The following is a 55560-nucleotide window of genomic DNA, read 5'->3' as shown; positions in this document are numbered from 1 at the left end:
AGGTTGCGGGATAAAACAAAACAGCCCGGCGGGTGCCGGGCTGCCATTATGGCTTATTTGGTCGCGTTAACCGCCGCCGTCCAGGCCTGGCTAAAGGCCTGATGCTGTGCGGCCAGCGGGCCAATCAGCGCATTGTACTGGCTTGCCTGCTGTGAGGTCGGGAACTGAATGCCGTTGGCCACAAAGCTCACCTGTGTGCCCTGCTGAGCCACAAAATCGCCCACCTGCACCAGCTGCTGTGTGAACACCTGCGCGGCTGGGATCAGCGGCTGCAGCGCGTCGGCCGGGCCGGTAACCACTTTGCTGTAAACCTGGTCGAAGACCGGCTTCAGATCGTCTGCCTGCTTCAGCGCGGCGTGCGCAGCATCTGCCTGCATTTTGGCATTTTGCAGCTGCTGGCTCAGTACGCCCAGCGAACCATTTGCCTGACGCAGCGGCTCGCGCTGGGTCATGTAATCCTGCGGTACGCGAATGGCGTTAACGCTATCCACCACCGGACGCAGACCCGCGTCCATTGCCTGGCTCACCTGCTGTGAATAGCCATAAATGACGGCGTAGTCGGAAACAAACGGCCCGAACTGTTTTTTCTGGTCAGCCGTCAGCGTTGGCAGGCGTTCACCGCCGCGCATTACCGTATTCTGCAGGAAATCGACGAATGCTTTACGCTGATCGCCTTCCTTATCAAAACACCCACTCAGGCTAACAACCATCAATAACGCCGCAACAGGCGCAAACCAGCGAGAGCAGGACTTTCCTGTCGCCATTTTCTTACTCCTTCAGCCAAAAAAAGCGCAAACCGGCACACGCGTGCCTAACGCTGACAAGGATAGTCCAGAGCCGCGCCGCAAGATACCTTTTTCATACGTTCTGCCGCGCTTCCGTTGAAATGTTAACAAGGTGTTGCATCCATCACATTTATCGCAATGCGATCATGCAAGAAAAGAGGAACTAACGTAATGATATTCATCTTTTTTTAGCTAAATCATCGCGACAACAAAAACGGAGCGAACGATAATCGCACACTTCCGCCCGGCGGCACGTTGTGGGAAGGCCCGCTAAATGATTTGATTGAATGAACGATTAACGACAATACGTTCGATAATCGCCCAAAACCTCAATACCTGTGAGAGAGACAAGAGGATAAATCCCGCTCTCTCGCCTCGCTTAGCAGGAATTACCGCATGACAACACAGACAACAACGGATATTCAGGCTTTTATCAACCGCCATCCCTTCTCAAAGTACCAGTGGATGATTCTGGTGCTGTGCTTTGTGACCGTCGCTATGGATGGATTTGATACCGCCATTATTGGTTTTATCGCCTCCGATTTGATCCAGGAATGGGGGGTACAAAAATCCGATCTCGGCCCCGTGATGAGTGCCGCGCTGGTCGGCCTTGCCGTGGGCGCATTAACCGCAGGCCCAATGGCCGACCGCATTGGCCGTAAAAAGGTGCTGGTCCTGTCAATTCTGGTCTTTGGCGGCTTCAGCCTGATCACGGCCTTCGCCACATCGCTGACGCAGCTGACCGTCCTGCGCTTCTTAACGGGCCTGGGGCTCGGCGCCGCGATGCCGAACGCCGCCACGCTGATGAGTGAATATGCTCCGGAGCGCCGCCGCGCGCTGCTGGTGAACCTGATGTTCGTCGGGTTCCCCATTGGTTCATCAATGGGCGGCTTTGTTTCAGCATGGCTGATTCCACACTACGGCTGGCAAAGCGTGCTGATTCTTGGCGGCGTGATGCCGCTGGCGCTGGCCGTGGCGCTGATCTTCCTGCTGCCGGAGTCCGCTCGCTATCTGGCGGTGAAGAACAAATCTCAGCAACAGATTGCGCGGATTTTACGCCACATCGCCCCTCTGCCGGATAACACGCACTTTGTATTGCAGGAAACGGGTCAGGTCAAAGAGCAGTCGGCGCTGGGCGTCATCTTCTCGCCACGCTATCTGGTGGGCACCATTATGCTGTGCCTGACCTACTTTATGGGCCTGCTGATCTTCTATCTGCTGACCAGTTGGCTGCCGCTGTTGATTCGCGAAACCGGCGCAACGTTGAGCCAGGCTTCGGTTATTACCGCCCTCTTCCCGCTGGGCGGCGGCATTGGCGTACTGGTGCTCGGCGCGCTGATGGACAAAATTAACCCGAATAAAGTGGTGGCGGTGGGCTATTTGCTGACCGGCGTCTTTGTCTGCCTGGTGGGCTTCTCAACCAGCAGTCTGGTATTAATGGGCGTAATGGTGTTTATCGCCGGCACCATCATGAACGGCGCACAGTCATCCATGCCGGCGTTGGCCGCCGGTTTTTACCCGACTCAAGGGCGCGCCACCGGCGTTGCCTGGATGCTGGGCCTGGGTCGCTTCGGCGGGATTCTCGGCGCCTTCAGCGGCGCTTTCCTGATGCAGGCCGAGCTCTCCTTTAAGACTATTTTCGCGCTGCTGGCTATTCCTGCCGTGCTGTCAGCTATTGCGCTGATGATCAAGCACGCGGCGAGTAAACGGCAGACGCTTCAGGGTGCCAGCGGCCCGTCGTCGCTGCCAAAAGCGGCACAAAAAGTGTAATGCCACGCCCCGGCAGGCCCGCTGCCGGGGCGCTATGACGCTTTTTTACAAAGCAGAGATTTCCTTAAATTTTATTTATATATCATGATATTAAACAAAATTACCACCGTAAGCGCACCCGTTGCATAGCCGGATGGGCACAGATAACGTTTGCTTTTGAGCCCGGAAGTATGCGTTAATGATTCCACGGTTTGACATACAGACCACAAAGCAGTTGAGTAAAGCAGTTCCCTTCAAGGTTATCCATTGGTACCCCTCGTAGCGACATTTCCTTTACGCTTTAAATTCTGTAAAGCATGCCATATCGCCGTAAGGCTCAATTAATTTTTAAAGGTAATTTCTATGTCCGGTAAAATGACTGGTATCGTAAAATGGTTCAACGCTGACAAAGGCTTCGGCTTCATCACTCCTGACGATGGTTCTAAAGACGTGTTCGTACACTTCTCTGCTATCCAGAACGATGGCTACAAATCCCTGGACGAAGGTCAGAAAGTTTCCTTCACCATCGAAAACGGCGCTAAAGGCCCGGCAGCTGGCAACGTAACTTCTCTGTAAGTTCACGCCGCTAAAAATTCGAAATCCCTGCCTTACGGCGGGGATTTTTTTATTTATAACGCCGTAAAAATCCAGCCGTTCTCCTGCCACGTCAGACTATGCGTCAACTTCAACGCCTGTAAAAACGCCTCATCGTGCGACACCACCAGCATTGCGCCGGGAAATCCGACTAGCGCCGCTTCAATTGCCTGAACGGATGCCAGATCGAGATGGTTGGTCGGCTCGTCCAGCAATAACAGTTGCGCCGGTTCCCGACGCCACAGCACGCAGGCCAGCGCGGCTTTTAAGCGTTCACCGCCGCTCAATGCCGCCAGCGGTAGATTGACCTTATCGGCGTCGAGCCGAAGCTGGGCCAGGCGGGTACGCAGCTCCCCCTCCACTAACGGCGAATCGCCTGCCCTCAAATGCCCCATCACCGATTGCGATAAATCCAGCTGTGTAAGATGTTGATCGAGCCAGGCCGCGCTGACCGACAATCGGCATTCGCCGCAGAGCGGTGATTCAATGCCCATCAGCGTTTTCAGCAGCGTCGTTTTGCCGCAGCCATTCGGGCCGCGCAGCGCCACTCGCATCGGGCCATCCAACCGCAAGGTGAGCGGGAACGCCGACGAATGCGCTAAACACAGCTGCTCAGCCACCCATATCTGCTTGCCCGCCGCGATACGGCCTCCTGGCAAGGTAAACAGGATGGGCACATCTTCTTCCACGCGTTCCCGCGCCTGTGCTACCGCATGATTTAGCGTCGCGTTTTGCTCCCGGTGCTGAGTGAGCAGCGTCCCTGGCCGCTCGCGCGCCGCGCCTTTGTACTTCACACGCTCAAAAGAGGCGATGTTCAGGCTATCGACGGTCCTTAATGTTTTAGCCGAGCGCCGCTGACAATCGTCATGTTCCTTTTGCATCCGCGCCCGGACGCGGCGTCGTTCAGTTGCAGCATGGCTGAGCGCGGCCCGTGCCGCGGACTGTTCGGCATCGCGCTGCTGCTGATAATCCGCATAGCTGCCGCCGTAGCTACGTAGCGCTGAGGGGGTCAGCTCGAGAATGCGCGGCATCCGCCCGAGCAGCTCGCGATCGTGGCTGGCAATCAGCGCCCCGCCTCGCCAGCTTTCCAGCTGCCGATAAAGCCATTCGCGCCCGCCGCTATCAAGATGGTTAGTCGGCTCATCCAGCAGTAAATACGCCGCATCGGAGGCAAACGCGGCGCAGAGCAACGCTTTCACCCGTTCTCCGCCGCTCAGAGAAAGCGCTGGCCGCGCGGGGTCAAACTCACCCAGCCCTGCGGCCAGAAACGCTGCGTTTAATCGCTCAGGCAGTTCCCAATAACCGTCCAGGCATTCAATATCATCAGCCAGCGCGTGGCCTGCAGCGAGACGCTGTAAAGCGGAAAAAATCGCCTCATAGCCAAGCAACATTGCCAGCGTCATCTCTGCGGACACCGCATGCTGCTGCGCCACATACGCACAGGAGGAAAGTGGTTCAATATGACCAGAAGAAGGACGGTCTTTCCCCGCCAGCAGACGTAGCAGGCGGGTTTTACCCACGCCGTTGCGTCCGACAAGACCGCACGGCGAGGGGGCCAGCGAGACGTTCAGTGGGCCAAAAAGGGTATCGCCCGTCGCAAACTGACAGGTGACCTGATGCAAAATAAAAGCGGGGGATTGCGCACAGTGGGCCATAAGCACTCCTGAATGAAATCAATAGTTCCCCTGCGAGCGGCAAGCGCCCAGCAAGGATTCGAATTCAGCAGGTGTGTTTGTCCATTTTCAGTGTGCCTCAGTAAGACGAGGGGTTCGTCGCGGCAAAGCTTAAACGCATTGTTGGGCGTATTTCAAGGCTATTTTTTACGCATTTTATGCCTGGCGCAACGCCAGGCCTCAAAGCGACAAGGCCTGACAAGCGCGGGCTTGATGAAGCAACCCGTTGATAGCAGGTTCTTTTTAGCAAGATGCTGCCCGGGTAAAGCGAATCAGGATTTCACTCTTTTTCCCGATTCATCGACCACCTGTTCACCATCTTCTTTGGTGAACGCGCCCTGCTGCGGCTCAGGTAAGATCTCCAGCACAACCTCGGAAGGACGGCACAGTCGGGTGCCCAGCGGCGTCACGACAATCGGGCGGTTGATCAGGATCGGATGTTCAAGCATATAACCGATCAATTGTTCATCGGTAAACCGATCTTCAGCCAGGCCGAGTTGTTCATAGGGTTCCACATTCTGGCGCAGCAGCGCGCGTACCGTTATCCCCATATCGGCAATCAGCTTAACCAACTCATCGCGGGAGGGCGGCGTGTCGAGATAATAAACAATCTTCGGCTCATTGCCGCTGTTGCGGATCATCTCCAGCGTATTCCGCGACGTGCCGCAGGCGGGGTTATGATAGACAGTAATCATGCTCATACAGTATCTCATTACAAAGTGACGGAGAGCCGCAGCGCCAGTGCGACCAGGGTGACAAAGAGAACCGGCAGCGTCATGATGATGCCCGTGCGGAAGTAATATCCCCAGGTAATCTTCATGTTTTTCTGCGCCAGTACGTGCAGCCACAGCAGCGTAGCCAGGCTGCCAATCGGGGTAATCTTCGGCCCCAGATCGCAGCCAATAACGTTGGCATAGACCATGGCTTCTTTGATGACGCCGGTCGCGGCGCTGCCATCAATCGACAGCGCACCAATCAACACCGTCGGCATATTGTTCATCATTGACGACAGAAATGCCGTAATAAAGCCGGTTCCCAGCGTGGCGGCCCATAGGCCATGCTCGGCCAGTACGTTCAGCACCCCAGACAGCCACTCCGTAAGCCCCGCATTACGCAGCCCATAAACCACCAGATACATGCCGAGCGAGAAAATGACAATCTGCCACGGCGCCCCACGCAATACCTTTCCGGTATTAATCGCGTGGCCGCGCTTCGCGACGATAAACAACGCCGCGGCGCCTACGGCGGCAATTGCGCTGATGGGAATCCCCATCGGTTCCAGAATAAAGAACCCAGCGAGCAGACACAGCAGCACCACCCAGCCCATCTTAAACGTCGCGGGATCTTTAATCGCGCTGGCCGGCGTCTTCAGCAAAGCAACGTCGTAGGTCCTGGGGATGTCCCGGCGGAAGAACCAATGCAGCATCCCCAGCGTGGCAACAATCGCCGCGATATCCACGGGCACCATCACGGAAGCGTACCGGGTGAAACCCAGGCCAAAGAAATCAGCCGAGACGATATTCACCAGGTTAGAGACGATCAGCGGCAGGCTGGCCGTATCCGCAATGAACCCCGCGGCCATCACAAAAGCCAGCGTCGTACCCTGGCTGAAGCCTAGTGCAAGCAGCATGGCAATCACGATAGGCGTTAGAATCAGCGCCGCGCCGTCGTTCGCAAACAGCGCCGCGACGGCCGCGCCGAGTAAGACTATCCAGGTAAACAACAAACGCCCGCGCCCCTTACCCCAGCGCGAGACGTGCAGCGCGGCCCATTCAAAGAAACTGCACTCATCGAGCAACAGGCTGATCATGATGACGGCAATAAATGTCGCCGTAGCGTTCCACACAATGTTCCAGACAACGGGAATATCGTCGATATGAATCACGCCCGTCGCCAGCGCGAGGACCGTCCCAATGCTTGCGCTCCAGCCAATGCTCAGCCCTTTTGGCTGCCAGATGACCAGCACCAGCGTCAGTAGAAACAGACTCCCTGCCAACAACATTTCACACCCCATTCACATATGATTATATATATATGTACTATTCAGCCTTAGCAGGAAGAATAATCCGACGTCACCCGTCGTTTACGTACGTCTTCACGCAGGCACTGCCAGGCGGTTGAGATGACGTCTGCCGCCCAGGCAGGCATATGCGGAGACAATCGGTAATAAACCCATTTTCCGTCCCGACGGTCCATAACTAACCCAGCCCCGCGTAAAATCGCCATATGCCGGGAAATTTTCGGCTGTGATTCCGAGGTGGCACCGCAGATATCACAAACGCACAGCTCGCCCGACTCTCTCAGTTGCATAAGGATCGCAAGACGGGTTTCATCCGCCAGGATTTTGAAAAGTTGAACCGGTTGTAGCATAGCTGACTCCGTTATCGTCACCACACATATATGTTAATACAGATATGTTAATTACAAAAGTGTCTATTTGCGAACACAAAAAAGGACCGGGTATACCTCTGCACCATAAAAAAACCTGCCCGAGGGCAGGTCTTTTATTTACCGCGTTTCGCTTACTGCAGCAGGGAAATATCTGCTACCTGCAGGAACAGCTCGCGCAGTTTCGACAGCAGAGTCAGACGGTTGATACGCACGTCTTTATCTTCTGCGTTCACCATGACGTTCTCGAAGAACTCATCCACCGGCTCGCGCAACGAGGCCAGTTCGATCAGCGCATCCTGATAGCGACCTTCGGCGAAGTACGGCTGCAGCTTATCGCGCAGAACGACGAGGTTGCCCGCCAGCTTAATTTCTGCCGCTTCTTTCAGCACGGAAGCATGAACAATATCGTTCAGCGTTTCGTCAGATTTCGCCAGGATGTTAGACACGCGCTTGTTAGCCGCTGCCAGCGCAGACGCTTCTTCCAGGGTACGGAAGTGGGACACCGCTTTCATACGGGCATCGAAGTCTGCCGGACGCGTCGGACGGCGCGCCAGCACCGCCTGGATGGTATCGACGGTGTAACCTTCATCCTGATACCACGCGCGGAAACGGCCGAGCATGAAGTCGATAACGTCATCCACCACTTTCGCGTTGGTCAGCTTGTCGCCGTACAGACGCACCGCTTCTTCGGTCAGCGTTTGCAGATCCAGGTTCAGGTTCTTCTCAACGATGATACGCAGCACGCCCAGCGCGGCACGACGCAGCGCGAACGGGTCTTTATCGCCTTTCGGATGTTGACCGATACCAAAGATACCCGCCAGGGTGTCCATCTTATCGGCAATCGCCAGCGCGCACGCTACCGGGTTAGACGGCAGATCGTCACCGGCAAAGCGCGGCTGATACTGCTCGTTCAGCGCGACCGCAACATCTTCCGCTTCGCCATCATGGCGCGCGTAGTGCATCCCCATCACGCCCTGAGTGTCGGTGAACTCGAAGACCATGTTGGTCATCAGGTCGCACTTAGACAGCAGGCCAGCGCGGGTTGCGTGGTTCACATCAGCGCCAATCTGACCGGCAATCCAGCCCGCCAGCGCCTGAATACGGTCAGTTTTGTCGCGCAGCGTGCCCAGCTGTTGCTGGAACAGCACGGTTTGCAGACGTGGCAGGTGATCTTCCAGACGTTTTTTACGGTCGGTATTGAAGAAGAACTCGGCGTCGGCCAGACGTGGGCGAACCACTTTCTCGTTACCGGAGATGATCTGGGTCGGATCTTTCGATTCGATGTTGGCCACGAAGATAAAGTTCGGCAGCAGCTTGCCCGCGTTGTCGTAAACCGGGAAGTACTTCTGGTCGCCCTTCATGGTGTACACCAGCGCTTCCGCCGGCACCGCAAGGAATTTCTCTTCAAACTTCGCAGTCAGTACCACCGGCCATTCAACCAGCGAGGTGACTTCTTCCAGCAGGCTTTCGCTCAGATCGGCAATGCCGCCAATCTTACGCGCTGCTTCTTCCGCATCGGCTTTAATTTTGGCCTTACGCGCTTCGTAGTCAGCCACCACCATGCCGCGTTCCAGCAGAATCTGCGGGTACTGATCGGCATTGTCGATAGTGAACTCCGGCTCGCCCATAAAGCGATGGCCGCGAATCACGCGGTCAGACTGAATGCCAAGGATGGTCGCAGGAACGACTTTCTCACCCAGCAGCAGGGTTACGGTGTGAACCGGACGCACAAAGTGCACGTCGTTCGCGCCCCAGCGCATCAGTTTCGGGATCGGCAGCTTAGAAAGCGAGTTGGCAATCATGTTCGGCAGCAGCGCTTCGGTGCTTTCGCCCTTCACGTGTGCGCGATACAGCAGCCATTCGCCTTTGTCAGTGGTCAGACGTTCGGCCTGATCGACGGTGATACCGCAGCCGCGCGCCCAGCCCTCAGCCGCTTTGCTCGGTTTGCCTTCGGCGTCGAACGCCTGGGCAATCGCCGGGCCGCGTTTTTCAACTTCACGATCCGCCTGCGCGGCCGCGAGATTTGCCACTTTCAGCGCCAGACGGCGCGGGGCAGCAAACCATTCAACTTTACCGTGCGCGAGGCCCGCGTTATCGAGCTCTGCGGTCACGTTTGCCGCGAAAGATTCCGCCAGGTTGCGCAGCGCTTTTGGTGGCAGCTCTTCAGTGCCGATTTCCACCAGAAAAGTATTCTCAGACATGGCCGCCTCTTATTTATTCTTGTTGCACATCGGGAAGCCAAGGGCTTCACGGGAAGCGTAGTAAGCTTCTGCCACTGCTTTGGTCAGGGTGCGAATGCGCAGGATGTAGCGCTGACGCTCGGTGACGGAGATGGCTTTACGCGCATCCAGCAGGTTAAAGCTATGGGCAGCCTTAAGAATACGCTCGTAGGCAGGCAGCGGCAGCGGGTTTTCCAGCGCCAGCAGCTGCTGGGCTTCTTTCTCATACTGCTCGAAGCAAGAGAACAGGAAGTCGACGTCTGCGTATTCGAAGTTGTAGGTGGATTGCTCCACTTCATTCTGATGGAACACGTCGCCGTAGGTGGTTTTACCCAGCGGGCCGTCGCTCCAGACCAGGTCGTAAACGCTGTCTACGCCCTGAATGTACATGGCCAGACGTTCCAGACCATAGGTGATTTCACCGGTGACCGGCTTGCACTCAAGGCCGCCGACCTGCTGGAAGTAGGTGAACTGCGTCACTTCCATACCGTTCAGCCACACTTCCCAACCCAGACCCCAGGCACCCAGCGTCGGGTTCTCCCAGTTGTCTTCCACGAAGCGAATGTCGTGGATGGTCGGATCCATACCCAGCTCTTTCAGAGACCCGAGGTACAGCTCCTGGATGTTATCCGGAGACGGTTTAATCACGACCTGGAACTGATAGTAGTGCTGTAAACGGTTCGGGTTTTCGCCATAGCGGCCGTCGGTTGGACGGCGGGACGGCTGCACGTAGGCGGTCGCCATCGGCTCCGGCCCCAACGCACGCAGGCAGGTCATTGGGTGAGAGGTGCCCGCGCCAACTTCCATGTCCAGTGGTTGAACAATGGTGCAGCCCTGACGAGCCCAGTAATCCTGTAAGGTCAGGATCAGGCCCTGGAAGGTCCTGGTATCAAACTTTTGCATATGATTTCGTGCTGGATACGTGTGGATTTAAAGGAAGGAGTCAGTATACCCGCTGGCTGCGAGATATACAGTATGAAACGGGGTTGTTTAGGGAAAATTGGGAAAAACAGGCCGGATTTTGCCGATCCGGGGCCTGTTTTAGCGCATTGACAGGTGTAAAAAGCCGCCGTCTGCATCAAAGGAGCAGACAAAGCTTTCATTGCGCGCCGTGTAGCCACGCAGCTCATAGCTGCCCTGAAAACGTTCAAACCCGGTCACGTCAATTTTCTGCGCCGCCGTATTATAGCGCGCCGCGGCGTTGTCCTTGCAGAGTTGTTCCATGGTGAGCGAACGCGCAGGATTGATTTTTGCACTCTGCGTTTTTTGGGCCACCGGCGGCTCGACCGACGAACACCCTGCCAGCAGAATAAACGCCAGCACAAGAGGGAGAGACTTCATCATCATCATTATTTATCTTACCGGGCTGTTATTTTAGGCTGTACCCTTTCACACCACCGCATTGTGCGAATCTCTCCGCAGCGCCACAAGTGCAGGGTGCAAAACTCAGAATTATCCAGTGAAATAGCGCCAGAAGCGGCGGGTCTGATTTATATATAGCGGAAAATAGGGCATCTGATGCAAGAAAAAATTAGCTGGATTGATAACTTACGCGGCATTGCCTGCCTGATGGTGGTGATGATCCACACCACCACCTGGTTTATTACCCATCCGCACGACATCAGCCCGCTCAGTTGGGATTTCGCTAACGTCCTGAACTCCGCCTCTCGCGTCAGCGTTCCGCTCTTTTTTATGATATCCGGCTACCTTTTTTTTGGCCCACGCAGCGCGCAGCCGCGCCATTTTCTGCGTATTGCGCTGTGCCTGCTGTTTTACAGCGCTATCGCCCTGTTATTCATTACCGCCTTTACCCCAATCAACGTCGAAGCTTCGCTGAGGAACCTGCTGCAAAAACCGGCGTTCTATCATCTGTGGTTCTTCTTCGCCATCATCGTCATTTATCTGGTGTCACCGCTGATTGGTGTGAAAGCCGTTAGCGGCAAAATGCTGCTGGCGCTGATGGTCGTTCTGGGGATTGTCGCAAACCCGAATATGCCGCCGCTGAAGGCTGACGGCGCAACCTGGCTACCGGTGAATCTGTATATCAACGGCGACACGTTCTATTACGTGCTTTACGGCCTGCTGGGCCGGGCGCTGGGTATGATGGAAACGAACCGAAAAAGCCTGACGTGGATCTGTGGGCTGCTGTTTGCCGCGGGCGCATGGATGATTTCTCGCGGTACGCTGCACGAGCTACAGTGGCGCGGCAACTTTGGTGACACCTGGTACGTGTACTGTGGCCCAATGGTCTTTATCTGCGCGACGGCGCTGTTCGTGGTGGTTAAAAACACGCTGAATCATCGCGTATTGCCGGGTCTGGCGCTTATTTCCCGCCATTCTTTAGGTATTTACGGTTTTCACGCCTTTATCATTTACCTGCTGCGCGCCTGGAATCTCGATCTCAAAAGCTGGCCAGCGCTGGATATTCTATGGGTATTTACGCTCACGCTGGCCACAAGCCTGCTGCTCTCGATGGCGCTACAGCGCGCTGATAGACGCAGACTTGTCAGCTAGGTGACGGCAGATTCGGCTGCGGCCACATCGCCGCGCCGTACATACAGGCAAACCATGCCGTCACGATCGGCGCTTTGTGTATCAGCGCCAGCGGCATATTCCAGACGCCGACCAGCAGCAGCCCACAGGCGAGCAGCAGCACCATCCGGCACAACGCAGCAAAGCGCGCTTGCGCGGCTTGCCGGTGGGCCACAACGGCAAAAAACCCGAGGATCAGCATCGCCAGGAAATAGGCCCGATCGTCCAGCTGCGGGCAGCCGCGCCAGAGACAAGCCAGATATAACAGAATGCCACCGTTCAGGGCCAGGCGAGGCGATGTAAAGATAGTTCGCATGATGCATCTCCTTATATCAACACCGCCATTATCCCCTGCCGCCAGTTTTTAACATCAAGGCAACACGGCAAAAGCGGCAGTTTCGGAATACATCAAGGTGGGCCGCATCCACACCTGGCCGGCGCGGATGCGGGATAACGTCAGGACATGAGCGGCAGTAAGTGCTGATAAATCTGACGGAATGTCTCGCGCTGCGGCGCATATTGCGTGAAACGTTCGGCATTCGGGCGATGCTCCTGCTCCAACGCCAGCTGCGGCAGCAGATCGGCATAGGGGCGATCGCGGTGAACGGCCAGCTGTGCCAGACGCGCGGCGCCCAGCGCCGGGCCAACGTCACCGCCGGTTCGATAATCAAGCGGCTTACCGCAGATATCCGCCAGCATTTGTCGCCAGTAGGCGCTGCGCGCGCCGCCACCGATAAGCGTAATGCGGTCAGGCTCAACGCCGCAGGCATGCACGACGTCCATACCGTCAGCCAGCGCAAAACCAACGCCTTCCAGTACCGCGCGCGCCAGCTCGGCCGGGCCATGCTGATGGGTCAGGCCAAAGAACACGCCCTTCGCCTGCGGGTTATTGTGCGGCGTGCGTTCACCAGAAAGATAAGGCAGAAACCAGACCGGCTCGGCGCTGGCGTTGGCGCTTTCCGCCGCCGCGATCAATGCAGGCACCGTTCCCAGCCCGGTGAGTTTCGCCGCCCAGTCCAGGCAGGATGCCGCGCTAAGCATCACCGACATCAGGTGCCAACGCCCCGGTAACGCGTGACAGAAGCTATGCACCGCGCTCTCCGGCTTGCTGAGAAACCCTTCGCTGACGGCAAAATAGACGCCGGAGGTGCCCAGCGACAGCATTGCCTGGCCTGCATTCGCCATCCCAACGCCTACCGCGCCGGCTGCATTATCGCCGCCGCCGGCCACCACCGGCACCGTCGGCATATTCCAGGCGCTGGCGACCGACGCCAGCAGTTGTCCGGTCACCTCGCAGCCCTCAAACAAGGCGGGCATGTTATCGCGCGTCAGCTGACAGGCGGCGAGCATCTCGTCGCTCCAGTCGCGCTTCGCCACGTCCATCCACATCGTACCCGCCGCGTCTGACATATCGCTGGCGAAATCGCCGGTCATCCGCAGACGCAGATAATCTTTTGGCAGCAGGACTTTATCGACCTGACGGAATGTCTCCGCTTCATGGCGCTGCACCCACAGCAGTTTCGGCGCGGTAAAGCCCGGCATCATCAGGTTGCCGGTAATCTGACGCGAAGTGGGCACCTGCGCCTCCAGCCGTTGGCACTCTTCAGCACAGCGGCCATCGTTCCACAAAATTGCCGGGCGCAGCACACGCTGCTGCTTGTCTAACAGCGTGGCGCCGTGCATCTGCCCGGCAATGCCCAGGGCCTTCACGCCCTGCAAGCTATGCTGCTGGCCGAGCCCTTTCATGGCGCGATCCGTCGCCTGCCACCAGTGCTCTGGATCTTGTTCCGACCACAGCGGGTGCGGACGAGAAACCGTCAGTTTTTCCGTTTGCGAGGCCAGCACGCGGCCCTGCTCATCAAGCAAAATTGCCTTTACGCCAGACGTTCCGAGATCTATGCCGATATACATCGCAACTGCTCCTTTAGGGGGTACGATGCCCGGCAAGCTTACGCTTCCGGGCATTGTTTATACTGCGAGACGCCAGGCTTACTTGTCGAACAGGTAGTGATTTACCAGCCCTTCCAGCAGCTCCTGATGAGCGCTCTGATGCTGCGGCGCCAGCTGATTCTGCTCAGCATACTTCGCCAGATCCTGCAGCGACATCTGACCTTTCAGAATCTGCTGGCCCAGCTCGCCGTTCCAGCCTGCATAGCGTTTTGCCACGCGTTTATCCAGCTCACCGCCTTCAATCATGCGCGCCGCCACTTTCAGCGACAGTGCCATCGTGTCCATTGCACCAATGTGACCATAGAACAGGTCATATTTATCCGTGCTCTGACGACGGACTTTTGCATCAAAATTCAGGCCGCCGGTGGTGAAACCACCCGCTTTGAGGATTTCATACATCACCAGCGCATTTTCCTCGACGCTGTTAGGGAACTGGTCGGTATCCCAGCCCAGCTGCGGGTCGCCGCGGTTGGCATCCACGGAGCCAAACAGACCCAGCGCAATCGCGGTGGCAATTTCATGATGGAACGAGTGACCCGCCAGCGTCGCGTGGTTAGCCTCAATATTCAGTTTGATCTCTTTTTCCAGACCGAACTGTTTCAGGAAGCCGTATACCGTTGAGGCATCGTAGTCATACTGATGTTTGGTCGGTTCCTGCGGTTTCGGTTCGATCAGCAGCGTGCCCTGGAAGCCAATTTTGTGTTTGTGCTCAACCACCATCTGCATGAAGCGGCCAATCTGCTCGCGCTCCTGGCGCAGGTCGGTATTCAGCAGGGTTTCATAGCCTTCACGACCGCCCCACAGCACGTAGTTTTCACCGCCCAGTTTATGGGTCGCATTCATGGCGGTGAATACCTGCGTGGCCGCCATGGTAAACACTTCCGGGTCAGGGTTAGTTGCCGCGCCCGCACCGTAACGTGGGTGAGTAAAGCAGTTGGCGGTGCCCCACAGCAGCTTCACGCCGCTCTGCTGCTGTTTTTCCGCCAGCACATCAACCATCTGCGCAAAGTTGTTCAGGTACTCTTTCAGGTTGGTGCCTTCCGGAGAAACATCGATGTCATGGAAACAGTAGTAAGGCACGTTCAGCTTGTGGAAAAATTCAAATGCGACATCAGCTTTACGTTTCGCACGCTCAATCGCTTCGCCTGGCTGCTGCCACGGGCGGTCGAATGAACCAATACCAAACATGTCCGCGCCGTTCCAGCAGAACGTATGCCAGTAGCAGGCGGCAAAGCGCAGATGGTCTTCCATGCGTTTCCCCAGCACCAGTTCGTCCGGGTTGTAGTGGCGGAAAGCCAGCGGGTTTTCAGTTTTCGGGCCTTCGAAACGAACGCGATCCAGTTGGTCGAAATAAGCTTGCATAATGGACTCCATAATCTGACAGGCGGCGAGGGATTAATTCGTCTGGTCATACTGAATTCTGAATCACCGCGGCTCAATTACGTTATTTCACACTGCTATTAAGAGAATCCACAAATGTGCGCTGGCTCGCAAAATAAAATGCGATGCGTCCCGTTTTATGTCGGTAATTTTTTCACGCCATAAATTTAAAATCAGATCGCGGTCAAAAATTAGCAATTAAACCAAATATCGTAATAAGAAGATAAAAATCTGTAATTGCCAGCCGCCGTTTACATGTTAAAAAATTGCTGCGTGTTTAGTCATTGCTGTTTCTTTTATCGCCAATCTCATTACCCTATCCCTACAGAAGGCACTACGATTATGAAGATAAAGAACCTTTGCCTCACGCTCTGCGCCTCGCTGCTTCTGACCAGCATGGCGAGCAGCGCTAAAGAAGTTAAGATCGGTATGGCTATTGACGACCTGCGCCTTGAGCGCTGGCAGAAAGACCGCGACATCTTTGTTAAAAAAGCCGAACAGCTCGGTGCACAGGTTTTCGTGCAGTCAGCCAACGGCAACGAAGAAACGCAAATGTCGCAGATTGAAAATATGATCAACCGCGGTGTAGATGTTCTTGTTATTATTCCCTATAACGGCCAGGTGCTGAGTAACGTTATTAAAGAAGCCAAACAAGAAGGTATTAAAGTTCTGGCCTATGACCGTATGATTAATAATGCCGATATCGATTTTTATATTTCTTTCGATAACGAAAAAGTCGGCGAAATGCAGGCCCAAAGTCTGGTCAATCAGGTCCCTCAGGGTAACTATTTCTTGATGGGCGGCTCGCCGGTAGATAATAACGCCAAGCTGTTCCGCGCCGGCCAGATGAAAGTATTAAAACCGTATATTGATGAAGGCAAAATTAAAGTTGTAGGCGATCAATGGGTTGACGGCTGGCTGCCGGAAAACGCGCTGAAGATTATGGAAAATGCCCTCACCGCCAACAATAACAAAATTGACGCCGTGGTCGCCTCGAACGACGCCACCGCAGGCGGCGCGATTCAAGCCTTAAGCGCCCAGGGTTTACAGGGCAAAGTGGCCATTTCCGGCCAGGATGCTGACCTGGCGGGCGTGAAGCGCATCATCAACGGCACGCAGACCATGACCGTGTACAAACCGATTACCCTGCTGGCGAACAGCGCCGCAGAGATCGCCGTCGAGCTGGGCAACGGCCAGCAGCCCAAAGCTGACGCCACCCTGAATAACGGCCTGAAGGACGTGCCGTCACGCCTGTTAACCCCTATCGAAGTCAATAAAACCAACATTGATGACACCGTCGTGAAGGACGGTTTCCATAAGAAAAGTGAACTCTGAATAGTATGCCCCGGCCACATCGCCGGGGCAGCGTAGCCGCCGGAAATCTCCGGTAGCCAGGCTTACGTGGAGCACAAGTACCTATGCCGTATTTACTCGAAATGAAGAGCATTACCAAAGCATTCGGGGTCGTTAAGGCTATCGATAATGTCAGCCTGAGATTAAACCCAGGCGAAGTTGTTTCCCTGTGTGGGGAAAACGGCTCCGGTAAATCGACGCTGATGAAAGTTCTTTGCGGTATTTACCCGCACGGTAGCTATGACGGCGAAATTATTTTCGCCGGTGAGACGCTGCAGCCTACGCATATTCGCGATACCGAGCGCAAGGGTATTGCGATTATTCACCAGGAGCTGGCTCTGGTTAAGCATCTGACCGTGCTGGAAAACATCTTTCTTGGTGCGGAAATCAGCCGCCGCGGCGTGCTGGATTACGACACCATGACCCTGCGCTGTGAAAAGCTGCTGGCCCAGGTCAACCTGGCCATTTCCCCCGACACTCGCGTCGGTGATTTAGGTCTCGGGCAACAGCAGCTGGTCGAAATCGCCAAGGCGCTGAACAAGCAGGTCCGCCTGCTCATCCTTGATGAGCCCACCGCCTCGCTGACCGAGCAAGAGACCGCCATACTGCTGGATATCATCCGCGACCTGCAGCACCACGGCATTGCCTGCATTTATATCTCGCACAAGCTCAATGAAGTGAAGGCCATATCCGACACCATTTGCGTCATCCGCGACGGCCAGCATATTGGCACCCGCGATGCGACCAACATGACCGAAGACGACATCATTACCATGATGGTAGGCCGCGAGCTGACGGCACTGTACCCCAGCGAACCACACGCCGCAGGCGATGAGATCCTCCGCGTTGAACACCTGACCGCATGGCACCCAGTCAACCGCCACATTAAGCGCGTTAACGACGTCTCTTTCAGCCTGAAGCGCGGCGAAATTCTCGGCATCGCCGGGCTGGTCGGCGCCGGGCGCACCGAGGCGGTCCAGTGTCTGTTCGGCGTCTGGCGCGGGCGCTGGGAAGGGCGCATTTTTATTGACGGCAAACAGGTCGATATCCGCACCTGCCAGCAGGCCATTGACCACGGCATCGCCATGGTGCCGGAAGACCGGAAAAAGGACGGGATCGTGCCGGTCATGGCGGTTGGCAAGAACATCACGCTGGCCGCACTCAATGATTTCAGCGGCGCGTTCAGCAACCTTGACGATGCCAAAGAGCAGCAGTGCATCCTGCAATCGATTGAGCGTCTGAAAGTCAAAACGTCATCGCCAGAGCTGGCTATCGGGCGGCTAAGCGGCGGTAACCAGCAGAAGGCCATTCTGGCACGCTGCCTGCTGCTGAATCCGCGCATTCTGATTCTTGATGAACCCACGCGCGGTATCGACATCGGTGCAAAATACGAAATCTATAAGCTTATCAATCAGCTGGTACAACAGGGCATCGCGGTGATCGTCATCTCGTCGGAACTTCCGGAAGTACTGGGGCTCAGCGACAGAGTGCTGGTCATGCATGAAGGGAAACTCAAAGCCAACCTGGTGAACCATAACCTGACTCAGGAAAACGTGATGGAAGCCGCCTTAAGGAGCGAACGCCATGTCGAAACACAATCCGTCTGAAATGAAACTGGCCGCCCCGGCAACGGCCCCGGCACTGCGGCTAACATCGTTGAATTTACAGGTTTTCGTGATGATCGCGGCAATTGTCGTGATCATGCTGTTTTTTACCTGGACCACCGACGGCGCCTACCTGAGCGCGCGTAACGTCTCCAACCTGCTGCGTCAAACCGCGATTACCGGCATTCTCGCCGTCGGGATGGTGTTCGTCATTATCTCGGCCGAAATTGACCTTTCCGTTGGCTCAATGATGGGCCTGCTGGGCGGCGCGGCGGCAATTTTTGACGTCTGGCTCGGCTGGCCGCTGCCGCTGACTATCATCGTCACGCTGGCCATGGGGCTGGTGCTGGGTGCCTGGAACGGTTGGTGGGTGGCCTATCGCAAAGTGCCGTCGTTTATCGTGACCCTTGCGGGCATGCTGGCATTCCGTGGGATCCTGATTGGCATCACCAACGGCACCACCGTGTCACCGACCAGCGCGGCAATGTCGCAAATTGGTCAAAGCTATCTGCCGGATGGCATCGGCTTTACCTTCGGCGCCGTCGGGCTGATGGCGTTTATTGCCTGGCAGTGGCGCGGGCGCACGCGTCGCCAGGCGCTGGGGCTAGCGACGCCTGCCTCTGGCGGCGTGGTAGGACGTCAGGCGCTGACCGCCGTGATCGTACTGGGCGCTATCTGGTTGCTCAACGACTATCGTGGCGTCCCAACGCCGGTGCTGCTGTTAACGCTGCTGCTGCTGGGCGGTATGTTTATGGCCACCCGTACCGCATTCGGCCGCCGTATTTACGCCATCGGCGGCAATATTGAGGCGGCGCGCCTTTCCGGGATTAACGTCGAACGTAACAAGCTGGCGGTCTTTGCCATTAACGGCCTGATGGTGGCGATTGCCGGGCTGATTCTTAGCTCGCGCCTCGGTGCCGGATCGCCATCGGCGGGAAACATTGCCGAGCTGGATGCCATTGCCGCCTGCGTGATTGGCGGCACCAGCCTGGCGGGCGGCGTCGGCAGCGTCGCCGGGGCGGTAATGGGGGCATTTATTATGGCGTCGCTGGATAACGGAATGAGTATGATGGACGTGCCCACTTTCTGGCAATATATCGTCAAAGGTGCGATTTTATTGCTTGCCGTCTGGATGGATTCAGCCACCAAGCGGCGCGCGTAATGGCCTGGCCGTGGTGTCGCCGATTCAGTGGCCGGCGGCACCCTCTCATGATTCACGAGGAACCCTGAACCATGTTTGGAAAACGTCACCGCGTGACGCTGTTATTTAACGCCAACAAAGCTTTTGACCGCCAGGTGGTTGAAGGCGTCGGCGAATATTTACAGGCGTCACAGTCAGAGTGGGACATCTTCATAGAGGAAGATTTTCGCGCGCGTATCGAAAATATCAAAGAGTGGCTGGGCGACGGCGTGATCGCCGACTACGACGACCCCACTATTGAAGCGCTGCTGACCGACGTTAAGGTGCCTATCGTCGGCGTTGGCGGCTCCTATCACCGTCAGGAACAGTACCCACCCGTTCACTACATTGCGACCGATAACTCTGCGCTGGTTGAAAGCGCTTTTTTGCATCTTAAAGAGAAAGGCGTTCACCGCTTCGCTTTCTACGGCCTGCCGGCGGCCAGCGGCAAACGCTGGGCCGAAGAGCGGGAATACGCCTTCAGTCAGATTGTTGCCAAAGAGAAGTACCGCGGCGTGATCTACCAAGGTCAGGAAACCGCGCCGGAGAACTGGCAGCACGCGCAGAATCGTCTGGCCGACTGGCTGCAAACGCTGCCGCCGCAAACCGGGATTATTGCGGTTACCGATTCCCGCGCCCGGCATATCCTACAAGCCTGTGAACACCTGCATATTCCCGTGCCGGAGAAGCTGTGCGTCATCGGTATTGATAACGAAGAGCTGACCCGCTACCTGTCGCGCGTGGCGCTGTCTTCGGTGGCGCAGGGCGCGCGGCAAATGGGTTATCAGGCCGCCAAGCTGATGCAGCGTTTGCTCGATAACGAGGTGCTGCCTTTGCAGCGGGTGCTGGTGCCGCCGATGCGGGTCATGGCGCGACGCTCAACCGACTACCGTTCGCTGAACGACCCGGCCGTGATTCAGGCTATGCACTACATCCGTAACAACGCTTGTAAAGGCATTAAGGTCGAACAGGTGCTGGATGCTGTGGGGATCTCCCGGTCAAACCTGGAGAAACGTTTTAAAGAAGAAGTGGGCGAAACCATCCACGCGGTCATTCACAGCGAGAAGCTGGAAAAGGCGCGTAGCCTGCTGGTTTCTACCTCGTTGTCGATCAATGAAATCTCGCAGATGTGCGGTTACCCGTCGTTGCAGTATTTCTATTCGGTATTCAAAAAAGAGTATGACACCACGCCAAAAGAGTATCGCGAGCAGCATAGCGAAACGCTGATTCCGGCATAATCACCGCCCACAAAGCAAAAAGGCCTTCCAATGGAAGGCCTTTTTATCTTCAGCGCTAATTACATGTGTGCCGCAATCAGACGCTGGTTGTCCTGATACATAGCGAACAGATAGTCGTTATAGCTCGAACCTTTGGTCGAATAGCCCTTCAGCTTGTGAATCATCGCCGTCGCGGTCACTTCCTGATCCGTCTTACGCAGCTGGGCGCGAGACTTACGGAACGAGGCATAGGCCGGGTGCGTATTCAGGTTCGTGGCATAAGCCTGAACGGACTCTTTCACGGAGTCGAACTTGGTATAACCATTCACCGAGCCCGTGCCGTTTTTACAGCCCTTACCGCACTTCATGCCGAACAGGTTGTTATTCGCGCGAGCCAGCTTGGACGTACCCCAGCCGCTCTCTGCAGCCGCCATGGTGGCGACCATGCTGCCTGGAATAATATCGACACGTTCAAGCAGCGCGTTCCACGGCACCTTACGGGTATTGCCGTTCCAGCTGACTTTGTAACGTGCGGCGATATCTTTCAGACGCGCGCGTTCAGACGGCGACCAGCGGCCTTCGTACTGTTTTGATACCAGCCAGTTACGATCCGCCGTGATAGCAGCATTTTGACTCGTGATATAAGGCATTACCGTCCGGAGAAACGCTCTTTTCCTTGGGGTTCCGGAAGGGTATTTTCGCAAATCAGGAAGTGAACTGCTCTTTACACTATTGCGAGAATACTCTTGTTTACTGCTGGCCTTACTATGACTTGTCTTTGTTACCGAGGCTTTTTGATGCTTTGTTACCGTGTGTGTTTTTGCGAACACCCCACCTGAAAAAGTACAGATGAGTAACATAAGTATCGCTGCCCCATATCGTCGAATGGGAGTCGATATCATTAGGTCTCCTGGTCGGATGTCATCATTCCAACGCCTTCTTATTTCATAAAATTGAGAGCTTAATCTCAAATTATAGCAAAAATAGCCCGCCAACGCACGTCTGAGAAATAGTCCGATTCCTAAACGCACAAACGGACGCGATTCAGCATAAGACAAACTACGCCGACAAAATGCCGGACGCATCTCATTTTAGTTCATATTTTGACCGCCATCACTCAGCCCTTGCCCTCCTCCTTCCTCCAGGAGGAGCACAGTGTGATAAGCCGCTGGCACACTAGGAAAAAACGTTCTGACATAGGATAACGCTATGAAGCACGCCGCCCTGATACCGCTACTCATGCTCCCCGCCTTTGCCAGCACCGCCGGCTGGACGACGCAGGATTTCCCCGCTTTTGCCGCCGATGGCACGGGAAAATTCAGCAGTCAGAAAATGCTCACAAAGGGTACTCGCCCGTTAAGGTTGAATCTTGACCAACAGTGCTGGCAACCGGCCACGGCGATTCGTCTGAATCAGATGCTGTCGCTTGAACCCTGCCAGGGCGATGCGCCACAGTGGCGCTTATTCCGCGACGGCAACTACACGCTCGAGATTGATACCCGTTCGGGCACGCCCACGCTGACGATTGCCGTCGAAAGCGCGCCGGATAACGCCAGCGTAAAGGTCAACGCACGCCAATGCCCGCGCTGGGACGGCAAGCCGCTGACGCTTGATGTCGGCAGTACCTTCGCTGAAGGCAGCCGCGTGCGTGACTTTTACAGCGGACAGACCGCTGTCGTGACGCAGGGAAAAATAACCCTACAGCCAGCGGATAACAGCAATGGCCTGCTGCTGCTGGAGAGCGCCGACGTCACCGCCAGCGCACCGTTTAGCTGGCACAACGCCACCGTTTACTTCGTCCTGACCGACCGCTACGTCAACGGCGATCCGAGCAACGACAACAGCTACGGTCGCCATAAAGATGGGATGCAGGAAATTGGCACCTTCCACGGCGGCGACCTGAAAGGCCTCACCAGCAAGCTCGACTACCTGCAACAGCTGGGCGTGAACGCGCTGTGGATAAGCTCGCCGCTGGAACAGATTCATGGCTGGGTCGGCGGCGGTACTAAGGGCGATTTCCCGCACTATGCGTACCACGGTTACTACACCCAGGACTGGACCCGCCTGGATGCCAATATGGGAAACGAAGACGATCTGCGCGCGCTGGTTGACGGAGCTCATCAACGCGGCATCCGCATTCTGTTCGACGTTGTGATGAACCACACCGGCTACGCCACCCTCGCCGACATGCAGACGTATCAGTTCGGCGCGCTGTATCTGAAAGGCGATGAACTGACGAAAACGCTGGGATCGCGCTGGACCGATTGGCGACCCGGTCCGGGGCAGAGCTGGCACAGTTTTAATGATTACATCAACTTCAGCGATAAAGCCGCATGGGAGAAATGGTGGGGTAAAGCGTGGATCCGCACCGATATTGGCGACTATGACAACCCCGGTTTCGATGACTTAACCCTGTCGCTGGCCTTTTTACCTGACCTGAAAACGGAATCCACCGTGCCCAGTGGGCTACCGAACTTCTATCACCATAAGCCGGATACCGCGGCTCGCGCCATCGACGGCTTTACGCCGCGTGACTACCTCACCCACTGGCTCAGCCAATGGGTACGCGACTACGGCATTGACGGTTTCCGCGTTGATACCGCCAAACACGTTGAGCTTGCCGCCTGGCAGCAGCTTAAATCGCAGTCGGTGGACGCGCTGGCAGCGTGGAAAAAGGCCAACCCGCAGAAAGCCATGGACGACGCGCCGTTCTGGATGACCGGCGAAGCGTGGGGCCACGGCGTGATGCAAAGCGACTACTATCGCCACGGCTTCGACGCCATGATCAACTTTGATTACCAGGAGCAGGCCGCGAAAGCCAGCGCCTGCCTGGCGAATATCGACCAGACCTGGCAGCAAATGGCCGACAAGCTGCAGCAGTTTAACGTCCTGAGCTACCTCTCATCGCACGATACCCGTCTGTTCCGGGAGAAAGGCGGTAACGCCGCCGAGCTGCTGCTGCTCGCACCGGGCGCGGTGCAAATCTTCTACGGCGATGAGTCCGAGCGCCCGTTTGGCCCCACCGGCTCCGACCCGCTCCAGGGTACGCGATCGTCAATGAACTGGCAGGACGTCGCAGGAAAATCTGCCGATACGGTCGCACACTGGCAGAAACTGGGACAGTTCCGCGCACGTCATTCGGCCATTGGCGAAGGTCAGCAAACAACGCTCAGCCTGACTGACGGGTACGGTTTTGTTCGCGTACACGGTGAAGACAAGGTCATGGTGATCTGGGCTGGTAACCGCTAATTTATATGCTTCCAGGCCCGCGGCTTGAGCGCGGGCCTTTACAGAATAAAAAACCAGAAATCCGCTACTTTCTCAATTTTTCGACTGAGCCAACCCTCAAAAGCCCATTTGCACCCCATCGTGAGTGGCGTTATCGTTACCTACTTCACAGAATGAGCAATAGAAAATCGGCTATGACATTTTCACTTTTCGGCGACAAATTCACCCGCCATTCAGGCATTACACGCCTGATGGAGGACCTCAACGACGGTTTACGCACCCCAGGCGCAATCATGCTAGGCGGCGGCAACCCGGCACAGATTCCAGAGATGAACGCCTACTTCAATAATCTGCTGGCGGATATGCTGGAAAACGGCAAAGCGGCTGAAGCGCTATGCAATTACGATGGTCCGCAGGGGAAAAATGAGCTACTCGTTGTACTCGCCGAGATGCTGCGCGAAGAATTAGGTTGGGATATTGGCCCACAGAATATTGCACTGACAAATGGCAGCCAAAGCGCATTTTTCTACTTGTTCAATCTGTTCGCCGGCCGCTGCGCCGACGGTACGACTCGAAAGGTCCTTTTCCCCCTCACTCCGGAGTATATCGGTTACGCCGACGCGGGCCTCGAAGATGATCTTTTCGTTTCCACCCGCCCGCAAATTGAGCGCCTGCCAGAGGGCCAGTTTAAGTACCACGTCGATTTCGAAAATCTGCCAATCGGCGAAGATACCGGCATGATCTGCGTCTCACGCCCCACCAACCCGACGGGTAACGTCATCACCGATGACGAGCTGAAGCAGTTAGACACGCTGGCTCAACAGCACGGCGTGCCGCTTATCATCGACAACGCCTACGGCGTGCCTTTCCCGGGGATTATCTTCAGCCAGGCAACGCCGCTGTGGAATTCGAACATCGTACTGTGCATGAGCTTGTCGAAATTAGGCCTGCCGGGCAGCCGCTGCGGCATCATTATTGCCGATGAGAAAATCATCACCGCCATCAGCAATATGAACGGCATCATCAGCCTCGCCCCAGGCGGGATTGGGCCAGCCATCATGTGTGAAATGATTAAACGCCGCGATCTGCTGCGCCTGTCAGAAACGGTCATTAAGCCTTTCTACTACCAGCGCGTGCAGGAAACGATCGCCACGATCCGCCGCTATTTGCCGGAGGAGCGCTGCCTTATTCACAAACCGGAAGGCGCTATTTTCCTGTGGCTGTGGTTTAAAGATCTGCCCATTACGACGGAAACGCTCTATCAGCGCCTGAAAAAGCGCGGCGTGCTGATGGTCCCTGGTGATGTATTCTTCCCTGGATTGGATAAGCCCTGGGAACATACGCACCAGTGCATGCGCATGAACTATGTGCCGGAGCCGGACAAAATTGAAGCCGGGGTAAAAATCCTCGCCGAGGAAATTGAAATAGCCTGGCGGGAACATCAGTAATATATGATATATTAGCCTCTGATTTCAGGGGCTAATATAGCCAACAGTCTCTCTATGTTATTTAAAATAACAAAGCATTCACCCCACCTTATTCAACCGATCGGATTAGTCCCAATTTATCCCCTCATTTCATTACCGCTACATATCTCAATTGATTATTTAATGCTGCTTAACATGTTAAAAACAAAGTAACGATATGTTTCCTAAGAACATATTATTTTACATAGCAGACTTTGTTTATCCTTAAATTAAATCAGATTAATTCATCCTTTCGTATGAAAAGAAACGCCACATGCAAGGCGTAATTTTGAACTTACACTGACTAATACGCACTCGGCGTTTTAACTGGTGGAGTATGATCATGGACTCTAAAAACGTTAGCCACTTAAGCGTTATTGCTGTGGCGGTTCTTATTGCATTCTCTCTCTCTGCCTGTAGCGGAAGCGGCGGGGGCTCTCATTCAACGGCCAAAAATGGCACGACCCAAGGCAGCGGTTCGGGCGGCGACGGTAGTGGCAGTGACGGCAGTGGCTCTGGCGGCGGCACAGGTGGTGGTACCGGCGGCGGAACGGGCGGCGGCACAGGTGGTGGTACCGGTGGCGGAACGGGCGGCGGCACAGGCGGTGGAACCGGTGGCGGCACCACCGCGCAGAATTCAGTTAACAGCATCATCGGTGACACAGGTAGCGCGGTTTCCGGAGTGGGCGACACGCTGAGCGGTCTGGGCAGCCAGTTGGCGACCACCACCGGCAACAACCCGGTCACCTCGACGATTTCAACAACGGTTAGCGGCGTGGGTAACGCCGTCGATACGCTGGGAACCGGCGTCACTAACGGCCTTGGCAATGCCTCCAATACCAATGGTCTGGGAACGACGCTGCAGGGAACCACCAGCACCGTAACCGTACTGGGCAACACGGTGTCTAGCGTCGGTAGCGGTCTGGCCACCAGCACCTCGGGCACTCCCGTTGCTGGGGTGACTGGCGTTGTCGGCAACGTCGTTAACAGCGCAGGACAACTCGTTAGCGGCACCGGAACCGGATTGACCAGCACCCTGCAAAGCCCGGGCGTCACCGCCGCAACAACCGGCGTGACCTCCGTGGTGAATAACACGCTGTCCGGCGTACAGGGCGTTACCCAGGGCGTGGGCACCGCGACCGGATTAGGCACGCCGGTTAACGGTCTGCTGGCTCAGGTCGGCGGTGCCGTCAGCGGCGTCGGAACCCAGGTTGGCACCACAACGCCAGCGCTGAGCGGCGTAGGCCAGGTGGTCTCGAGCGTCGGTAACATCGTCACCGATGCGGGCGGTCTGGTGAAACCGGCCACCGCGACTACCGGCAGCGGCAGCAGTACCGGCAGCAGCGGCGGTGGACTGCTGGCCAATGCCTCGCTGGGGGCGACGGTCAGTTCGCTGACGGGCAGCCTGAACGTCAGCTCCTCCACGACGGCCACCGCCAGCGGAAGCACCAGCAGCGGGACAACGACGACGAGTAACCCGCTGGGTGGTATCACCGGGCTGCTTACCGGGTTAACGACAAAAAAATAAGCTATATATTGATTAATGCCTTCCGTGCCCCCGCAATGGGGGCACGATTTTCAGCAGAATAACAATAATCATCCTTGCACAATAAAATACACAAGGAACGCGTCATGAAAACTACCCTATTTTATGCGCTGTCGGGGGTTGTTCTGCTTAATATTGCACGAGCAGACACATTACCCGCATTGATCGACCCAAATAACCCAGCAAAAGCAGAGCATAGCAGTACGACGCAACCCCCTGTAAATGCCGCACCCAGTTTAAGCGTAAGTGTCCCCAAAAATAAATTAACGCCCGAAACGTTAATTAAAGTTGATCATATTCAGTTTATTGGTGGCACCGTTTATCCCTTAAAAGACCTGCTGCGTCCTTTTGTACCCTACGCACACAAGCAGGTGCCATTAAAAACGCTAACCGGCCTGGTTAATGATATTACGTTACGCTATCGTGCGGACGGTTACCCCTTGTCTTATGCCTGGCTACCGGATAATAACTTCCAGGACGGGACGCTCAAGATTGTTCTGGTGGAGGGCTATGTCGCCCACAGTGATATCCAGAGCAATAATCCGAATATTGCCGAACGGTTAAAACGGCTGGCGGCAAAAATTATGGCGGAAAAGCCACTGTCGCAGTCCACCTTCGATCGCTACACCCAGCTGATGACGCGCACCCCGGGCGTCACCGTCGATGCCAACGCCCAGCTGCCGCAGAATATCTACGGTGCGGCGGCAATGCAGGCGAAAAGCTTCCAGCCGCATATCTGGGATATTTCATCTACGATCGACACCCGTCGTAGCCAGAATATGGCGTTTGTCACCGGTTCACTCAGCAACCTGACCAGCTACGGCGATCAGTTTGGCGTCGCAACCCTGGTGCCTCTCGACAGCTCGACGCGCAAATCCTATCTGGGGCTGAACTATCAGCAGTTCCTGACGGATGAAGGGCTGATGATGCAGTTGAAGGGCAGCTTTTATCGCGATAATCCACGCGACTACACGCGCCTGCTGAATTTCCCTGGCGGGTATTTTGACTCACGCCAGGAGACCACGCAGTACAACGGCGGCGCAATGTTAAGCTATCCGGTGCTCCTGACCGGAAAACAGCAGTTCAATATTAACGGTGGCATGGACTATACCGACCGGCGTAACGATAACCACATTCGCGCTATCGTCGGCGATCAAACGGTATACAGCGTGACGCAAAAGTCGCATGTGCGTTATCCGGCGCTTGAGTTCGGGATGAACGGCTTTCAGGCCTTCGATCGGGCCAGCATCAACGGCAAGCTGACCCTGCGTCAGGGTATTAACGCCTCCTCGATGTCCGATGCGGCGCCCGTCTATGGTAATGACCTGTCGTTTACCCTCTGGAAAAGCAATATTGATGCAGCATGGATGATCACCGATACATGGCGACTTTCGACGTCAATGGAAGGCGATTGGTCGGACAATGATTTACCGGAGCCAGAGCGCGTCAGTTTCGGCGCCCAACGTTTTGGTCGTGGTTATCAGGATGGCGAAGCCAGCGGCGACTACGGCTACGGCGGGCAGGTTGAGCTGCGTTATTTGCATCAGCGTAAAGAGAGCACCTGGCTTGCCACCGTGCAGCCTTACGTCCTTGCCGATACCGCGCAAACCTGGTTCAACGCGCCGGGCTACCCCCACCAGCGGCTGGCATCCGTGGCGACCGGGGTCATGGTCGGTGATAACAAGCACTACAGCGTGACGGTCGAAGCCGCGCGTCCGGTCGGAGATAAACCCACCGACACGCACAACCGGGAATGGCGCTACAGCCTGACCTTCAGCTGGAACTTCAACAATCTACATTAATTTCGCCGCGGTACGCTGGCCGACATCGACACAGGCCAGCGCCGCCGTAGGGCAGGCGGCCACGCAGGCAGGCCCTTCTTCGCGGTGACGACACAAGTCACACTTAATCGCCCGCGGCCTGGCCTGCTGCATCGTGACGTTCATCGCCCCGAACGGACATGCCAGCATACAGCTTTTGCAGCCAATACAGCGCGACTGATCGACGGCGATCGTCTCGCCTTCTCGCACGATCGCCCCCGTCGGGCAAACGTTGCTGCACGGCGCATCTTCGCACTGATGGCAGGCTACCGCCGTTGAAAACGAATCCCCCTTCACCACTCGAATGCGCGGCAAAAAGGCTTCACGCGAGACGGTATGACACGCCTGCTGATCTTGATGTGCCACCACGCAGGCAACTTCACAGGTACGGCAGCCGATGCATTTTAAAGAATCGGCGACAATAAACGGGTTCATTTCCCACTCCGTGATGGTTGATAAACGCTAAGAGTGCCAGAGTGGGGGGCGTTCATGCTTTGATCAAACAGCTGAGATGCGCCATTTTTGTCATCGACCTAACATGCTTTGTCTCTTTGCCTCAGGCAGAATGAATATGCTCTTTGCAATAGCGCCGTTTCCACGCTGCGGGCGTCAAGCCGGTGTGTTTGCGAAAAACCTGGCGGAAATACCCGACATCAGCAAACCCGCACTGTTCGGCCACTTCCTTAAGCGAACGCGTAAGGTTACTCAGCAGCTTCTCTGCCGCCTGATGGCGCTGCGCTTACCAGGCAGACCGGCAAAAAATCAATCGGCTGGTCTGATTCCAGACCAGCCCCAGCTATCGCTTCACCGCCAGATAAACTATATTCGCCCTTACGATAAAACCATCAAGATGACCCCATGGACGAATTTCAAAATCTGACGCTGCATAAAATCAGCGCAGGCAGTGTTTTTAAAATTCACCTTCTGGGCCTGCTTTGTTCGCTGGTCCCCCTCGGTGTACTCAATGGTATTCTGAGCGCCATTGGTATTACGGTGTTCACCCTGCGCTGGAACGGGGAAATCGTTCACGGCTTCTCCGCACTGATACTCAGCCCGCTGCTATTTTTGCTTCTGGCGCTGGTATTTACCGGTATTATCGGCAGCCTGACCTGGCTCGGGTTATGGATTTACGGGCAGTTTCGCAAGCTCACGCTGCGCATTGTGCCAGCCGGTGATAACCGCGAAGAATAATTGTCATGCCATGTGCGGTGCCTGATGGCGGCTCTCTGCACAACGGCATTCCCGGAAACAAAAAAGCAGAACGCACGCGTTCTGCTTTTTTTCGTGCAGAGGATGAATTACATCGCGGCGCGGAAAATCGCCATGATTTCGTCGTGCGTCGCCTGGACAGGGTTAGTGAATCCGCACGCATCTTTCAGCGCGTTGGTCGCCAGCACCGGAATATCTTCTTCTTTCACGTTCAGGTCGCGCAGGCCAGCCGGAATGTTTACCTGACGCGCCAGTTTGCGGATCGCATCGATACACGCCTGTGCGCCCTGCTCGTTGCTCATCGCGCTGACGTCGATATGCATCGCCTGAGCGCAGTCACGCAGGCGCGCCGCAGCCACCTTGCTGTTGAACACCTGTACGTGCGGCAGCAGAACCGCGTTGCATACGCCGTGCGGCAGATCGTAGAAGCCGCCGAGCTGGTGCGCCATCGCGTGAACATAGCCCAGCGACGCATTGTTAAACGCCATGCCGGCCAGGAACTGTGCGTAGGCCATCGCTTCACGCGCTTCTCCGTTGCTACCGTGTTCTACCGCCGTCGGCAGATTATCGACAATCATGGTGATGGCTTTCAGCGCACAGGCATCGGTGATCGGCGTCGCGGCAATAGACACGTAGGCTTCAATGGCGTGGGTCAGCGCATCCATCCCGGTAGCAGCAGTCAGCCCTTTCGGCATACCTTCCATCAGGGAAGAATCGTTAACGGACAGGATCGGCGTAACGTGCTTGTCGACGATGGCCATTTTAATGTGACGAGTGACGTCGGTAATAATGCAGAATCGGGTCATTTCAGACGCCGTACCTGCCGTGGTGTTGATAGCGATCATCGGCAGCTGCGGTTTGGCAGAGCGGTCAACGCCCTCGTAGTCGCGGATATCACCGCCGTTGGCAGCCACCAGGGCAATCCCTTTTGCGCAGTCGTGCGGGGAACCGCCGCCCAGCGAAACGACGCAGTCGCAGTCATTTGCGCGCAGCATTTCCAGGCCGTCTTCGACGTTAACGGTGGTCGGGTTTGGGTGCGTACCGTCAAATACCACGCTATGGATGTCATATTCCTGCAAACGCTTCTGGATATCGCCAGCGACACCCAGCTTATTCAGGACTGCATCAGTGACAATCAGAGCACGGCGAAAGCCATATTCCTTCATGGTATTCATTGCGTCATTTAACGCGCCATTACCGATAACATTCACTGATGGAATGAAGAAAGTAGATGCAGCCATGATAGTTCCTTTATTTAATAAGCAGGCCCCAGAGGCTATAGTAATAACCTCTGCAAAAACACGATCAAGTTAGCATTTCAGACCTTAAATAAAATAAAAATCGCGGCATCTCATTGTTTATGCCGCGATTTGTGGTGATTAATATATTTTTGTATTTTATTTAATATTTTTTCTAAATAAATTGTTAGTTTTTATTATCCGGGAACAGCAACGCATCACGTAATAAATGATCGTTACCGCGACGGCGCGTAAAACCAATTCGGTTGAAATATTCCAGAATCTGAATCGCCAGCTTGCGGCCAACGTTCAATTTATCGCGGAAGTCCGCCGCGCAGGTGGAGCCTTTTTCCAGATGGAGATCGCGAATCATGTTAGCAAACGCCACAATGCGATCGTTACGATAGTAGCGATCTTTTACAATGGCGGTAATCATCCCCTGCTGCGCAGCCTGACGTAAAACGCTGCGCATGGTGTTTTCATCCGTACCGGTCTGCGTCGCCAAATCGCGCACCCACCAGGGCTCGTCGCCAAACAGCGGCGCGGCTTTCAGCCAGATAACCTGCTGCTCGTCGGTAAAACCGGCCTTATGTTCCGGCAGGTGCAGCCAGCCGTGGTGGCTGGCGATGGTTCCGCTGGCACGCATCTGCTCAATTAACGTGAGGACCAGCGCTTCATCTTCCATCGGCAGCGCGATACGGCGCAGACGTTCACGACCCGGGCCAGGTTCATCTTTGTGCTGCTCGTGGTACTGCGCCAGCGCGTCCAGCAGCTTACGCTGCCAGCGCGCGGCCAGCGGGGCATCCAACAGGCAGTCACCGGCCAGGATGAAACCTGGCTGAGCAATCAGCGCTTCCAGCCCCTGGGCACTGAGCTGGCGCGCCCAGCCAAATTCACGCAGCTTTACCGCATCACGCGCGAGGTGCACCGCCAGCGCCTGCGCGTCGTTTTCTGCCAGCGCAAGCGCCGCAATCCATGCCAGGTACTCCGGCTTGCGCTTGCCACGGCGCGGTGAATTGAGCGTCACCACCCGCGCTCCGGCCAGCGTAACCTTCGCCGAAATATCGCGTAGCACCAGACGATCGTTATCCGCCAGCCACAGCGGTGTATCGAGCACCAGTTCAGCGAGGTTATTTTCCAGCAACGATACACGCCCGGTAATATGGCTGGCCGCATGGTGAATATGCAGCGGCTGCCATTGGCTCAGCGGCACATGGCTTTGTAACTCAACAATCACCCGCTCAACGGCCTCCGGCGGCGCTTCTGTCAGCAGCCAATCGCCGCGGCTGATATCGCCCTTTTCCGCTGCACCGACAATATTCAGGGCAATACGCTGCCCGCCATGCGCGTGCTCAACCGGCTGATTCTGGGCGTGCAGACCGCGTACGCGCATCGGCGTACCCATTCCGGTCAACCATAGGGTATCGCCCACGCACACATCGCCCGACAGCGCCGTCCCGGTAACCACCAGGCCCGCCCCCTTTTACGGTAAACGCGCGGTCGATGGCCAGACGAAAACGCTGGTGCTCAGGATGCTCGCGGGCGGCGAGCTGGCGCAGGTGTTCGCGCAGGGCCTCAATGCCCTTGCCCTCGGTGGCCGCCGTTTCAAATAACGTCGCCGGCTCAAAAGCATATTCACGAAGAACATCGGTAATTTGGCGGCGAACTTCAGCAATACGCGCGGCATCGACGCGATCGACTTTAGTTAATGCCACCGTCAGCGTGGGCTTGCCCGTCAGTTGAAGAATCGCCAGATGTTCACGGGTTTGCGCCATCACGCCATCGTCACATGCCACCACCAGCAGGGCGTGATCGATCCCCCCCACGCCCGCCAGCATATTCGAAAGAAATTTTTCATGCCCAGGCACATCGATAAAGCCCAGCACGCGGCCGTCCGGCTGCGGCCAGTAGGCGTAGCCGAGATCGATAGTCATGCCGCGTGATTTCTCTTCCGGCAGGCGGTCGGCGTTAATGCCGGTAATCGCCTGTAGCAGCGTGGTTTTGCCGTGGTCAACGTGACCGGCGGTGGCAATAATCATTTCAGCAACATCTCCAGGAAACGGGGTTCATCTTCAAGGCAGCGTAAATCCAGCCACAGGCGTCCGTCATAAATCCGGCCAATGACCGGCACCGGCAGGCTGCGCCAGCGGTTTGCCAGCGCCTCAAGGCGACTGCCGCGCCCATCGAGCGGCGTAAAAGCAATGGCCGCGCTGGGCAGGCTTTCGGCGGGCAGCGAGCCGCTGCCAATCTGCGACATACACGGCATGACCTGAACGGCGAATTCCGCGTCGTAGCGCTCGGCCAGCGGGGTACGCAGACGCTGCGCCTGTTGGTTGATCTCTTTAACGTGGCGGCTAAGCAAGCGCAGCGTCGGTAGCTCTGCCGCCAGTTTTTCCGGGTGCAAATACAGACGCAGAGTGGCTTCAAGCGCCGCCAGCGTCATTTTATCCGCGCGCAGCGCACGCTTGAGCGGGTGCTGCTGCAGCTGGGCTATCAGCGTTTTTTTGCCGACGATGATTCCCGCCTGCGGGCCCCCCAGCAGCTTATCGCCGGAGAAGCTCACGAGGCTGACGCCGGCGGCAATCATCTCCTGCGGCATCGGTTCTTTTGGCAGCCCGTAGCGGCTCAGATCGACCAGCGAACCGCTGCCCAAATCTGCCACCACCGGCACGCCCAGCTCGTGGCCCATTTCCGCCAGCTCGGCTTCTTCTACCGATTTGGTAAACCCTTCAATGCTGTAGTTGCTGGTGTGCACCTTCATTAACAGCGCGGTATTGTCATTTACCGCCTGGCGGTAGTCTTTGGCATGGGTGCGGTTGGTGGTGCCCACTTCGTGCAGCACGCAGCCGGCCTGGCGCATCACGTCAGGGATACGGAACGCGCCGCCAATTTCCACCAGCTCGCCACGCGACACCACCACTTCTTTTCCGGCCGCCGTCGCCGCCAGCATCAGCAGCACCGCGGCGGCGTTATTATTGACGATACAGGCATCTTCCGCGCCGGTTAAACGGCACAGCAGGTCGGCTAACGCCCGATCGCGGTGGCCGCGCCCGGCGCCGTCCAGGTCGTACTCCAGCGTCACCGGATCGCGCATAACCTGGGCGACGGCATTCACAGCCGACGTTGCCTGCTGTGCACGGCCCAGGTTGGTGTGCAGCACGGTGCCCGTCAGGTTGATGACCGGGCGCAGCGCGCTTTGCGCATCGCGCGCCAGCCGCTGTGCCGTCTCCTGCGCCCAGTCCTCGCTCCAGGCCGGCAGCGCCTGCTGCTCACGGATGCTAAGCCGCGCATCGTCCAGCATCTGGCGGAGCTGTTCTACCACCTGAGTGTGGCCATGGGCATCAAGTAAACGCGCAAACGCAGGCTCGCGAAGCAAGCGGTCGGTTGCGGGAAGCTGGCTGTAGAGTGACAGTTAAGTTATGAACAATGGAAAGTAACCGGGAATAACCGGGAAGTCACGGGAATAGGTGGGAGAAATCTTGGTGTCGCTGGGCTCGCGGAGGATCGGGTTTTAAAAATCAGCGAAAAACTTTTTTAGATCACCCTGCGGCTGAAAAATGATTCTGACAGATAAAGTTAAAACATACGGTATGACACTTAAAAGCAATTAAATGGATATTTAAAACTACGTGCTGAACATTTAATCCTTGCTGCTTTGTTAAACATAAAATTCGTTTGAAGGCCGTTTAAACTGGATTTGACCTTAGACAATATCTATGTCATCTGATTGATAGATAAGATATGTCTGCTTAATAAATCTATGTTTAACCGGCCTTCTTGTCAGTGCTAGCTAGGTCTTGTTGGCCTACGCCGCTATCAGTCTCAGATGTCCCTTTTTTCAGTTGCTCATTCAATCGAATCAGTCGTTCTTTTTCTTCGTAGCTTAAAGACATCCAGCTTGAGTCTGCATCATTGACTTGGTTAAGTGCCTGCAAAATACCCTTTGCCCCAATCTTGACGAAAGAGCTAACAAGGGCTGAGCGTTCGCTAAGGCTCAAGGATTGAAAAATCGTCTCCCATGTTGTAGCCAGTGCTGCATCGCTGCAAACAGGAGCTCCAGTAAAGGCGATTTGCAGCGAACTGCCATATTCCGGGATAGGTTCGGCAATAGTATTACTCATCTTAGAATCGCTTGTGCCACGATGGGACTCGCCAAAATCAATCACATCATTTTTACCTGAAGCCAACCAACTGATAGGAACTCCCTCAAGCTGAGCTATGCGAATAACTACATCTAGACCAGGTGTTGCTCCTTTGGAGAAATAGTTATTCAAAGTAGAGTACGGCAACCCCCAATCCATAGATGCCTGTCGTAACGACCTGCCTTTAAAGAGTTGCTTCAAACGCTCTTGAATGTTTGCTATTCCTTCCCCCTCAATAGCAAGTTTGTTTCCTTTTACCTCTGTCATTCATTCTCTCCTTAAGATATTGATTAGCAATGAGTTATCTCTATATAGTTGCAATTAACTACGGAAAGAGATTTTTGGCTTGATATTTTCTTTTTGTAGATCAATACTTATCCCAACGGATAACCCGCGCGAATTATCCGCGCAGATAACTTTTTAGGGTAATCGAACTATGCAAAGAAATGAAGTGTCGTGTGACTGGCATCGCATCGACATCGTTGCCGCGCTCCATAAGCGTGGGCTGACGATGCGCGGCCTCTCGGTCAGTGTGGGGCTCAAACCGGACACGCTGAAAAATGCGTTACACAGAGCCTATCCCAAAGGAGAGCGCATCATCGCCGATGCTCTCAATGTAGATCCTTCATCAATTTGGCCGAGCCGCTACAACAAGGATTAGTGATTATGTTTGTCACCGTGAATGAGTTAGTCGGCGTACCTGGGTTACCTACGACATTACAGGGGCTGAGATACAGCCTGAAAAAATGTGCTGATAATTCTCCCGAGTTAGTCAGAAAGCGTGCTGGCAGTAAGGCCTTTGAATATCACATTTCAGTGCTGCCCCCGGAGGTCAGGGCTGAATTGTTGTCCTCCAAAGGAATGGTGGAAACCTCAACTGGAGTAATTGACCTCCCCGTTCGCCTCAAAGCAAATGTAGAAACCGCTGATAATTTCGAACGTAAACAACTCTGGCAACACTGGGAGATGGCCACTAACGAGCAACGCCTACGCGCTGAACAACGTGCTAAAGCCGTCACGTTACTTTCTGAGCTGGTGAGTTCCGGTCTTTCGCTGCGACTGGCGATGAGAACAGCCGCTCACAAACTCCAGATGAGTGAGGGTTCATTACGTAATTTGTATTACCGGGTTCAAAACAGAAGCCGTGATTTATGGGCTCCTGTACTCCTTGACCGCCGTCTTCGTGAAAAATGCAAGACCAGCCGTGAAGCGCCGATAAGCGAGGAAGCCTGGCAGTTTTTCCTGGGGGATTACCTGCGCCCGGAAGAGCCATGCTTTACCAAATCTTATGAGCTTCTGGTCATCGCAGCGACAGAATATGGCTGGGAAATACCTTCCGAACGCACGCTCCGCCGTCGTGTCGAGCGCGAGATTGATGCGCGAGTGCTGGTTGCCACCCGCAAAGGTGATAACGCTCTGGCCCGCATGTTCCCCAGCCAGCAACGCACCGTCGCGCAGCTGCATGCGATGGAGTGGATAAACGGTGATGGTTACCAGCACAACGTCTTTGTGCGCTGGTATAACGGCGAAGTCATCCGTCCTAAAACATGGGTCTGGCAGGATGTCCACAGCCGCAAAATTATCGGCTGGCGTACTGATGTATCCGAAAACAGCGACAGTATTCGCCTGTCACTGATGGATGCGATTGCCACCTTTGGTAAGCCTGAGCACGTCACTATCGATAACACCCGCGCCGCTGCCAACAAATGGCTGAGTGGTGGTGTCCCGAATCGCTACCGCTTCAAGGTCAAGCCTGATGACCCGATGGGTATCCTGCCAATGCTGGGAATCCAGGTGCACTGGACCAGTGTTATCGGCGGCAAAGGCTGGGGTCAGGCCAAACCGATTGAACGTGCGTTCGGTGTGGGTGGCCTTGGCGACTACATCGACAAACACCCCTCTCTGGCCGGGGCATACACCGGGCCAAACACGCAAAACAAGCCGGACAATTACGGTGACCGGGTGGTTGATGTTGAGACCTTTATCACTGCAATCAGCGAGGGGATCGCGATGTTCAACGCCCGTGCCAAGCGTGAAACTGAAATGTGCCGTGGTGAACTTTCGTTTGATCAGGCCTTTGAGCGCAGCTACAGCAACTCGATTGTTACCCGCCTGAGTGATGAGCAAATCCGCCAACTCATGCTGCCAGCGGAAGCCGTCACGGTGAAAGTCACCGGCGAGTTTTTCCTCGAGTCCGGCGGCACGCTGTACGGACGCAAGAACAGCTACTGGCATCCGTCTCTGGCGAATATCCGTCAGCGCAAAATTACCGTGCGTTTCGACCCCCGCAACCTTCACAGCGAAGTGGCCTGCTATGACCTGGACGGGCGTTTCCTCTGCATGGCGGAATGCCGCTCAGCAGTGGCCTTCGGCGATACCGAAAAAGGCCGTGAACACAGCCGTCAGCGCAAACAGATGATGACGCATACCAAACGTGCGGCCCGTGCACAGCGCCGGATGAGCGCTATTGAGGTCAATGATTTGCTGCCGAAGGTGGCACCACCTGAACCGCCACAGCGCCATGTTGTCGAGCGGGTATTTACTGACGGCAATGCGCTGAAAAAAGCAATGGAGATACAGGAGGAACAGAACGAAAACGACGTGATTTTCCAGGCACTGATGAAGTCAGTCAGCAAGGCGAAAAAATAAAAAAGCGACGTTGGCCCGCCGCTCTTTAAAAGATGTGTGAATCAGATTTAACAAACGAAAAATACAGGATTAAAGATTATGACGCAAATTAACCATGAAGCTATCCGCGCTACCGTAAAAGAACTTATCGACAGTAAAGAGACTTCCGGCGCAGCGCTTGCCCGTGAAACTGGCCTGTCGACAGCGGTCATTTCCACGTTCATGAACGGCAAATACAAAGGGGATAACGATGCGGTCGCTATCAGCCTGAACACCTGGCTTGAATCGCGTAATGCAACGCAGAACACCCTTCCGGTACGGCCTGACTACGTTGTGACGCCAACCTCCGAGAGCATCACTTCTGCGCTGACCTGGGCACAACTGACCCACACCATTGCGCTGATTTATGGCAATCCGGGCGTCGGTAAGTCCGAGGCACTGAAACAGTACACCCGTAACGGGAATAACGTCTGGCGCATCACGGCGAGCAAAAGCCGTACCAATGAACTGGAGACCATGTATGAGCTGGCGCTGGAAATGGGTATCTCTGACGCGCCTTATCAGCGTGGTGCCTTATCCCGTCTGTTGCGCCGACGCCTGCGTGACACCGGCGCGTTAATCATTATCGACGAGGCCGACTGGCTGAACTACGACGCCATTGAAGAACTGCGCATTCTCCAGGAGGAATGCAACATCGGGCTGGCCTTTACCGGCAACCATAAGGTTTATGACCGTCTGACTGGGGGAACGCGCAGTGTCGACTTTGCCCGTCTGTTTTCCCGCGTAGCGAAAAAAGTCGTTATCAACAACATCAAAGCCGGTGACGTCGACGCGTTCTGCGATGCGTGGCACGTACCCGGTAAAGACGAACGCCAGCTACTGAAAGCCATTGCTAAACGTCCTGGCGCACTGCGCTCGCTCTCCCACATCCTGCCGCTGGCGCATATCTATGCCAGTGGCAAGAACGAAACGATGAACACGGGTCACATCCACAGCGCGATGATCGAACTCGGCCACGCCGAAATCACCGAGGAATAACACCATGATTACCGAACGTATCGCAGAACATATCAGCATGGCAGAAGCGGCGCAGGCCTGGTTGCGTGCGCGGGGTAGTCGCGTGACTGACGTTCGGGTTTTCATGCGCCGTCCGTTGCTTGAAATTGCCTGCCCGCCCGCAGATCTGATTAAAAGCGCTGACCGTATTGTTGAACGTTGTGGCACTGGCACCCGCTCTGTATGGATTGCCAGCCTCGAAGGTTGCCGGATTATCTGGCGTTAACAGAAGGATTATTTAAATGGCGAAAATTACTTTTGAGTTCAAACGCGACTTTGCAAAGCGCGTTGAAAACGGCGTCATGGAAGGTATCACCACGGATATTCATGTTGAGTTTGAGGATGATAAAAGCACTCCTGCCGGGGCGCTTGTGGTGGTGATGTCCAACAATCGTGAGGAATTTGTCAATCTGGCGATGAATAAGCTAGTGGACGCTATACGGGCTATGGGGGACCACGCCGAAGGTAGCGTCTTTCAGCATTCCGGCGCTAAACATTAAGGGGGCTCTATGGCGAAAATTACCGCTTATGTATGGGCTTCCGGGCTGATTGAGTTTGGTCATCCGTTGCCGGATGGCGCATTACCCATTATTTCCGGCGAAGAGAATCGGGTCCGTGAGCTGATTGATATCTGGGCCCGTCATTCCCGCACCGGTGACCAGTTGCTGGTGCCGGGCGTACCCGAGGCACTCGGCCAGCGTGAAGGTTGCGATGCGCTGATGAAATTTACCGATCACATCACTCGCGAATATCTTGAAAAATAAGACTGAGGCTTTTTATGAATAGTGAAAATAACGTACCAGCCGGTTATCGAATTAACGCTCAGGGGCATTTAGTGCCTGAGTCGCAAATTAAACCGCTGGACACATTACGTGATGAAACAGTGATGAGCATCGTCACTGCGGCCCGCCAGCTGCGTCAGGCGATGGCAGAGTTCAAGGTTGCTTCCATGCAGCAGATTGGCGATTTTACGGACCTGTCGGCGGCGGAGTATGGCGTCGAGTTCGGTGGGACAAAGGGTAATGTCTCGCTGGTCAGCTTTGACGGATGCTACAAAATTCTTCGTGCCATTGGCGACCATCGCGTCTTTGATGAGCGCATCCAGGCGGCGAAAAAGCTGATTGATGACTGCATCAGTGAGTGGTCGGGTGGTGCGGATGAGAAAATCATCGCGCTGGTTGATCATGCCTTTCGCGTGAATAAGCAGGGGCGCATCGATATTAATCAGGTGCTCTCGTTGCGCCAGTTGAATATCGACGATGACAAATGGAATGAGGCAATGGACGCTGCTGCTGACGCTATTCAGGTCACCGGCACGAGCCAGTATTTGCGCATTTACGAACGCCAGACTGACGGGAGTTACCGACAAATATCACTGGATATGGCAAAGCTCTGACCCCTATTAACTGACCTTTTTCTTTTAATTACGGCGCGCGCGCCGGGGATTCGCTCGCGCTGAAACTGACGGAGACTGAATGATGAATACTCAAATTGAATTGCTTATTCAGCAGATTCGCACCGATATTGAACGCAGAAAAAACATGCCGAAATTTGGTGTCAGCCCTGATGCTTCAATGGTTCGCATTAACACGATTAACTCCACTCAGCGCAGCTTCACTGTCGAAACAATTGAACTGTTACTGGCTGAGCTGGACAAGATGCAACAGCGCTCCACCGCCATCAGCGATGTCATTGCCGAACGTCTGCGCCAGCAGTCCGTTAAAGGGTTTACTACACAGCAGGATGATACCTACATCGGTGGCGAACTGGCCGCAGCGGCCATCTGTTATATCGAGCCAATGGAAGCCGAATCCTACTGGCCTGCCGACTGGTTAGATGACAGTTTCAAACCATCATGTGATCGCCGTGACCTGGTGAAAGCATGTGCGCTTCTGATTGCTGAAATCGAGCGTATTGATCGCCAGCAGCAGGGAGAAACTGCATGAGTCGAAAGGGCGTGATTCAGCTTATCCATATCGCCAGGACGCAACTGGCACTGGATGATGCAACCTACCGCTCGATGCTGGACAGCGTTGTCCCCGGCAAAACCAGTTGCCGGGATATGACCGATAACGAGCTGGAAAAGGTAATCAAAGTACTGGAAGGCAAAGGCTTTAAACGTTCGCCCACGCGTGCTCCAGCACGTAGAGCAAAGCCAACCGACATCAGCAACAAAATCCGCATTGTCTGGCGATTTATGCTCAGTGACGGTTTTCTGGAGGATGGCAGCGACGTTGCTCTCGACCACTGGGTGCAGCGCATCACCAGTCAAAAGAATGGCGGCGAAGGCGTCGCCAGCCTTTCCTGGCTGCGCGGAGACATGGTTGTCTCCGTGCTTGAAAGCCTGAAACAGCGGCATCTGCGAGTGATGCGTGAATCTATGGCCGGGCGCGGCATTATGATGCCAGCTAACCCGGTCAATGGCCGTGAGCTACGCGATTATGATTCCGTTCGCGCAGCATTCCTTGCGACCCGTAAGCGAGGTACTCAATGAATAACAATGGCGAATTGTTTGATGATTTCCAGGACGACAGCATCCTTGATCATGTTGATGAACAGATGGAAAACTCTCGTTTCCCCTCATTGCTGGCTGAGCTAAATGCACTCTTGCGTCACGAACTGGAGCGCCTGGGGGCAGACCCGAAGCTATCCATTGAACTTGTGGCAGCGATTAGTGGCAAAATTGGCGGGATGCAGGTTTACTTTCCGCGCGGTCAGAGCCTGGAGTTCTTGATCCGCGATATGAAAATTTGGCGGGATTTCACTGGTCACAATGTTCCTGAGTTAGTGGAGCACTACCACGTCACTTACAAAACGGTGTATAAAGCGATCAAACGAATGCGTAGGATTGAGACTGCAAAAAAACAGCTTTCATTGAAAATGGAGTGATTTATGATTGGCGGGATTATTATAAATATGGTGATTGTCATTTGTTCTTTTTGGGTTTTTATCGATGCGACAAACCATAACATTGGAACGTATTCCGTCTACGAAAAGGGCTGTTGGCGCAAGAAGGGTTTTCCTCCCATTGTTTGGGGCGTTGGCTCGCTATTTTTGTTACCTTTTTTTATCTACATTTTCGATAGAAAAAAACTAATTGATACGGCCAATAATACTCCTGTCAAAACTGACAAGAGTTTAGGTTTCCTCCTTTTCTTCCTGATTACATCAGGTCTAATGATGTTTAATTTTAGTGACGTCTTGTTCTACTAGGACTTAAAAATTCAATGAAGCCGGTAAATCCGGCTTTTTTTTTGGTCGGCATACATTGAGAAAAGTTAATTGCTCACTTTTCTTGAGGTGCCGATATGTCCTCCACTGCATTCCCTCCCGTATTTGCTCACGCACTTTCATTCGTCCTCGTTCGTGAAGGTGGTTATGTCAATGACCCCACCGACAAAGGAGGCGAAACCAATCTCGGTATTTCAGACCTGCGTGATGGTCTGGCCGACGGCAAAACCGATGTTGATGGTGACGGTAAGCCTGACGTCAAAATTAAAGACCTGACCAAAGAACAGGCCGGATTGATTTACCAGCGCGACTACTGGCAGGCCGCAAAATGTGACCTCTGGCCCGATGGTATCTCCCTCTTCGTTTTCGATTCCGCCGTCCAGCATGGTGCAAAAAAAGCCATCCAGCTTTTGCAGGATGCGGTCGGCGTTACTTCTGATGGTGTCGCTGGCCCCAAAACCGTCAGTGCTGTCACTGGCGCGGATGCCGAATGGCTTCTGACTCGTTGCTTCCTTCGCCGTTCCCGCTACTACGCCGACATCATTAAGACGAATACCTCCCAGGGAAAATACCTCAATGGCTGGTTTAACCGCCTTGATGAGCTGGCGAACGCCTGTCAGGAGGTTGTCGGCGGTCAGTTCTCTGTCACCCGGAGCTGAACATGGGCAAAGGATGGGATGCGTCACTGAAACAGGGGCGGCGTGACCGCCTCCAGAAGGAGGTGCTCCACCGCATGGCCGGGGGGCCAAAACCCGAACCTACCGACTACACAGGCCATGACGGCACTCATGCCAGCTTTTATATGCGGGGGTGGTTGTCTGTCGATACACGCGACATCGTCTGGCAGTGCCAGCGATATAAGGAAAAACATAATGTTCAACATGATTAAGGCATACCTGCCGCCGTTGTTTCGTTCCGGCTGGACGCTGGTTGCCCTGATTGCGCTCTCGCTGCTGTTCTGTAGTCAGCACAGCCCGCATCTTTTTCTGGTCTGGTGGCTGGCCTTTGCGGGTGCGGTGCTCATCGCACTGAGTATGGTGCTTGGCGTCTTTTGCAGTCCGCGTGAAACCTGCCGTGAGCGGGTGCTCTACTGGTGTTCCTGGCCGGTTTTCGTGGGCGGTATTGTCTGCTTCGTTGCCACCAATTTATTCACCCCATCCGGGGCACTGTTGCTGATGTATGTCCTCGGCTCATTGTGTGGATACCTGTTCAGTAACTGGGCGAAACGTAAGGAGCTGTTCGCATGGATCCGATAACCCTTTCCACTGTCGCCTCCGTCCTGCTTAAAGCCGGGCCTTCTTTGCTGCGTACCGTGGGTGGCTGGTTCGGTGGTGATGCAGCGAAGACCGCAGACTCCGTCGCCGGTGTGGTTGAAAACGTGGGTAATGCGATCAACCCGGCAGACCAGCAGCGCGTCCTTGAGCAGAAGCTGGCGCAGCTCCCGCCCGAGCAGTTCGTTCAGCTTGAGTCCCTCAAGGTTCAGCTCGAACAGTTCCAGCTCGAGCGTGACAAAGCAAAGCTGGCTGACCAGCAGGCCGCGCACCATGAGCAGCAGGAAACTATCCGCAACGGCGATAACGCAACGGACGAATATGTCCGCCAGACCCGCCCGCTGATGGCCCGTCTTTCCCTCTACAGCTGCATTCTTTACGTGATGATCATGTCGGTGGGCCAGCAGGCCGGTGCGGTCGCCACGGCTTTTGGTCATGTGTTTGCGATGCCTGCGCCTGACTGGGATATCGGTCTGATGCTCGCGACACCGGCGTTGAGTTATCTCGGGTTCCGCACGCTCGATGGCTTCGCCCGTTACAGCAAATCCAGCAAACACAAGGTGCAGGTTCAATGAGTGATGAATTTGACCGCGCCAGTGACCTTGAAACCACCGACCGTGAACGGGTGTTAAACAACCATGTAAACCGGGTTAAAGAAGCACCCGAGCGTTACGGCTTCTGTAATGACTGCGGCATCGATATTCCGGCTGCACGGCTTGAGGCGCAGCCCGATGCGGTGACCTGCTTTACCTGCCAGCGCATCAGAGAACACAGGGGGCACCGTGGACTGGGAAGTCGTTAAAGGTAACTGGGCGATCATCTGGGCGCTGTTTATGTCAGGCGTCAACCTTATCCAGCTTTTGCTCGCCAAAACGTACGTCAAGCGTGAAGAGGTGGAGCTGGTGAGAAACCGGATTCAGACGCTGGAAAATACGATTGCCGGTCTGCCGAGCCAGAGTGACCTGCACAAACTCCAGCTCGCCATGAGTGACCTGCGCGGCGAGCTGCGTGAGCTGGCCCCGTCCATTCGTCAGGTTTCGCGTATCAGCGATCTGCTTCTTGAAAACGAACTCAAGGAAAACAAGAGGGTATGACAATGCGTGATTTACTCGACCAGGACCAGCGCCTGGTCATTCTTCGTTCTCTGCTCGACTGCGGTGACAGCGCTAACGAGTCTATTTTGCAGGAATGCCTGCAAGCCTACGGCCACCGCGTTTCCCGTGATGCCGTGCGGACGCATCTGTCCTGGCTGGCTGAGCAGGGACTGGTGCGTGTGACTGACGTCAGCGGGTGCTTTGTTGCCGAAATCACGGGGCGCGGCGATGACGTTGCCAGCGGTCTGGCGTCCGTTCCGGGCGTCAAAAAACCACGGGCACGGTGATGAATATGGATAAAACAAAATTGCCAGAAATGATGGCGACCTGCCGTGAACAGGCCGGTCATCTTCGGCGTCTGGCCGTGCTGGCGAAACAGTGTGAGTCAGGCGAAATCGGTATGTCTTCGACGGCTCTGGTTCATGCAGCCGTGGTGATCGAGTCCTTGTGCAATGCCGGTGAAAAGGCACTGGAAGGAATTGCCCGACTTGACCGTTCGGAGACGCAGCTTATTCAGGAACGTGACGACGCCGAAGATGCGCTGAGTGATATGTATGACGCAGTGATGGGCAGGAAACCTGAGTGGAGCAACATGTTCAGCTTTTCCGATGCCATTGAAGAGGTGGCAACGCGGATTCATCAACTGGAGGGTGCCGGTTATGCCAAAGAAACTGAAACCACTCACTAAGGGCGAGCGCAATATCATCAGCCTTATCGCCGCCGTGATGGTATGTGCCGAGGTCGAAGCAAAGGCTGTTGCGCCTTCTCTCGCGAAAGAGACCGGCAAACCGTATGACTTTAAATCGCCGACGTCGTACCTGAATGTTTTTCTCAACAAAAACCCTGAATACAAACGGGTGCATAACTTGCTGTTGAAAGATTCAGCCAGTCACCGGAAGGACTTCCTTGAGCAGTGCCGGAGGGAGAATGGCAAGTGAACAGCGCCCGACCCGTGGACGTCCGTCAAAAATTGACCTGTTACCGGATTCCATCCGCGATCAGCTCCATCAGATGCTGCGTGAGAAACGACACACGCAGGAAGAGATCCGCGAAGCCATCAATGAACTGATTGACGGCCATGACCTGCCCGAAGATATGCAACTCAGCCGTACAGGCCTGAACCGCTACGCCAGCCGCATGGAAGAGTTCGGCGCAAAGATTCGGGCGTCCCGCGAGATGGCTGAAATCTGGGCGGCAAAGCTGGGCTCTGCACCGACGTCTGACGTCGGCAAGCTGTTGCTGGAGTTCGTAAAAACGCTGGCCTTTGAGACCAGTATGTCCCTGGCTGAAAAGGACAAGACCGTCGAACCGAAGGCGCTGGGACAACTGGCGCTGGTCGCGCAGCGGCTGGAAGCAGCGGCGATGACCTCCCACAAACGTGAACAAGAAATCCGCAAAGCCTTTGCTGAGGAAGCAGCCGAAACAGCGGAGAAAATCACCAAACAGGCAGGACTGTCGGCAGAGACGGCTGCGGATATTCGTCGCCAGATTCTGGGGATCGCGTAATGACGACAATGCCCCCACTCAATTCGCTCACCAGTCAGTCTGCGGCGGCTATTCTGGCGGGGGAGTTTGATGCCGATCAGGTGCTGCTGCCGTATCAGAAACGATGGATAGCAGATAAGTCTCAGTTGAAACTGGCTGAGAAGTCGCGCCGTACCGGCCTCACCTGGGCCGAAGCTGCTGATGCAGCGCTTAACGGTTCGATGTCTGCCAGCGCCGGTGGTTGCGATACGTTCTACGTCGGCACCACCAAAGACATGGCGCGTGAGTTTATCGACGCGTGCGCCATGTGGGCGAAAGCCTATGACTGGGCGGCATCGGATATCGGCGAAGAGGTCCTGGCCGATGAGGATAAGGACATCCTCGTCTATGTGATCCAGTTCGCCAGCGGCTTCAAAATTAAAGCGCTGTCCTCTAACCCCTCAAACCTGCGTGGTATGCAGGGTAATGTCATTATTGATGAGGCGGCGTTTCAGAATGACCTTGCAGCCTGCCTGAAAGCGGCGCTTGCGCTGACAATGTGGGGCTCAAATGTGCGCCTCATCTCCACGCACAACGGCATTGAAAACCTGTTTAATACCCTCATCACCGACAGTCGCGCCGGGAAAAAACGTTATTCCGTTCATCGTATTGATATCGAAACGGCCATCAACGAGGGGCTCTATCGTCGTATCTGCCAGGTCACCAAAAAGGTGTGGTCTCCCGAGGCAGAGGCTGAGTGGCTGGATAACCTCTTACGTGACACGGCCACGCAGGAAGATGCCCGTGAGGAATATTATTGCGAGCCCAAGAACGGCGGCGGTGCGTATATTGCCCGTTCGTTACGCGAACGAGCTGCTACCGGTACTGGCCCGGTGCTGCGCTTTACCGGTACGGCAGAATTTAATGCGCTTTCGGAAGGCCTGCGGCGTCTGGATATGCAGGAGTGGCTGGAGTCCGTTGTCCGGCCAGAACTGGAGAAGTTGCCGCAGAACCTTCGGCATTGTCTCGGGGAAGACTTTGCCCGTAACGGTGACCTCACTGTCTTTGCGCCGGTCACCGTTAATGATGACACCACCCGCACGGTTCCTTTCCTCGTTGAGATGAGCAACGTCCCGTTCAAGCAGCAGGAACAGGCGCTGTTTTATATCTGCGATCGTCTTCCCAGACGCGACGGTATCAAGCTCGATGCCCGAGGTAATGGTCAGTATCTGGCTGAACAGGCTGCCGAACGCTACGGTGAGGAAGTCGAACAGGTCCAGCTTTCCGTACCGTACTATCGCGAGAACATGCCACGGTTCAGGGCGGCATTTGAAGACGGCGAGCTGATTACACCGAAGCATGAAGACATCATTACCGACCTCGGGGCCATCCAGATTTATCGGGGTGTGCCGGGTATAGACGATTCCCGTACTGTCGGCACCGACGGTCGCAAGCGCCACGGGGATGCCGCTATTGCGATCTTCCTCGGTTATCTCGCCAGCCGTGAAGACAATCGCCGTTACGAACTTCACAAAATCAACAAACCCGCCGACCCAAAAGAGCGTGACGAACGTCGCCAGCTTCGCCTGACTCGCGGTCTTAAAAATCAAAGAGGGCTGCTCTGATGCTCAAACAAATCAGCGGCGTAATGCGCCGCCTGTTCAGCTCGACTACCGGTGAAACCGTCACCGTAAACGATAACGAACTTAATGAACCCCGCGCCCGTGGCCGTGCCATGAGTATCCGCAGTCCGTCGGCAGGTATCAGTGTGGCCTCTACGCTGACACCCGGCAGGCTGGCTGCCGTTCTTCGTGGTGCAGCGGACGGGAATCCCCGCGATTACTTTATCCTTGCAGAAGAAATGGAGGAGCGAGACCTCCATTATTCATCGGTGCTGCGTACCCGTAAGCTGACCGTCGCCGGTATTGCGCCCACGGTCGAGGCGGCCAGCGATGATGAGCGTGATGTCATGCTGGCAGATGTGATTCGCGATCTCATCGAACAACCCCAGATACCTGAGCTGCTCTTTGATCTGCTCGATGGTCTGGGTAAAGGCGTGGGTGTCTGCGAAATCCTCTGGAATACGCGAAACAGCCAGTGGAAACCGCGCGATTATGAATGGGTTGATCCTCGCTTCCTCAGGCCCGATAAAGAGACGCTGCGGGAGTTTCGTCTTATCACGGATGAGCAGCCCATCGACGGTGTTCCGTTATCGGCAGGTAAGTTTATTGTCCATCAGCCACGCCTTAAATCCGGTCTGCCGCTGCGCAACGGGCTTGCTCGACTCGTGGCGGTGATGTACATGCTCAAATCGTTCACCGTGCGTGACTGGTGGGCGTTTGCAGAGAAGTTCGGTATTCCCGTGGTCGTCGGTAAATACGGCAGCAACGCCACTCCTGAGCAGATTAATACGCTCATCGACGCCATTGCCTCCATTGCATCCGATGCGGGCTGCGCCATTCCCGAGAGCATGAAACTCGATATGCAGGAAACGGCCAGTCGCAACAACGGCGGTGTACTTTTTAAAGAGATGGCGACGTGGTGCGACGAGCAGACCAGTAAAGCAGTGCTGGGCCAGACCATGACGACCGACAACGGCAGCTCGCGCAGTCAGGCAGACGTCCATAATCAGGTCCGTATGGACATTGCCCGCTGGGATGCCATGCAGCTCGGGAACACGCTGAATGAGTTCCTGGTGCGACCGTACATTGATATGAACTACGGCCCGCAGGAAGCCTATCCGCGTGTGATGATTCGTATCACTGAGCCGGAAGACCTCAAAGCCTTCGTGGAAGCGTTGACGCCGCTGATTGATCGTGGTCTTCGCGTCCAGGAGTCGGAGGTTCGTGACCGCTTCGGGCTGGCCGAACCCGACAGCGGCGCGGTCATCCTGTACCCGGAAGCCACACAACCCGCCATGACGTTGCCTGCGCTTAACCGTGAGCAGCTTGCGCTTAACCGCAGCCAGACCGATGAGATTGATGCGATGGTGGCCGATGCGCTGGGCGGCTGGGAAAAAGTGGGCCCGGCCTTCACCAGTCCGGTGCTGGAGCTGGCGCAAAGCGTCGACAGCTTTGAAGAGTTTCTGGCTCAGTTGCCTGAGTTGCAGAAGACCCTTGAACCTGATGCGTTCGTCGAGCAGCTGGCGATGCTCAGTTTCGAAGCCCGTGCGCTGGGAGATGTGAAAGATGCCTGATGCCGCCATTACCAAAGAACAGTGGGAAACCATCAAAGCTGAGCTGCAAAGCCCTTTCTGCTATGTCAGATTCCGCTATCAGGACACGGTGATTACGGTGACGCGTGAGCGACAGAGCGAGAGCCGCACCTGTCTGATGGTGTATTTCGACGGCAGGTGCAATCTCGGCTGGGGGAACTCGCGTTGTGATAACTACAACCCTCTTACTGAGCATTTCTGGTTTACGAAGACGCAGCGTCTTCACAGCGCCAGGCAAGTTGCTGAGACGGAGAAAGCCCTGGGCAAACGCTATGCGAAAAAGCATATGCCATCGCTGTATCAATCATTCAGCTACCGAACGCCGGTGTTTGCCAGCTCCACCACGCTGATACGCCAGTTCCGAAAAGCGCCAGGACTGATGCTGGTAACCGACGAAAAAGAGGTGCTGCATGGCTGAGCCCGACATCATCCCTAAAGAAGCGCTGGACTGGCTGAAAGCCAAAAAACTGTCTCCGGGTTTTGATTACCGTGACGTCTGGCGTGATGAGCACAGTATCGGGTTTACCGTTGCCAAAATGACAAACCTCGATCTCCTTTCAGATGTTAAGTCTCTGGTTGAAGAGGCGCTGGCTGAGGGGCAGTCGTTCGCTCAGTTCCGTGAAGTGCTTAAGCCTCTTCTGGTCAAACGCGGGTGGTGGGGCCAGCAGGAGATGAACGATCCCCTCACAAAAGAATCCCGCGTCGTGCAACTGGGCAGCGACCGTCGCATCCGAACCATCTATGAAACCAATATGCGCACCGCCCGCAGCGCCGGTCAGTGGGAGCGTATCGAACGTACCCGCCGCGCCATGCCGTATCTGCTTTATACGCTGGGTCCATCCCGCGAGCACCGGGCGGAGCATCTGCAATGGGCTGACCTCTGCCTGCCGGTGGATGATCCGTTCTGGCAGACACATATCGGCCCCAACGGCTGGGGCTGTAAATGCGGCGTTCGTCAGGTCAGCAAGTACGAATACGAGCAAATGCAGAAGAACGGCGTCACCCGCAACGTGCAGCAGCTCGATGACAACGGGTTACCCACCGGGCAGGTGACGCGGGAAACGGTTCCCCTGCGAACCACTGCGCCAGAAGTTAAACGGGTGAAGTGGGTGAACAAGCGAACGGGGGAAGAAGAGATGGTGCCGGAAGGCATTGATCCGGGCTGGGACTATAATCCCGGCATGGCGCGTAAGGCTGAACTGGAGCAACAGCTCAGCCAGAAGCAAGCTGCGTTTGACAGTGGCAACTGAACGAAGCGGTAACGGTCCTTAATCACGTCCTATGGCGTCATCGGATATGATGATACGATGACGCCGTAAAAAATTGTTAAACGCGCCAGCGCGGTTTTAAATGTGTTTTAAACGGGGTTTGCCGCTGCATATAAAAGGAAAGCGGTAAATTCACCTTTCCTTTGCCCCTCCCGCACACTGTCCGTCAGTAATCTGTAACGACGGACAACATCATGAAATCCAATCTCCCGGAGCTTCTTGCGCTCTGTTTTGAACTGCCTGAGCTGGTCGACGACGCATTGCCTGAATGGCTGCCGATGATTCCGGGCGGTGCATTCACCGGGCGTGATGGCCGTTCATGGGTGAATGATAACCCTGCTGCGGTGATGTCCGCGTCTTTCAAGTACCCGAAGCTCCCGTTTGATATCGAACATGCCACCGAAATCAAAGGTCCGAAAGGCGAAGAGGCTCCGGCCTACGCATGGATTGATGCGTTGCGCATCAATGATGATGGCGGTATCGATGCGCACGTCGTCTGGACGCCGGACGGTGAATCCCTCATTCGTGGCAAAAAATATATCTACTACAGCCCGGCCTTTTTCAACAACGCCGCCGGTCAGGTCACACGCCTGTCCAGCGTCGGCCTGACCAACAAACCCAACCTGTATTTACCCGCACTTAATTCGGAGAACAACGAGATGACCGTACCTGTCCAGATTGTGACGGTGCTGGGGCTCGCTTCGACTGCGTCTGTCGATGACGCGGTGGCAGCCATCCAGCAAATCAAGACCAGCGAAAGTGTCGCACTCAACCGCGCCCAGAATCCCGACCTGACGAAGTTTATTCCGGTCGAGACGCATCAGCTGGCGCTGAACCGCGCTGAAACGGCTGAGAACAAACTGAAAGCGCTGGATGATAAAACCGCCGAAAGCCTGGTTAATGCCGCCGTGGCCGCAGGGAAAGTGGCCCCGGCGAATCGCGATATGTATCTGGCTCTTTGCCGCAGTGAAGAAGGTCGTCAGCAGTTTACTGAGTTCGTTAAAACTGCACCGGCACTGGTCAATGGCGACCCGTCCAAAGGCAAAGAGAACAAAGACAACACCAAACTCAGCGATGACGAACTGGCGATGTGCCGCGCTATGGGTATCACCGAAGCCGAGTTCCTCGCTGCTAAACCTGCTCAGGAGTAACCGCAATGCCTGCACCGTCATCCGAAATTTTACATTCTCTCACGACTGCGCTCAGTGCCGCCTTTACCCGTGGTCTGGCCGGGGTCAAACCGCAGTACCTGCGTATTGCGACCGAAGTCCCGAGCAGCTCAGCATCCAACACGTACGGCTGGCTCTCTGACCTGCCGTCGATTAAGGAGTGGATCAGCGACCGCCAGTTTGCCCAGCTCGACCAGTATGGTTACACCATCACTAACAAGACCTGGGAAAACTCCATTAAGGTCAAACGTGAAAACATTGAAGATGATCAGATTGGTCAGTACAGCATCATCGCCCAGTCGTTCGGTCAGCAGGTGTCTGAGTTCCCGGACACGCTGAGCTTCCCGTTGCTGACCGCTGGTTTCACAACCGCGTGCTTTGACGGTCAGAACTTCTTTGATACCGACCACCCGATGGCCGGGGGAACGTACAGCAATATCGTCGGTGACATTGCCACCGACACCGGTGAACCCTGGTTCCTGATTGATGAAACTCAGGTATTAAAACCGATCCTGTATCAGAATCGCCGCCCGTTCGATTTCCATGCACTGGACGATCTGAACAGTGAGCACACCGTGAAGAACAACGAATTCCTTTATGGCGTTGATGGTCGTTGCAACGTGGGCTTCGGCTTCTGGCAGACGGCGTGTGGTTCACGCGCTCCGCTGACGATGGCGAACTACGAAAAAGCGGTGAAAGTCCTTCAGGGCATGAAACGTGCCTCCGGTACGCCTCTCGGTATCAACCCGACGACGCTGGTTGTAGGCCCGAATAATCGTGCAGCGGCAAAACGCATTATCGACGCCATGCTGGTCGATGGCGGTGATTCCAACATCTATTACAAGGATGTCGACATCGTAAACAGCCCGTTCATTACCACCCCTGCGTAAACAATTCAGTCTCCGTTAATCCGGCTGCGGCGGTGTTTAAACCCGCCGTAACCTTCCTTTAAAGAGGATGGAACAGTGAGTGGAACGAAAACAAAAGCACCGGGTAAGCAAAACGTTAAAGACGGCGCTGGCCCGATTTCAGCGACGCAAGTGGCATCGTCTGATGGCGCAGACGGCAAAAAACCTGAACTGTCAGTCACACTGCCGGGGTATCACATTGCACTGGGTTCAGTACCCGTCAGCGTGATGTCAGAAAATACCGATGCCGTCACCGTGCCGGATGTGGCTGCTGCGGCTCTGCTTCCGGCAACGGATGATGTTGAAGCACTGGAGGTTCGTGCCGTTTCAGAGCGTGGTTTCTGGCGCTGCGGTCGCTTCTGGTCACGACAGCCAGTCAATGTCTTTGCGTCCGATGATCCAGCGGATGATAACGCGGCCAACAATGCGCACCTGGGCATTCAGGCGGACTGTTTTATCAGCCACGAAGACGCCGCACGGTTGAAGGCCGAGCCCCAACTGGTTGTAAAAGTCCTGGAAACTAAGGTGGAGCAAGGCTGATGGGCATTTACGTAACCCGCGATGAGTTGCTGGCCGTCGACGGTTCGCTGGTCTGGAACATGGCGATCAACAAGGCGACCGGCGAACTGGATGAGGCAAAGATTGAGACGGCAATTAGTGATGCAGATGAGGAAATTAACTCCTTTCTCTCAAAGCGTTATCAGTTGCCGCTCAGCCTTGACATTATCCCCCGTCCGCTTCACCGGGTTGCGGTATCCATCGCGCTTTACTGGCTGTCCGAGCGTGACAGCCAGATTACCGAGCTGATTCAGAAGCGCTACGACGATGCACTGCGCACCCTGAAAGAGATAGCCAATGGCACCCGTGACCTCGGCCTGACCGGTACAACTCCGGCCCCGGAAAACGATAACGGCAAAATCATTGTCGTGTCGGATAACGAGCGGCTCTTCACCCGTAACAAGCTGCGCGGGGTGTTGTGATGGGTATCTCCGTCGAGGTAATGGGGGCCCAAAAGCTGGCACAACTGCGGCTGGCCGTAGAAAAACTGTCAGACAGAACGCTCCAGCAGGAACTGCTTGAATCCATTGGTGCAGTCGTCGAATCCCAGACCCGCCGTCGTATCAGCGATGAGAAGACCTCCCCGGCAGGTGAGAAATGGCAGGACTGGTCTGACGGTTATCGCCAGACCCGCAACGGCAACCAGAGTTTGTTGCAGGCTGGCGGCGGTCTCCTCGACAGCATTCAGTACATCGTCGAGCGTGGCCGCGTTCGTGTGGGGTCACCGCTCAGTTACAGTGGCGTACATCAGGACGGCTTTTCCGGCAACGTTTCCATCGGGGCGCACAAACGCCTTATCAGCCAGGCGTTCGGGCGGGCGCTTCGTCATCCGGTCTGGCAGTCCGTGGGAGCGCATACCCGTGCGATGAACATGCCCCGGCGTGAATATCTCGGCCTTTCATCTGATAACAGCCAGGAGCTGATGCACGTCATCGGTGATTTCTGGAAAGAGGTGCTTCCATGAGTGAACGTCCCGAACTGCTGACGATGGGTAGCACCGTGGCCGCCGCTGAAAACGTGGTGGCCTGGCTTAAAAAATCCCCCTCCGACGATGAGCCTGACAAAGGTCTTGAGGGTGACAACCCTGACCAGGTCAAAGTCATCGAGCGTCATATCGGCCAGTTCAATACGCCTGCCGAAGTCAAAACGTATCTGTCAGATCGCGATGGCTGCGTGCGCGTTGCGGCGCTTCGGGTACGGAACATCCGTTACAGCGGCGGGCTGGTTGGCGATATTACCTGGGCGGCTTACGTTATGGCGACTGATTCGTGGGGTTACGCACGCGATACGCGCTGCGAAATCCTTGTAGGCAAACTGGTGCGCCGTATCGCCGCAAAAGATGCAGCCAGCGGTATGAAGGCCGAGCGTGCTGCGGATGCCATTAGCGCCGACAACATTTACTCAGGCGGGCTGAATGACCTGGGCCTGACAATGTGGGCGGTGACATGGGAACAGCAGTTTCGTCTCGATGAAAGTATTGATCTCTCCACACTTCCTGATTTTCTCCGCCTCGGTGCCACCTTCTCGCACAACGGCGGCGCGTCGGAGATTAAGGACGTCATTAACATCCGGGAGCCAAACCCATGATGAAACAAATTAAACCTGCCCGCGAAGGCGTCCAGGTTCGTAAAGCTGACGGCACCCATCTGAATGCTGCCGGTGAAACGTTAGCAATGAGCGCCTGGTGGCATCGTCGTGAAGCCGAAGGCGATGTGATCGTGAGCGATATCCCCGGTGAAACGGTGACCTCAACTGCACCGGCCCGCACGGTAAAGGAGAAATAACATGTCTTTAGGCACTATCCCTGATGATATCCGCGTCCCGCTGGTGTACATCGAGATCGACAATTCTCAGGCACTCGACAGCGCACCGGCGCAGTCGCGAAAAATTATTGTGATCGGCCAGCAACTGGCGACCGGCACCGCGACCGCACTAACGCAGTACCGAATCACCAGCGACGGTTCGGCTGAGCAGTTATTCGGCAAAGGCTCCATGCTGGCCGAAATGCTGAAAACCCTGCGCAAAGCCAACAGCTATACCGAAGTGTGGGCGACAGGTCTTGCAGAGCTTGCTGCGGGCACGGCGGCCAACGCTGAGCTGGCGGTTCTTGGTACGGCGACCGCTGCGGGCACGCTGGCGTTGCTGGTCAACGGGGTCTCGGTTCAGGTCGGTGTGGCCGCAGCGGCCACCGAGGCTACCATTGCCGCTGATATTGTTGCGGCGATCAATGCGTTGCCGGGCACTCAGGTGGTTGCTGGTATTAAGGCTACCACCACCGCGACGGTTGAGCTGACCACGAACTGGAAAGGCATCACCGGCAATGATATGGACGTCCGTCTCAACTATTACACGGGCGAGCAGACCCCTGCGGGTGTGGCCGTGACCATTACCGGTTTTGCCGGTGGTACAGGAACGCCGGATAT

At 55.4% G+C, this 55560-nt stretch carries 62 protein-coding genes and 2 pseudogenes (2 of these 64 running past the window's edge); 46 read left to right on the top strand and 18 right to left on the bottom strand.

Annotated features, from left to right (window positions below):
• A protein-coding gene (ghrB, locus tag H7R56_RS01415) for a glyoxylate/hydroxypyruvate reductase GhrB (protein ID WP_106925008.1) crosses the window boundary here: on the top strand, positions 1-14 show its final stretch. 961 nt of this gene lie to the left of the window's left edge; the window shows 14 of its 975 coding nt (coding positions 962-975); the start codon falls outside the window, past its left edge; the stop codon is at positions 12-14.
• Positions 15-53: 39 nt separating this feature from the next.
• Here ghrB and H7R56_RS01410 read toward each other — a convergent pair whose 3' ends face one another.
• Entirely contained in the window at positions 54-764 is a 711-nt protein-coding gene (locus tag H7R56_RS01410) for a DUF3053 domain-containing protein (RefSeq protein ID WP_106925007.1), read from the bottom strand.
• A gap of 417 nt (positions 765-1181) precedes the next feature.
• Between H7R56_RS01410 and H7R56_RS01405 the strand changes: the two genes are divergently transcribed.
• Together H7R56_RS01405 and cspA are read left to right on the top strand one after the other, a co-directional pair.
• Complete coding sequence (locus H7R56_RS01405) at positions 1182-2555, top strand: MFS transporter (RefSeq protein WP_106925006.1); 1374 nt, start codon at positions 1182-1184, stop codon at positions 2553-2555.
• A 342-nt stretch (positions 2556-2897) separates the two neighbouring features.
• Positions 2898-3110: a transcription antiterminator/RNA stability regulator CspE gene (gene cspA / locus H7R56_RS01400; protein ID WP_035893107.1), complete on the top strand. Its 213-nt coding sequence runs from the start codon at positions 2898-2900 to the stop codon at positions 3108-3110.
• A 53-nt stretch (positions 3111-3163) separates the two neighbouring features.
• Here the strand turns inward: cspA and H7R56_RS01395 are convergent, their stop codons facing one another.
• From H7R56_RS01395 to H7R56_RS01365, 7 genes are all read right to left on the bottom strand, one after another.
• On the bottom strand, positions 3164-4783 hold the full coding sequence (locus tag H7R56_RS01395) for an ABC-F family ATP-binding cassette domain-containing protein (RefSeq protein WP_106925005.1): 1620 nt from the start codon (positions 4781-4783) through the stop codon (positions 3164-3166).
• Between the two features lie 290 nt (positions 4784-5073).
• Complete coding sequence (gene arsC, locus H7R56_RS01390) at positions 5074-5502, bottom strand: glutaredoxin-dependent arsenate reductase (protein WP_106925004.1); 429 nt, start codon at positions 5500-5502, stop codon at positions 5074-5076.
• Positions 5503-5513: 11 nt separating this feature from the next.
• The gene (locus H7R56_RS01385) at positions 5514-6803 is read right to left on the bottom strand and encodes an arsenic transporter (protein WP_106925003.1); all 1290 of its coding nucleotides are present in this window, start codon (positions 6801-6803) and stop codon (positions 5514-5516) included.
• A gap of 47 nt (positions 6804-6850) precedes the next feature.
• Complete coding sequence (locus tag H7R56_RS01380; protein ID WP_106925002.1) at positions 6851-7171, bottom strand: metalloregulator ArsR/SmtB family transcription factor; 321 nt, start codon at positions 7169-7171, stop codon at positions 6851-6853.
• Positions 7172-7323: 152 nt separating this feature from the next.
• Complete coding sequence (glyS, locus tag H7R56_RS01375; protein ID WP_106925001.1) at positions 7324-9393, bottom strand: glycine--tRNA ligase subunit beta; 2070 nt, start codon at positions 9391-9393, stop codon at positions 7324-7326.
• A 9-nt stretch (positions 9394-9402) separates the two neighbouring features.
• Entirely contained in the window at positions 9403-10314 is a 912-nt protein-coding gene (gene glyQ / locus H7R56_RS01370; RefSeq protein WP_004126458.1) for a glycine--tRNA ligase subunit alpha, read from the bottom strand.
• Positions 10315-10452: 138 nt separating this feature from the next.
• Positions 10453-10758, bottom strand: coding sequence for a YsaB family lipoprotein (locus tag H7R56_RS01365; protein ID WP_106925185.1), 306 nt, complete (start codon positions 10756-10758; stop codon positions 10453-10455).
• A 171-nt stretch (positions 10759-10929) separates the two neighbouring features.
• Between H7R56_RS01365 and H7R56_RS01360 the strand changes: the two genes are divergently transcribed.
• Entirely contained in the window at positions 10930-11925 is a 996-nt protein-coding gene (locus H7R56_RS01360) for an acyltransferase (RefSeq protein ID WP_106925000.1), read from the top strand.
• Here H7R56_RS01360 and H7R56_RS01355 read toward each other — a convergent pair.
• The 3 genes from H7R56_RS01355 to xylA all read right to left on the bottom strand — a co-directional run bounded on the left by H7R56_RS01355 (position 11918) and on the right by xylA (position 15255).
• Entirely contained in the window at positions 11918-12259 is a 342-nt protein-coding gene (locus H7R56_RS01355; protein ID WP_106924999.1) for a hypothetical protein, read from the bottom strand. The genes H7R56_RS01360 and H7R56_RS01355 overlap by 8 nt on opposite strands.
• A gap of 140 nt (positions 12260-12399) precedes the next feature.
• Positions 12400-13854, bottom strand: a complete 1455-nt coding sequence (gene xylB, locus H7R56_RS01350; RefSeq protein ID WP_106924998.1) for a xylulokinase — start codon at positions 13852-13854, stop codon at positions 12400-12402.
• Between the two features lie 78 nt (positions 13855-13932).
• Positions 13933-15255 (bottom strand): xylose isomerase, encoded by a 1323-nt coding sequence (xylA, locus tag H7R56_RS01345; protein ID WP_106924997.1) that lies wholly within the window; start codon positions 15253-15255, stop codon positions 13933-13935.
• A 360-nt stretch (positions 15256-15615) separates the two neighbouring features.
• On the opposite strand from xylA, the gene xylF reads away from it, so the two are divergent.
• The 4 genes from xylF (at position 15616) to xylR (ending at position 20648) form a co-directional block, all read left to right on the top strand.
• Positions 15616-16608 (top strand): D-xylose ABC transporter substrate-binding protein, encoded by a 993-nt coding sequence (xylF, locus tag H7R56_RS01340; protein WP_106924996.1) that lies wholly within the window; start codon positions 15616-15618, stop codon positions 16606-16608.
• Positions 16609-16691: 83 nt separating this feature from the next.
• A complete protein-coding gene (locus H7R56_RS01335) occupies positions 16692-18233 on the top strand; it encodes a xylose ABC transporter ATP-binding protein (RefSeq protein ID WP_106924995.1) in 1542 nt (513 codons plus the stop codon).
• Entirely contained in the window at positions 18211-19392 is a 1182-nt protein-coding gene (xylH, locus tag H7R56_RS01330) for a xylose ABC transporter permease XylH (RefSeq protein ID WP_106924994.1), read from the top strand. The genes H7R56_RS01335 and xylH overlap by 23 nt, the downstream gene beginning before the upstream one ends.
• A gap of 71 nt (positions 19393-19463) precedes the next feature.
• The gene (gene xylR, locus H7R56_RS01325; RefSeq protein ID WP_106924993.1) at positions 19464-20648 is read left to right on the top strand and encodes a D-xylose utilization transcriptional activator XylR; all 1185 of its coding nucleotides are present in this window, start codon (positions 19464-19466) and stop codon (positions 20646-20648) included.
• A gap of 59 nt (positions 20649-20707) precedes the next feature.
• Here the strand turns inward: xylR and H7R56_RS01320 are convergent, their stop codons facing one another.
• The gene (locus tag H7R56_RS01320; protein ID WP_106924992.1) at positions 20708-21529 is read right to left on the bottom strand and encodes a protein bax; all 822 of its coding nucleotides are present in this window, start codon (positions 21527-21529) and stop codon (positions 20708-20710) included.
• A gap of 307 nt (positions 21530-21836) precedes the next feature.
• Between H7R56_RS01320 and H7R56_RS01315 the strand changes: the two genes are divergently transcribed.
• The 4 genes from H7R56_RS01315 to H7R56_RS01300 all read left to right on the top strand — a co-directional run bounded on the left by H7R56_RS01315 (position 21837) and on the right by H7R56_RS01300 (position 28669).
• Positions 21837-23876, top strand: coding sequence for an alpha-amylase (locus H7R56_RS01315; protein ID WP_106924991.1), 2040 nt, complete (start codon positions 21837-21839; stop codon positions 23874-23876).
• A gap of 173 nt (positions 23877-24049) precedes the next feature.
• Entirely contained in the window at positions 24050-25303 is a 1254-nt protein-coding gene (gene avtA / locus H7R56_RS01310) for a valine--pyruvate transaminase (RefSeq protein WP_106924990.1), read from the top strand.
• 361 nt (positions 25304-25664) lie between these two features.
• On the top strand, positions 25665-26849 hold the full coding sequence (locus H7R56_RS01305) for a collagen-like triple helix repeat-containing protein (protein ID WP_182928494.1): 1185 nt from the start codon (positions 25665-25667) through the stop codon (positions 26847-26849).
• Positions 26850-26953: 104 nt separating this feature from the next.
• A complete protein-coding gene (locus tag H7R56_RS01300; RefSeq protein WP_106924988.1) occupies positions 26954-28669 on the top strand; it encodes a ShlB/FhaC/HecB family hemolysin secretion/activation protein in 1716 nt (571 codons plus the stop codon).
• Here the strand turns inward: H7R56_RS01300 and H7R56_RS01295 are convergent.
• Complete coding sequence (locus H7R56_RS01295; protein ID WP_106924987.1) at positions 28661-29122, bottom strand: 4Fe-4S dicluster domain-containing protein; 462 nt, start codon at positions 29120-29122, stop codon at positions 28661-28663. The genes H7R56_RS01300 and H7R56_RS01295 overlap by 9 nt on opposite strands.
• Positions 29123-29243: 121 nt before the next feature.
• A pseudogene (locus H7R56_RS01290) lies at positions 29244-29423 on the bottom strand (helix-turn-helix domain-containing protein); the annotation flags it as partial.
• Between the two features lie 122 nt (positions 29424-29545).
• On the opposite strand from H7R56_RS01290, the gene H7R56_RS01285 reads away from it, so the two are divergent.
• Positions 29546-29878, top strand: a complete 333-nt coding sequence (locus tag H7R56_RS01285; RefSeq protein ID WP_106924986.1) for a hypothetical protein — start codon at positions 29546-29548, stop codon at positions 29876-29878.
• Between the two features lie 107 nt (positions 29879-29985).
• Here H7R56_RS01285 and yiaY read toward each other — a convergent pair whose 3' ends face one another.
• From yiaY to H7R56_RS01265, 4 genes and pseudogenes are all read right to left on the bottom strand, one after another.
• A complete protein-coding gene (gene yiaY / locus H7R56_RS01280) occupies positions 29986-31137 on the bottom strand; it encodes an L-threonine dehydrogenase (protein ID WP_106924985.1) in 1152 nt (383 codons plus the stop codon).
• Between the two features lie 184 nt (positions 31138-31321).
• Positions 31322-33173: pseudogene (gene selB, locus H7R56_RS01275) on the bottom strand (selenocysteine-specific translation elongation factor).
• Positions 33170-34546 (bottom strand): L-seryl-tRNA(Sec) selenium transferase, encoded by a 1377-nt coding sequence (gene selA, locus H7R56_RS01270; protein WP_182928672.1) that lies wholly within the window; start codon positions 34544-34546, stop codon positions 33170-33172. The pseudogene selB and the gene selA overlap by 4 nt, the downstream one beginning before the upstream one ends.
• Positions 34547-34898: 352 nt before the next feature.
• The gene (locus H7R56_RS01265) at positions 34899-35543 is read right to left on the bottom strand and encodes a helix-turn-helix domain-containing protein (protein WP_182928493.1); all 645 of its coding nucleotides are present in this window, start codon (positions 35541-35543) and stop codon (positions 34899-34901) included.
• A 169-nt stretch (positions 35544-35712) separates the two neighbouring features.
• Between H7R56_RS01265 and H7R56_RS01260 the strand changes: the two genes are divergently transcribed.
• The 33 genes from H7R56_RS01260 to H7R56_RS01100 all read left to right on the top strand — a co-directional run.
• Entirely contained in the window at positions 35713-35937 is a 225-nt protein-coding gene (locus H7R56_RS01260; RefSeq protein WP_182928492.1) for a helix-turn-helix domain-containing protein, read from the top strand.
• 5 nt (positions 35938-35942) lie between these two features.
• A complete protein-coding gene (locus H7R56_RS01255; protein WP_182928491.1) occupies positions 35943-37925 on the top strand; it encodes a transposase domain-containing protein in 1983 nt (660 codons plus the stop codon).
• Positions 37926-38003: 78 nt separating this feature from the next.
• On the top strand, positions 38004-38942 hold the full coding sequence (locus H7R56_RS01250) for an AAA family ATPase (RefSeq protein ID WP_182928490.1): 939 nt from the start codon (positions 38004-38006) through the stop codon (positions 38940-38942).
• A gap of 4 nt (positions 38943-38946) precedes the next feature.
• Entirely contained in the window at positions 38947-39186 is a 240-nt protein-coding gene (locus tag H7R56_RS01245) for a hypothetical protein (RefSeq protein WP_182928489.1), read from the top strand.
• Between the two features lie 16 nt (positions 39187-39202).
• Positions 39203-39460 (top strand): hypothetical protein, encoded by a 258-nt coding sequence (locus tag H7R56_RS01240; protein WP_182928488.1) that lies wholly within the window; start codon positions 39203-39205, stop codon positions 39458-39460.
• Positions 39461-39469: 9 nt separating this feature from the next.
• Positions 39470-39724, top strand: a complete 255-nt coding sequence (locus tag H7R56_RS01235; protein WP_182928487.1) for a host nuclease inhibitor protein — start codon at positions 39470-39472, stop codon at positions 39722-39724.
• Between the two features lie 14 nt (positions 39725-39738).
• Complete coding sequence (locus H7R56_RS01230; protein ID WP_182928486.1) at positions 39739-40356, top strand: DUF3164 family protein; 618 nt, start codon at positions 39739-39741, stop codon at positions 40354-40356.
• A 79-nt stretch (positions 40357-40435) separates the two neighbouring features.
• Positions 40436-40906, top strand: coding sequence for a hypothetical protein (locus H7R56_RS01225; protein WP_227674725.1), 471 nt, complete (start codon positions 40436-40438; stop codon positions 40904-40906).
• On the top strand, positions 40903-41454 hold the full coding sequence (locus H7R56_RS01220; RefSeq protein ID WP_182928485.1) for a gp16 family protein: 552 nt from the start codon (positions 40903-40905) through the stop codon (positions 41452-41454). Before H7R56_RS01225 ends, H7R56_RS01220 begins: the two co-directional genes overlap by 4 nt.
• Positions 41451-41849, top strand: coding sequence for a Mor transcription activator family protein (locus H7R56_RS01215; RefSeq protein ID WP_182928484.1), 399 nt, complete (start codon positions 41451-41453; stop codon positions 41847-41849). Before H7R56_RS01220 ends, H7R56_RS01215 begins: the two co-directional genes overlap by 4 nt.
• 3 nt (positions 41850-41852) lie before the next feature.
• A complete protein-coding gene (locus tag H7R56_RS01210; RefSeq protein WP_182928483.1) occupies positions 41853-42173 on the top strand; it encodes a hypothetical protein in 321 nt (106 codons plus the stop codon).
• 95 nt (positions 42174-42268) lie between these two features.
• Positions 42269-42850: a glycoside hydrolase family 108 protein gene (locus tag H7R56_RS01205; RefSeq protein ID WP_182928482.1), complete on the top strand. Its 582-nt coding sequence runs from the start codon at positions 42269-42271 to the stop codon at positions 42848-42850.
• A 2-nt stretch (positions 42851-42852) separates the two neighbouring features.
• Positions 42853-43080 (top strand): hypothetical protein, encoded by a 228-nt coding sequence (locus tag H7R56_RS01200; RefSeq protein ID WP_182928481.1) that lies wholly within the window; start codon positions 42853-42855, stop codon positions 43078-43080.
• Positions 43064-43447: a hypothetical protein gene (locus H7R56_RS01195; protein ID WP_182928480.1), complete on the top strand. Its 384-nt coding sequence runs from the start codon at positions 43064-43066 to the stop codon at positions 43445-43447. Before H7R56_RS01200 ends, H7R56_RS01195 begins: the two co-directional genes overlap by 17 nt.
• Positions 43435-44037: a hypothetical protein gene (locus tag H7R56_RS01190; RefSeq protein ID WP_182928479.1), complete on the top strand. Its 603-nt coding sequence runs from the start codon at positions 43435-43437 to the stop codon at positions 44035-44037. Before H7R56_RS01195 ends, H7R56_RS01190 begins: the two co-directional genes overlap by 13 nt.
• Complete coding sequence (locus tag H7R56_RS01185) at positions 44034-44264, top strand: TraR/DksA family transcriptional regulator (RefSeq protein ID WP_182928478.1); 231 nt, start codon at positions 44034-44036, stop codon at positions 44262-44264. Before H7R56_RS01190 ends, H7R56_RS01185 begins: the two co-directional genes overlap by 4 nt.
• Positions 44245-44556, top strand: a complete 312-nt coding sequence (locus tag H7R56_RS01180) for a DUF2730 domain-containing protein (RefSeq protein ID WP_182928477.1) — start codon at positions 44245-44247, stop codon at positions 44554-44556. The genes H7R56_RS01185 and H7R56_RS01180 overlap by 20 nt, the downstream gene beginning before the upstream one ends.
• 2 nt (positions 44557-44558) lie before the next feature.
• Positions 44559-44843 (top strand): VpaChn25_0724 family phage protein, encoded by a 285-nt coding sequence (locus H7R56_RS01175; RefSeq protein ID WP_182928670.1) that lies wholly within the window; start codon positions 44559-44561, stop codon positions 44841-44843.
• 5 nt (positions 44844-44848) lie between these two features.
• Positions 44849-45244, top strand: a complete 396-nt coding sequence (locus H7R56_RS01170; RefSeq protein WP_182928476.1) for a hypothetical protein — start codon at positions 44849-44851, stop codon at positions 45242-45244.
• Positions 45216-45494, top strand: a complete 279-nt coding sequence (locus tag H7R56_RS01165; protein WP_182928475.1) for a hypothetical protein — start codon at positions 45216-45218, stop codon at positions 45492-45494. Before H7R56_RS01170 ends, H7R56_RS01165 begins: the two co-directional genes overlap by 29 nt.
• Complete coding sequence (locus tag H7R56_RS01160) at positions 45484-46062, top strand: DUF3486 family protein (protein ID WP_182928474.1); 579 nt, start codon at positions 45484-45486, stop codon at positions 46060-46062. The genes H7R56_RS01165 and H7R56_RS01160 overlap by 11 nt, the downstream gene beginning before the upstream one ends.
• Before the next feature lie 8 nt (positions 46063-46070).
• Positions 46071-47645, top strand: coding sequence for a terminase large subunit domain-containing protein (locus tag H7R56_RS01155; RefSeq protein ID WP_413782717.1), 1575 nt, complete (start codon positions 46071-46073; stop codon positions 47643-47645).
• Positions 47645-49216, top strand: coding sequence for a DUF935 domain-containing protein (locus H7R56_RS01150; RefSeq protein WP_182928472.1), 1572 nt, complete (start codon positions 47645-47647; stop codon positions 49214-49216). Before H7R56_RS01155 ends, H7R56_RS01150 begins: the two co-directional genes overlap by 1 nt.
• Positions 49209-49652: a hypothetical protein gene (locus H7R56_RS01145; RefSeq protein WP_182928471.1), complete on the top strand. Its 444-nt coding sequence runs from the start codon at positions 49209-49211 to the stop codon at positions 49650-49652. Before H7R56_RS01150 ends, H7R56_RS01145 begins: the two co-directional genes overlap by 8 nt.
• Positions 49645-50484: a phage head morphogenesis protein gene (locus H7R56_RS01140; RefSeq protein WP_182928470.1), complete on the top strand. Its 840-nt coding sequence runs from the start codon at positions 49645-49647 to the stop codon at positions 50482-50484. The genes H7R56_RS01145 and H7R56_RS01140 overlap by 8 nt, the downstream gene beginning before the upstream one ends.
• A gap of 212 nt (positions 50485-50696) precedes the next feature.
• The gene (locus H7R56_RS01135; protein WP_182928469.1) at positions 50697-51653 is read left to right on the top strand and encodes a phage protease; all 957 of its coding nucleotides are present in this window, start codon (positions 50697-50699) and stop codon (positions 51651-51653) included.
• A gap of 5 nt (positions 51654-51658) precedes the next feature.
• Positions 51659-52561, top strand: a complete 903-nt coding sequence (locus tag H7R56_RS01130; RefSeq protein WP_182928468.1) for a Mu-like prophage major head subunit gpT family protein — start codon at positions 51659-51661, stop codon at positions 52559-52561.
• Positions 52562-52636: 75 nt separating this feature from the next.
• Positions 52637-53119, top strand: coding sequence for a hypothetical protein (locus H7R56_RS01125; RefSeq protein ID WP_182928467.1), 483 nt, complete (start codon positions 52637-52639; stop codon positions 53117-53119).
• Positions 53119-53559: a gp436 family protein gene (locus H7R56_RS01120; RefSeq protein ID WP_182928466.1), complete on the top strand. Its 441-nt coding sequence runs from the start codon at positions 53119-53121 to the stop codon at positions 53557-53559. The genes H7R56_RS01125 and H7R56_RS01120 overlap by 1 nt, the downstream gene beginning before the upstream one ends.
• A complete protein-coding gene (locus tag H7R56_RS01115) occupies positions 53559-54101 on the top strand; it encodes a phage virion morphogenesis protein (RefSeq protein WP_182928465.1) in 543 nt (180 codons plus the stop codon). The genes H7R56_RS01120 and H7R56_RS01115 overlap by 1 nt, the downstream gene beginning before the upstream one ends.
• On the top strand, positions 54098-54724 hold the full coding sequence (locus tag H7R56_RS01110; RefSeq protein ID WP_182928464.1) for a hypothetical protein: 627 nt from the start codon (positions 54098-54100) through the stop codon (positions 54722-54724). The genes H7R56_RS01115 and H7R56_RS01110 overlap by 4 nt, the downstream gene beginning before the upstream one ends.
• Positions 54721-54921 carry a DUF2635 domain-containing protein gene (locus H7R56_RS01105; RefSeq protein ID WP_182928463.1) on the top strand — a complete coding sequence of 67 codons (201 nt, stop codon included), beginning with the start codon at positions 54721-54723 and terminating at the stop codon, positions 54919-54921. The genes H7R56_RS01110 and H7R56_RS01105 overlap by 4 nt, the downstream gene beginning before the upstream one ends.
• A gap of 1 nt (position 54922) precedes the next feature.
• Positions 54923-55560, top strand: the beginning of a protein-coding gene (locus tag H7R56_RS01100; protein ID WP_182928462.1) for a phage tail sheath subtilisin-like domain-containing protein. Its footprint extends 841 nt past the window's final position; 638 of the gene's 1479 nt are visible here — the first part of the coding sequence; its start codon is at positions 54923-54925; the stop codon falls past the right edge of the window.

Origin of the sequence: Klebsiella sp. WP3-W18-ESBL-02, from assembly GCF_014168815.1 — a bacterium.
GTDB classification, from domain to species: domain Bacteria; phylum Pseudomonadota; class Gammaproteobacteria; order Enterobacterales; family Enterobacteriaceae; genus Kluyvera; species Kluyvera ascorbata_B.
This window is presented reverse-complemented; position numbering and strand designations above follow the sequence as displayed.

Bases quoted from the DNA above. Each gene is read 5' to 3' on its own strand.
- H7R56_RS01410 (WP_106925007.1), bottom strand. From the start codon at position 764: ATGGCGACAGGAAAGTCCTGCTCTCGCTGGTTTGCGCCTGTTGCGGCG.
- H7R56_RS01405 (WP_106925006.1), top strand. From the start codon at position 1,182: ATGACAACACAGACAACAACGGATATTCAGGCTTTTATCAACCGCCAT.
- cspA (WP_035893107.1), top strand. From the start codon at position 2,898: ATGTCCGGTAAAATGACTGGTATCGTAAAATGGTTCAACGCTGACAAA.
- H7R56_RS01395 (WP_106925005.1), bottom strand. From the start codon at position 4,783: ATGGCCCACTGTGCGCAATCCCCCGCTTTTATTTTGCATCAGGTCACC.
- arsC (WP_106925004.1), bottom strand. From the start codon at position 5,502: ATGAGCATGATTACTGTCTATCATAACCCCGCCTGCGGCACGTCGCGG.
- H7R56_RS01385 (WP_106925003.1), bottom strand. From the start codon at position 6,803: ATGTTGTTGGCAGGGAGTCTGTTTCTACTGACGCTGGTGCTGGTCATC.
- H7R56_RS01380 (WP_106925002.1), bottom strand. From the start codon at position 7,171: ATGCTACAACCGGTTCAACTTTTCAAAATCCTGGCGGATGAAACCCGT.
- glyS (WP_106925001.1), bottom strand. From the start codon at position 9,393: ATGTCTGAGAATACTTTTCTGGTGGAAATCGGCACTGAAGAGCTGCCA.
- glyQ (WP_004126458.1), bottom strand. From the start codon at position 10,314: ATGCAAAAGTTTGATACCAGGACCTTCCAGGGCCTGATCCTGACCTTA.
- H7R56_RS01365 (WP_106925185.1), bottom strand. From the start codon at position 10,758: ATGATGATGAAGTCTCTCCCTCTTGTGCTGGCGTTTATTCTGCTGGCA.
- H7R56_RS01360 (WP_106925000.1), top strand. From the start codon at position 10,930: ATGCAAGAAAAAATTAGCTGGATTGATAACTTACGCGGCATTGCCTGC.
- H7R56_RS01355 (WP_106924999.1), bottom strand. From the start codon at position 12,259: ATGCGAACTATCTTTACATCGCCTCGCCTGGCCCTGAACGGTGGCATT.
- xylB (WP_106924998.1), bottom strand. From the start codon at position 13,854: ATGTATATCGGCATAGATCTCGGAACGTCTGGCGTAAAGGCAATTTTG.
- xylA (WP_106924997.1), bottom strand. From the start codon at position 15,255: ATGCAAGCTTATTTCGACCAACTGGATCGCGTTCGTTTCGAAGGCCCG.
- xylF (WP_106924996.1), top strand. From the start codon at position 15,616: ATGAAGATAAAGAACCTTTGCCTCACGCTCTGCGCCTCGCTGCTTCTG.
- H7R56_RS01335 (WP_106924995.1), top strand. From the start codon at position 16,692: ATGCCGTATTTACTCGAAATGAAGAGCATTACCAAAGCATTCGGGGTC.
- xylH (WP_106924994.1), top strand. From the start codon at position 18,211: ATGTCGAAACACAATCCGTCTGAAATGAAACTGGCCGCCCCGGCAACG.
- xylR (WP_106924993.1), top strand. From the start codon at position 19,464: ATGTTTGGAAAACGTCACCGCGTGACGCTGTTATTTAACGCCAACAAA.
- H7R56_RS01320 (WP_106924992.1), bottom strand. From the start codon at position 21,529: ATGATATCGACTCCCATTCGACGATATGGGGCAGCGATACTTATGTTA.
- H7R56_RS01315 (WP_106924991.1), top strand. From the start codon at position 21,837: ATGAAGCACGCCGCCCTGATACCGCTACTCATGCTCCCCGCCTTTGCC.
- avtA (WP_106924990.1), top strand. From the start codon at position 24,050: ATGACATTTTCACTTTTCGGCGACAAATTCACCCGCCATTCAGGCATT.
- H7R56_RS01305 (WP_182928494.1), top strand. From the start codon at position 25,665: ATGGACTCTAAAAACGTTAGCCACTTAAGCGTTATTGCTGTGGCGGTT.
- H7R56_RS01300 (WP_106924988.1), top strand. From the start codon at position 26,954: ATGAAAACTACCCTATTTTATGCGCTGTCGGGGGTTGTTCTGCTTAAT.
- H7R56_RS01295 (WP_106924987.1), bottom strand. From the start codon at position 29,122: ATGAACCCGTTTATTGTCGCCGATTCTTTAAAATGCATCGGCTGCCGT.
- H7R56_RS01285 (WP_106924986.1), top strand. From the start codon at position 29,546: ATGGACGAATTTCAAAATCTGACGCTGCATAAAATCAGCGCAGGCAGT.
- yiaY (WP_106924985.1), bottom strand. From the start codon at position 31,137: ATGGCTGCATCTACTTTCTTCATTCCATCAGTGAATGTTATCGGTAAT.
- H7R56_RS01265 (WP_182928493.1), bottom strand. From the start codon at position 35,543: ATGACAGAGGTAAAAGGAAACAAACTTGCTATTGAGGGGGAAGGAATA.
- H7R56_RS01260 (WP_182928492.1), top strand. From the start codon at position 35,713: ATGCAAAGAAATGAAGTGTCGTGTGACTGGCATCGCATCGACATCGTT.
- H7R56_RS01255 (WP_182928491.1), top strand. From the start codon at position 35,943: ATGTTTGTCACCGTGAATGAGTTAGTCGGCGTACCTGGGTTACCTACG.
- H7R56_RS01250 (WP_182928490.1), top strand. From the start codon at position 38,004: ATGACGCAAATTAACCATGAAGCTATCCGCGCTACCGTAAAAGAACTT.
- H7R56_RS01245 (WP_182928489.1), top strand. From the start codon at position 38,947: ATGATTACCGAACGTATCGCAGAACATATCAGCATGGCAGAAGCGGCG.
- H7R56_RS01240 (WP_182928488.1), top strand. From the start codon at position 39,203: ATGGCGAAAATTACTTTTGAGTTCAAACGCGACTTTGCAAAGCGCGTT.
- H7R56_RS01235 (WP_182928487.1), top strand. From the start codon at position 39,470: ATGGCGAAAATTACCGCTTATGTATGGGCTTCCGGGCTGATTGAGTTT.
- H7R56_RS01230 (WP_182928486.1), top strand. From the start codon at position 39,739: ATGAATAGTGAAAATAACGTACCAGCCGGTTATCGAATTAACGCTCAG.
- H7R56_RS01225 (WP_227674725.1), top strand. From the start codon at position 40,436: ATGATGAATACTCAAATTGAATTGCTTATTCAGCAGATTCGCACCGAT.
- H7R56_RS01220 (WP_182928485.1), top strand. From the start codon at position 40,903: ATGAGTCGAAAGGGCGTGATTCAGCTTATCCATATCGCCAGGACGCAA.
- H7R56_RS01215 (WP_182928484.1), top strand. From the start codon at position 41,451: ATGAATAACAATGGCGAATTGTTTGATGATTTCCAGGACGACAGCATC.
- H7R56_RS01210 (WP_182928483.1), top strand. From the start codon at position 41,853: ATGATTGGCGGGATTATTATAAATATGGTGATTGTCATTTGTTCTTTT.
- H7R56_RS01205 (WP_182928482.1), top strand. From the start codon at position 42,269: ATGTCCTCCACTGCATTCCCTCCCGTATTTGCTCACGCACTTTCATTC.
- H7R56_RS01200 (WP_182928481.1), top strand. From the start codon at position 42,853: ATGGGCAAAGGATGGGATGCGTCACTGAAACAGGGGCGGCGTGACCGC.
- H7R56_RS01195 (WP_182928480.1), top strand. From the start codon at position 43,064: ATGTTCAACATGATTAAGGCATACCTGCCGCCGTTGTTTCGTTCCGGC.
- H7R56_RS01190 (WP_182928479.1), top strand. From the start codon at position 43,435: ATGGATCCGATAACCCTTTCCACTGTCGCCTCCGTCCTGCTTAAAGCC.
- H7R56_RS01185 (WP_182928478.1), top strand. From the start codon at position 44,034: ATGAGTGATGAATTTGACCGCGCCAGTGACCTTGAAACCACCGACCGT.
- H7R56_RS01175 (WP_182928670.1), top strand. From the start codon at position 44,559: ATGCGTGATTTACTCGACCAGGACCAGCGCCTGGTCATTCTTCGTTCT.
- H7R56_RS01170 (WP_182928476.1), top strand. From the start codon at position 44,849: ATGGATAAAACAAAATTGCCAGAAATGATGGCGACCTGCCGTGAACAG.
- H7R56_RS01165 (WP_182928475.1), top strand. From the start codon at position 45,216: ATGCCAAAGAAACTGAAACCACTCACTAAGGGCGAGCGCAATATCATC.
- H7R56_RS01160 (WP_182928474.1), top strand. From the start codon at position 45,484: ATGGCAAGTGAACAGCGCCCGACCCGTGGACGTCCGTCAAAAATTGAC.
- H7R56_RS01155 (WP_413782717.1), top strand. From the start codon at position 46,071: ATGCCCCCACTCAATTCGCTCACCAGTCAGTCTGCGGCGGCTATTCTG.
- H7R56_RS01150 (WP_182928472.1), top strand. From the start codon at position 47,645: ATGCTCAAACAAATCAGCGGCGTAATGCGCCGCCTGTTCAGCTCGACT.
- H7R56_RS01145 (WP_182928471.1), top strand. From the start codon at position 49,209: ATGCCTGATGCCGCCATTACCAAAGAACAGTGGGAAACCATCAAAGCT.
- H7R56_RS01140 (WP_182928470.1), top strand. From the start codon at position 49,645: ATGGCTGAGCCCGACATCATCCCTAAAGAAGCGCTGGACTGGCTGAAA.
- H7R56_RS01135 (WP_182928469.1), top strand. From the start codon at position 50,697: ATGAAATCCAATCTCCCGGAGCTTCTTGCGCTCTGTTTTGAACTGCCT.
- H7R56_RS01130 (WP_182928468.1), top strand. From the start codon at position 51,659: ATGCCTGCACCGTCATCCGAAATTTTACATTCTCTCACGACTGCGCTC.
- H7R56_RS01120 (WP_182928466.1), top strand. From the start codon at position 53,119: ATGGGCATTTACGTAACCCGCGATGAGTTGCTGGCCGTCGACGGTTCG.
- H7R56_RS01115 (WP_182928465.1), top strand. From the start codon at position 53,559: ATGGGTATCTCCGTCGAGGTAATGGGGGCCCAAAAGCTGGCACAACTG.
- H7R56_RS01110 (WP_182928464.1), top strand. From the start codon at position 54,098: ATGAGTGAACGTCCCGAACTGCTGACGATGGGTAGCACCGTGGCCGCC.
- H7R56_RS01105 (WP_182928463.1), top strand. From the start codon at position 54,721: ATGATGAAACAAATTAAACCTGCCCGCGAAGGCGTCCAGGTTCGTAAA.